This window comes from Shewanella sp. 10N.286.52.A9 (assembly GCF_041468985.1).
Taxonomy (GTDB): domain Bacteria; phylum Pseudomonadota; class Gammaproteobacteria; order Enterobacterales; family Shewanellaceae; genus Shewanella; species Shewanella japonica.
Genome location: NZ_JBFRJQ010000017.1, coordinates 1 through 57,671 on the forward strand (window position 1 = coordinate 1; position 57,671 = coordinate 57,671).

The 57,671-nt window shown below is 39.9% G+C and carries 43 protein-coding genes, 2 tRNA genes and 1 pseudogene (1 of these 46 running past the window's edge); 35 read left to right on the forward strand and 11 right to left on the reverse strand.

Features of this window, described 5'->3' with window-relative positions; genetic code table 11:
- Positions 1-39: 39 nt before the first annotated feature.
- Together AB4128_RS14170 and AB4128_RS14175 are read right to left on the reverse strand one after the other, a co-directional pair.
- Positions 40-115, reverse strand: a tRNA-Asn gene (locus tag AB4128_RS14170).
- Positions 116-154: 39 nt separating this feature from the next.
- Positions 155-230: transfer RNA gene (locus AB4128_RS14175), tRNA-Asn, on the reverse strand.
- A 1,710-nt stretch (positions 231-1,940) separates the two neighbouring features.
- Between AB4128_RS14175 and uvrB the strand changes: the two genes are divergently transcribed.
- On the forward strand, positions 1,941-3,980 hold the full coding sequence (gene uvrB, locus AB4128_RS14180; RefSeq protein ID WP_119969699.1) for an excinuclease ABC subunit UvrB: 2,040 nt from the start codon (positions 1,941-1,943) through the stop codon (positions 3,978-3,980).
- A 319-nt stretch (positions 3,981-4,299) separates the two neighbouring features.
- Complete coding sequence (locus AB4128_RS14185) at positions 4,300-5,871, forward strand: BCCT family transporter (RefSeq protein WP_055025924.1); 1,572 nt, start codon at positions 4,300-4,302, stop codon at positions 5,869-5,871.
- A 203-nt stretch (positions 5,872-6,074) separates the two neighbouring features.
- Here the strand turns inward: AB4128_RS14185 and AB4128_RS14190 are convergent, their stop codons facing one another.
- Complete coding sequence (locus tag AB4128_RS14190; RefSeq protein ID WP_372038082.1) at positions 6,075-6,791, reverse strand: 3'-5' exonuclease; 717 nt, start codon at positions 6,789-6,791, stop codon at positions 6,075-6,077.
- 2 nt (positions 6,792-6,793) lie between these two features.
- Positions 6,794-8,677, reverse strand: coding sequence for a DUF294 nucleotidyltransferase-like domain-containing protein (locus tag AB4128_RS14195; RefSeq protein ID WP_065108190.1), 1,884 nt, complete (start codon positions 8,675-8,677; stop codon positions 6,794-6,796).
- Positions 8,678-8,872: 195 nt separating this feature from the next.
- On the opposite strand from AB4128_RS14195, the gene AB4128_RS14200 reads away from it, so the two are divergent.
- A complete protein-coding gene (locus tag AB4128_RS14200) occupies positions 8,873-9,193 on the forward strand; it encodes an antibiotic biosynthesis monooxygenase (protein ID WP_055025927.1) in 321 nt (106 codons plus the stop codon).
- Positions 9,194-9,415: 222 nt separating this feature from the next.
- Positions 9,416-9,577 (forward strand): annotated as a pseudogene (locus AB4128_RS14205) (IS110 family transposase); the annotation flags it as partial.
- Positions 9,578-9,605: 28 nt separating this feature from the next.
- Here AB4128_RS14205 and AB4128_RS14210 read toward each other — a convergent pair.
- From AB4128_RS14210 to AB4128_RS14220, 3 genes are all read right to left on the reverse strand, one after another.
- Positions 9,606-9,983: a hypothetical protein gene (locus tag AB4128_RS14210; protein ID WP_372038083.1), complete on the reverse strand. Its 378-nt coding sequence runs from the start codon at positions 9,981-9,983 to the stop codon at positions 9,606-9,608.
- A 125-nt stretch (positions 9,984-10,108) separates the two neighbouring features.
- Entirely contained in the window at positions 10,109-10,453 is a 345-nt protein-coding gene (locus tag AB4128_RS14215) for a hypothetical protein (protein ID WP_372038084.1), read from the reverse strand.
- A gap of 101 nt (positions 10,454-10,554) precedes the next feature.
- Positions 10,555-10,995, reverse strand: coding sequence for a DUF4279 domain-containing protein (locus tag AB4128_RS14220; RefSeq protein WP_192022622.1), 441 nt, complete (start codon positions 10,993-10,995; stop codon positions 10,555-10,557).
- 952 nt (positions 10,996-11,947) lie between these two features.
- Here AB4128_RS14220 and AB4128_RS14225 point away from each other — a divergent pair.
- From AB4128_RS14225 to AB4128_RS14320, 20 genes are all read left to right on the forward strand, one after another.
- Positions 11,948-12,583, forward strand: a complete 636-nt coding sequence (locus AB4128_RS14225) for a GntR family transcriptional regulator (protein ID WP_372038085.1) — start codon at positions 11,948-11,950, stop codon at positions 12,581-12,583.
- Positions 12,584-12,626: 43 nt separating this feature from the next.
- Complete coding sequence (locus AB4128_RS14230; protein WP_372038086.1) at positions 12,627-13,781, forward strand: mandelate racemase/muconate lactonizing enzyme family protein; 1,155 nt, start codon at positions 12,627-12,629, stop codon at positions 13,779-13,781.
- A gap of 110 nt (positions 13,782-13,891) precedes the next feature.
- A complete protein-coding gene (locus AB4128_RS14235) occupies positions 13,892-15,244 on the forward strand; it encodes an MFS transporter (RefSeq protein WP_372038087.1) in 1,353 nt (450 codons plus the stop codon).
- Positions 15,241-16,311: a PfkB family carbohydrate kinase gene (locus AB4128_RS14240; RefSeq protein ID WP_372038088.1), complete on the forward strand. Its 1,071-nt coding sequence runs from the start codon at positions 15,241-15,243 to the stop codon at positions 16,309-16,311. Before AB4128_RS14235 ends, AB4128_RS14240 begins: the two co-directional genes overlap by 4 nt.
- Positions 16,312-16,363: 52 nt before the next feature.
- Positions 16,364-17,017, forward strand: a complete 654-nt coding sequence (locus AB4128_RS14245; protein WP_080915623.1) for a bifunctional 4-hydroxy-2-oxoglutarate aldolase/2-dehydro-3-deoxy-phosphogluconate aldolase — start codon at positions 16,364-16,366, stop codon at positions 17,015-17,017.
- Entirely contained in the window at positions 17,017-19,422 is a 2,406-nt protein-coding gene (locus AB4128_RS14250) for an agarase (protein WP_372038089.1), read from the forward strand. The genes AB4128_RS14245 and AB4128_RS14250 overlap by 1 nt, the downstream gene beginning before the upstream one ends.
- 1 nt (position 19,423) lies before the next feature.
- Positions 19,424-20,617, forward strand: a complete 1,194-nt coding sequence (locus AB4128_RS14255; protein WP_372038090.1) for an SMP-30/gluconolactonase/LRE family protein — start codon at positions 19,424-19,426, stop codon at positions 20,615-20,617.
- A gap of 45 nt (positions 20,618-20,662) precedes the next feature.
- Positions 20,663-23,230 carry an agarase gene (locus AB4128_RS14260; RefSeq protein ID WP_372038091.1) on the forward strand — a complete coding sequence of 856 codons (2,568 nt, stop codon included), beginning with the start codon at positions 20,663-20,665 and terminating at the stop codon, positions 23,228-23,230.
- A gap of 120 nt (positions 23,231-23,350) precedes the next feature.
- Complete coding sequence (locus AB4128_RS14265) at positions 23,351-23,974, forward strand: VanZ family protein (RefSeq protein ID WP_240433860.1); 624 nt, start codon at positions 23,351-23,353, stop codon at positions 23,972-23,974.
- A 425-nt stretch (positions 23,975-24,399) separates the two neighbouring features.
- The gene (locus AB4128_RS14270) at positions 24,400-25,368 is read left to right on the forward strand and encodes an AAA family ATPase (protein ID WP_372038092.1); all 969 of its coding nucleotides are present in this window, start codon (positions 24,400-24,402) and stop codon (positions 25,366-25,368) included.
- Positions 25,369-25,377: 9 nt separating this feature from the next.
- Positions 25,378-26,307: a DUF58 domain-containing protein gene (locus AB4128_RS14275; protein WP_372038093.1), complete on the forward strand. Its 930-nt coding sequence runs from the start codon at positions 25,378-25,380 to the stop codon at positions 26,305-26,307.
- Positions 26,304-26,807: a DUF4381 domain-containing protein gene (locus AB4128_RS14280; RefSeq protein WP_372038094.1), complete on the forward strand. Its 504-nt coding sequence runs from the start codon at positions 26,304-26,306 to the stop codon at positions 26,805-26,807. The genes AB4128_RS14275 and AB4128_RS14280 overlap by 4 nt, the downstream gene beginning before the upstream one ends.
- The gene (locus tag AB4128_RS14285) at positions 26,800-27,795 is read left to right on the forward strand and encodes a VWA domain-containing protein (protein WP_372038095.1); all 996 of its coding nucleotides are present in this window, start codon (positions 26,800-26,802) and stop codon (positions 27,793-27,795) included. Before AB4128_RS14280 ends, AB4128_RS14285 begins: the two co-directional genes overlap by 8 nt.
- Entirely contained in the window at positions 27,795-28,763 is a 969-nt protein-coding gene (locus tag AB4128_RS14290; RefSeq protein ID WP_372038096.1) for a VWA domain-containing protein, read from the forward strand. Before AB4128_RS14285 ends, AB4128_RS14290 begins: the two co-directional genes overlap by 1 nt.
- Complete coding sequence (locus tag AB4128_RS14295; protein WP_372038098.1) at positions 28,757-29,518, forward strand: hypothetical protein; 762 nt, start codon at positions 28,757-28,759, stop codon at positions 29,516-29,518. The genes AB4128_RS14290 and AB4128_RS14295 overlap by 7 nt, the downstream gene beginning before the upstream one ends.
- Positions 29,515-31,041, forward strand: a complete 1,527-nt coding sequence (locus tag AB4128_RS14300) for a hypothetical protein (RefSeq protein ID WP_372038099.1) — start codon at positions 29,515-29,517, stop codon at positions 31,039-31,041. The genes AB4128_RS14295 and AB4128_RS14300 overlap by 4 nt, the downstream gene beginning before the upstream one ends.
- A 511-nt stretch (positions 31,042-31,552) precedes the next feature.
- Complete coding sequence (locus tag AB4128_RS14305) at positions 31,553-31,762, forward strand: hypothetical protein (protein WP_080915633.1); 210 nt, start codon at positions 31,553-31,555, stop codon at positions 31,760-31,762.
- A 9-nt stretch (positions 31,763-31,771) separates the two neighbouring features.
- Positions 31,772-32,209 (forward strand): hypothetical protein, encoded by a 438-nt coding sequence (locus AB4128_RS14310; RefSeq protein ID WP_372038100.1) that lies wholly within the window; start codon positions 31,772-31,774, stop codon positions 32,207-32,209.
- A gap of 113 nt (positions 32,210-32,322) precedes the next feature.
- A complete protein-coding gene (locus AB4128_RS14315; protein WP_055024044.1) occupies positions 32,323-34,236 on the forward strand; it encodes a S9 family peptidase in 1,914 nt (637 codons plus the stop codon).
- A 136-nt stretch (positions 34,237-34,372) separates the two neighbouring features.
- Positions 34,373-34,789, forward strand: a complete 417-nt coding sequence (locus AB4128_RS14320) for a GNAT family N-acetyltransferase (protein ID WP_372038101.1) — start codon at positions 34,373-34,375, stop codon at positions 34,787-34,789.
- A 135-nt stretch (positions 34,790-34,924) separates the two neighbouring features.
- On the opposite strand, the gene rsgA is transcribed toward AB4128_RS14320, so the two are convergent.
- Positions 34,925-36,022: a ribosome small subunit-dependent GTPase A gene (rsgA, locus tag AB4128_RS14325; protein WP_372038104.1), complete on the reverse strand. Its 1,098-nt coding sequence runs from the start codon at positions 36,020-36,022 to the stop codon at positions 34,925-34,927.
- A gap of 714 nt (positions 36,023-36,736) precedes the next feature.
- Between rsgA and AB4128_RS14330 the strand changes: the two genes are divergently transcribed.
- From AB4128_RS14330 to AB4128_RS14360, 7 genes are all read left to right on the forward strand, one after another.
- Entirely contained in the window at positions 36,737-38,275 is a 1,539-nt protein-coding gene (locus AB4128_RS14330; protein WP_200913367.1) for a family 16 glycosylhydrolase, read from the forward strand.
- A gap of 154 nt (positions 38,276-38,429) precedes the next feature.
- Positions 38,430-39,950 (forward strand): sulfatase-like hydrolase/transferase, encoded by a 1,521-nt coding sequence (locus AB4128_RS14335; protein ID WP_372038106.1) that lies wholly within the window; start codon positions 38,430-38,432, stop codon positions 39,948-39,950.
- Positions 39,951-40,126: 176 nt separating this feature from the next.
- Positions 40,127-41,494, forward strand: coding sequence for a hypothetical protein (locus tag AB4128_RS14340; protein WP_055024040.1), 1,368 nt, complete (start codon positions 40,127-40,129; stop codon positions 41,492-41,494).
- A gap of 101 nt (positions 41,495-41,595) precedes the next feature.
- Positions 41,596-42,543 (forward strand): HEAT repeat domain-containing protein, encoded by a 948-nt coding sequence (locus tag AB4128_RS14345; protein ID WP_372038107.1) that lies wholly within the window; start codon positions 41,596-41,598, stop codon positions 42,541-42,543.
- Positions 42,544-42,640: 97 nt separating this feature from the next.
- Positions 42,641-44,200, forward strand: a complete 1,560-nt coding sequence (locus tag AB4128_RS14350; protein WP_372038108.1) for a sulfatase — start codon at positions 42,641-42,643, stop codon at positions 44,198-44,200.
- 75 nt (positions 44,201-44,275) lie between these two features.
- A complete protein-coding gene (locus AB4128_RS14355; protein ID WP_372038110.1) occupies positions 44,276-46,171 on the forward strand; it encodes a CRTAC1 family protein in 1,896 nt (631 codons plus the stop codon).
- A 235-nt stretch (positions 46,172-46,406) separates the two neighbouring features.
- Positions 46,407-47,600, forward strand: coding sequence for a cation:proton antiporter (locus AB4128_RS14360; RefSeq protein ID WP_372038112.1), 1,194 nt, complete (start codon positions 46,407-46,409; stop codon positions 47,598-47,600).
- 73 nt (positions 47,601-47,673) lie between these two features.
- On the opposite strand, the gene AB4128_RS14365 is transcribed toward AB4128_RS14360, so the two are convergent.
- From AB4128_RS14365 to AB4128_RS14375, 3 genes are all read right to left on the reverse strand, one after another.
- Positions 47,674-49,029, reverse strand: a complete 1,356-nt coding sequence (locus AB4128_RS14365; protein ID WP_372038114.1) for a sodium-dependent transporter — start codon at positions 49,027-49,029, stop codon at positions 47,674-47,676.
- A 260-nt stretch (positions 49,030-49,289) separates the two neighbouring features.
- Positions 49,290-49,763, reverse strand: coding sequence for an Lrp/AsnC family transcriptional regulator (locus AB4128_RS14370; protein WP_055024035.1), 474 nt, complete (start codon positions 49,761-49,763; stop codon positions 49,290-49,292).
- 609 nt (positions 49,764-50,372) lie between these two features.
- Positions 50,373-52,919: a TonB-dependent receptor gene (locus tag AB4128_RS14375; protein WP_055024034.1), complete on the reverse strand. Its 2,547-nt coding sequence runs from the start codon at positions 52,917-52,919 to the stop codon at positions 50,373-50,375.
- 768 nt (positions 52,920-53,687) lie between these two features.
- On the opposite strand from AB4128_RS14375, the gene AB4128_RS14380 reads away from it, so the two are divergent.
- The 4 genes from AB4128_RS14380 to AB4128_RS14395 form a co-directional block, all read left to right on the forward strand.
- Entirely contained in the window at positions 53,688-55,106 is a 1,419-nt protein-coding gene (locus tag AB4128_RS14380; protein WP_055024033.1) for a sulfatase-like hydrolase/transferase, read from the forward strand.
- Between the two features lie 34 nt (positions 55,107-55,140).
- Entirely contained in the window at positions 55,141-56,304 is a 1,164-nt protein-coding gene (locus tag AB4128_RS14385; protein WP_372038115.1) for a mandelate racemase/muconate lactonizing enzyme family protein, read from the forward strand.
- 57 nt (positions 56,305-56,361) lie between these two features.
- On the forward strand, positions 56,362-57,228 hold the full coding sequence (locus AB4128_RS14390) for an SMP-30/gluconolactonase/LRE family protein (protein ID WP_372038116.1): 867 nt from the start codon (positions 56,362-56,364) through the stop codon (positions 57,226-57,228).
- A 290-nt stretch (positions 57,229-57,518) separates the two neighbouring features.
- Positions 57,519-57,671 carry the 5' end (the start) of an MFS transporter gene (locus AB4128_RS14395; protein ID WP_372038118.1) on the forward strand. 1,437 nt of this gene lie beyond the right edge of the window, so the window shows 153 of its 1,590 coding nt (coding positions 1-153); its start codon is at positions 57,519-57,521; its stop codon lies off the right edge, out of view.

Genomic DNA, 57,671 nt, shown 5'->3' on the forward strand with positions numbered 1-57,671 from the left:
ACTGAACTACAGGGGAATCGATTAAAACTAAGATAAAATTGGCTCCCCAGACTGGACTCGAACCAGTGACATACGGATTAACAGTCCGCCGTTCTACCAACTGAACTACAGGGGAATCGCATTTTATCTTTATTTTCAACAAACTAAACTAAATTGGCTCCCCAGACTGGACTCGAACCAGTGACATACGGATTAACAGTCCGCCGTTCTACCAACTGAACTACAGGGGAATCGTTTTTAGCAATGTATTGCTGAGAACGGAGCGCATAGTAAAACGCCCTGATCAATGAGTCAACTCGAGATATAAAAAAAAGTGAAAAATTGATGTTAACTGCTCATCTAATACCCATCGTGGCTTATAAATGCCCATAATGGCTATTTTTTACTAATCAATTTGAAAAGTAACACTTTTACTTAGCGGCAATGAATCTTGTCATTTAACTCATCATCTCCACTTTAATGGGTTAATTCAAGTATCAACCACGGCAAAATAAGATTTTAACTGCTGTCAGTGCCGATTTTCGGTTGTCTTTTTGCTTTTTAGGATTGATTCAAGACGAGTATGTTATGTCGTTTAGCGATTTGGACTGCCACTAAGCTTGTTTTGAACTAAGCATCAAGCACTAAATATTGAGTTAATGAACAAACAATGCACGTTAATTAATGTACAGCTGATAACCTTTAGCGAACAGTACATAGAGTGGAAGGCGCATAGCAGCGAATGAAAAGCAGATAAAGATAAGGTTCAGGAGAACAGATCAAGTTATAAGAAATCTTTAGTCAATAAAGAGGCGGCAGAAATGATAAACCGACGTTATTACCTATATAGGTAGAAGGTTCACGTTAGCTATAAAAGCACTTCTTATAAAAGCACTTTCTATAAAAGCACTTCTTATAAAAGCAATTTGTATAAAACATTTTGTGTAGAGCGTTAAAGAAGGGCGCTAAAGAAGACCGCTAAAAAAGCACTATAGAAGAGCGCTTGCAAGCGAGTGCTAGAAGAGCATGCTGAGTATCGAGCATTTCAACGTGGATAATTCGCATTGGTTAATACTACAAGGTAATTAACAATAGCGCTTTGAGTAAAGTAGTGTTAGAGCATCATCCTATAGAGCGCCTTTCTATTGAGCTGCGGGAGTATTCAAAATACCGTCGTTTTTGACACTAAGCAGTAAACCTGTTCTGCAGCCTTTACTCAAAAGCATCAAAAAATGTGCTGTAAATGGCATTGTATTATTGAACCTAAACCATAGGTTTTCATCAAACCATTGTACTAGTCTTGTATGCGCTAAAATAGGGCACTAATTTAATCAACTTACAAATGTAATTTTATTTCATGTTGCTTTTCTTACGGTTTTATTAATTTCTGTTTACGTCGATAGCCCACGATTAATGGGTTTGAAGCACTTATCCACTAAATCTGTGGATAAGCCTGTGAGTTACTCCTTAAATATGCTCTGTAACCCTTATTTTTATTGAAACAGACTTAAATTTGGCTGATATTCAACAAGATTATTTTTTATATATTTTTCAGTATGTTGAAAAAAGCAATAACTATTTTTTAGCACTTGTTATTTAGGGATGGGTAAAGTATTCAGTTATTGCACCAGATTGTGTATTAAATTGCCTAATAAACGGGGTTTTTGGCGGTTTTACGTACAAATAACATAGTGTGTAACTGTTGTAGCATTATTTCATCTTTCTTTCTTTATATTGTAATAATCTCTTGATAAGGAAGTGGGGTGCTCTATCCGTTAGCGACTTGATTAAAGTTTATAAGGGGTGGAGATTTACGCATCTAACTCATCACTTTAGCTCATCACTTTAGCTCATCAATTGAATACACTTTGTTTTTTGTTTTGGGAAATTCAATCGAACGGTTAGCTAAATTTATCGGGTTCAGTATAAAATAGCATGACGTTATATAAAGGGTATTTGCTTTGACTGACACAGTATTCAACCTCGTTTCAGATTATTCACCAGCGGGTGATCAACCGACTGCGATTAAACAACTTGTTGATGGCTTAGAAGCGGGAGTGGCTAAACAAACGCTGCTTGGGGTGACGGGGTCTGGTAAAACCTTTACGGTTGCTAACTTAATTCAAACCTTAGGCCGCCCGACGATTATCATGGCGCCCAATAAAACCTTAGCTGCACAATTATATGGTGAAATGAAAGAGTTTTTCCCACATAACGCGGTTGAGTATTTCGTTTCATATTATGACTATTATCAGCCTGAAGCTTATGTGCCTGCTTCCAATACCTTTATCGAAAAAGATGCTTCCGTAAACGCCCATATTGAACAAATGCGTTTGTCTGCAACTAAGGCCTTGTTAGAGCGCAAAGATGTAGTATTGATTGCTTCAGTTTCTGCCATTTACGGTCTAGGTGATCCTGAACTTTATATGAAGATGTTATTGCATCTTCGTCAAGGCGACTTTATGGGGCAACGTGACATCATTACCCGCCTTGGTGAATTGCAATATACTCGCAACGACATAGATTTGCAGCGTGGTACTTTCCGTGTTCGTGGTGAAGTAATCGATATTTTCCCTGCAGAGTCAGAAAGAGATGCTGTCAGAGTTGAATTGTTTGATGACGAAATTGAACAGTTAAGTGAGTTTGACCCGTTAACAGGTCAAGTCACTCGAAGATTAGCGCGCACCACGGTATATCCTAAAAGCCATTATGTGACGCCAAGAGAAAAAATCATCGAAGCGACAGAGCATATTAAAGAAGAGTTAAGAGACCGACGTCAGGAATTATTGGATAACAATAAGCTGATTGAAGCGCAGCGTATCTCTGAGAGAGTACAATATGATATCGAGATGATGGTTGAGCTTGGGTATTGCTCAGGTATCGAAAATTACTCTCGCTATCTTTCTGGTAGAGCTGAGGGGGACGGGCCGCCAACCTTGCTTGATTACTTGCCTGCCAATGGGTTATTAATTATTGATGAGTCACATGTTACCGTACCGCAAATAGGAGCCATGTATAAAGGTGATCGTAGCCGTAAAACGACGCTTGTAGAATATGGTTTTCGTTTACCCTCTGCATTAGATAACAGACCATTAAAGTTTGAAGAATTTGAGCAATTAATGCCACAAACGGTATTTGTGTCGGCAACCCCAAGTGATTACGAACTTGACCAAAGCGACGGAGAAGTCGCAGAGCAAGTCGTACGACCTACAGGATTACTTGACCCTGAAATTGAAATTCGTCCAGTGGCGATACAAGTCGATGATTTATTATCTGAAATTCCTAAGCGGGTCGCTGCTAATGAAAGGGTGTTAATCACGACCCTGACAAAACGAATGTCTGAAGATTTAACCGAATACCTTGATGAGCATGGGGTTAAAGTGCGCTACTTGCACTCAGATATTGATACTGTAGAGCGGGTGGAAGTGATACGAGATTTACGACTCGGTCATTTTGATGTGCTGGTAGGGATTAACTTACTTCGTGAAGGTTTAGACATGCCAGAAGTCTCACTGGTGTGTATTTTAGATGCGGACAAAGAAGGGTTTTTACGCTCAGAACGTTCACTAATTCAAACCATTGGCCGCGCTGCACGAAACGTTAACGGCAAAGTTATCTTATATGCCGATACGGTGACTAAATCAATGGAAAAAGCGATAGGTGAAACTGAAAGGCGTCGTGAGAAACAGCACGCTCATAATGTAAAATTGGGGCAAACGCCAAAAGGTGTGACTAAAAAGATCACTGATGTGATGGATTTAGGCGATCCACATAGGGGTAACAGCAAACATAAATATACCGCATTTGGTAAAGTTGCAGAGTCTGAGCCTCAATACGATACCGCTACCAGTAAAGTACAAAGCGTTGCTGAGCTATCACAGCAAATCGACGAGCTTGAAAAACAAATGCATCAACATGCAAGGGATCTTGAATTTGAACAAGCAGCGGCGCTCAGAGATCAAGTTAAGCAGTTAAGAGAGCAAATCATCTTAAACAGTTAACAAGGTTTGATCACATCGCTTTAGTATGAAACAAGCTCAGCCTTTGCTGAGCTTGTTTGTTTTTGGCTTATGTAAACCGGGGCAAGACAAAAATAATTGATATTTAACTAAAAATTATTTTGATGAAAAACTCAACTCATCGAAACAATAACCCGCCGATTTGCCATTTTACGCATTCATTTTGTTAAAAATATCTAACTTTTGGTGTAAATAGTGACATGAAACAAGATTGTTCTGGTCATTTCTCAGCAAAAGCTCACCTTATAACGTAAAATATAAATACAATTTTCGAATGAAAATTTCTTCTAATTGAGGATCAATGAAAAAGAATAAAGATAAGTACAGTATAGATAATACCGATTACACAGTCGGTCAGGATAATATTCAAAAATGGGGCTTTGATGTCCACAACCCTGTTTTTGGGATCAGCGCTTCTCTCATCGGCATATTCATCATTGCCTTACTCGTTTTAGACCCTGCCACCTCCAAAGCCGTACTTGATGGGATTAAATGGAAAATCATCGGCGCATTTGACGGCTTGTTTATGTGGTCTGCCAACATTTTTGTTTTGTTCTGCTTGCTAATGATTATTTCTCCTTTTGGTAAAGTGCGTTTAGGAGGAGAAGAGGCGAAAACTGACTATTCAAGATTATCATGGGTGGCAATGTTATTTGCTGCCGGTATGGGAATTGGCTTGATGTTTTGGGCGGTTGCAGAGCCTGTTGCTTACTTCACAGGCTGGTATGAAACCCCGCTAGGCGTTGAAGCGAATACGCCTGAAGCAGCTAAATTAGCAATGGGCGCAACCATGTTCCATTGGGGACTGCATCCTTGGGCTATTTACGGTGTGGTGTCATTATCGCTAGCATTTTTTGCTTACAATAAAGGCTTACCTTTATCGATGAGATCGGTTTTCTATCCTATTTTAGGTGATAGAACCTGGGGCTGGCCTGGTCATATTGTGGATATTCTAGCTGTATTAGCCACTTTATTTGGGCTTGCCACTTCACTGGGCTTAGGTGCTCAACAAGCGGCAAGTGGTTTTCATCATATCTTTGGCATTGCTAACGGGTTAACGCTACAAATTACCATTATTTTTGCCGTCACCTTAGTAGCCGTTGTGTCGGTGATGAGGGGGATTGATGGTGGTGTTAAGGTCATTAGTAACATTAATATGTTAATGGCGTTAGCCTTATTGGTGTTTGTCGCGTTAGTGACGTTTGCAGTTTCAATGGGCACCATCCCGACAACAGTTATGGGTTATATCGAAAATATCATTCCCCTCAGTAATCCTATTGGACGAGAAGATGAAGCTTGGATGCACGGTTGGACTGTTTTCTACTGGGCTTGGTGGATATCTTGGTCCCCATTTGTGGGCATGTTTATCGCACGTATTTCCCGCGGTAGAACCATTCGTGAGTTTATGACTGCGGTGTTAATCGCTCCAACAGTTGTTACCATCATATGGATGTCAGTATTTGGCGGTGTGGGCATTGACCAAGTGGTCAATGGCGTAGGGGCATTAGGTGAAAAGGGCTTAACTGAAGTGCCATTAGCCATGTTCCAGGTATTTGATGAGTTGCCTATTGGTAACATCATTTCGCTATTAGCTGTGGTACTTGTTTTGGTGTTCTTTGTTACCTCTTCAGACTCAGGTTCACTGGTTATTGATAGTATTACCTCGGGCGGTAAAGTTGATGCGCCAGCACCACAACGTGTTTTCTGGGCACTGGTTGAGGGGGCAATTGCTGCAGCACTTGTTTGGGTCGGCGGCACAGAAGCTATCGAAGCACTGCAAGCTGGCGCCATATCCACCGCATTACCTTTTACCATCATTTTACTAGTAATGTGTGTGAGTTTAATCATGGGGCTTAGAACCGAGAAACGCTAATTAAGGATTCGCTGTGCTAGCAATATTAATGTGTGCTAACGCCAGTAATGTTCGTTAACGCTAGTAATGTTCGCAAACGCTAATAATCCAAACAATAGAAAAAGCCGATGAGTGTGTTGCACTCATCGGCTTTTCATTTGTGGTTTGTGAATAACAGCTTAAACCCAATAAGGTTACTGGCTGAGCCAGTTAAACAAACAAAATTAGAGCCATAACTTTTTAATCGGTGTTTCGGGGCTGAAATGATGCCTAATTTGCGCTTGTAATAATTCAGCAGTAGCAATCGCATCGGTGAGTGCATCATGGGGTGGGTAAGTTGGTAAATTATAGCGTGTGCGGCTATTGGCTAAACGAATAGAGTGAGGTTTAGGTTTAATAATCCAATCAAGAAACTGCTTAGGTCTAGCTTGATAAATATCAGCTTCAATTTGCATCGTATCAATCACAGGAAACACTATGCCTTCGTTAATTAAACTGCGAAGCGCAGTATCAAAGAAGTCACGTTCAATACGGCGGTAATGCACTACCACAATCTTGCCTGCTAATTGATCTAATAGCTGTTCGAGTATTCTTAATAAATCTGGCGCACCTTTTAAATCTGAGTGGGTTATGCCGTGAATGATAATTGAATCTTCTTGTAGTTTATCTTCTGGATTAATAAACCAATGCTTAGCTTGTCGACATGCGATTCGGTTTAGGGTAAAGGGAACGAGTCCAATGCTAATAATGCTATTTTGCTGGGCATCTAATCCTGTTGTTTCAAAATCTAATGCCACGAACTCAATATCTTTTAACTGAGTCTCACCATGGTAGGTGTTAGCTTCGTAAAAGTGAGTTAAGCGGGCATCTTTGCTTTTTAAGGCTTTGTTTTGTAGAAAAACCTTCCAGTTAAGCACTTCTTGATTAGCAAAATTACGCATAATTACCCTTGCATGCTATTAGCGCTATAACGGAATTTCAAAAAGTTTTGCGCGCTACTTAACACCAAAAAAGCATCTTTTAAGTTACGGCGTTCAAAACCAGACATGTTTTCAGGCTCAATATTGTTATCTGGTTCTTGATCTGCCTCAATATCCAGTGCTTGATGACGAATACGCACAAGCGAGATAAGCTCCATTGCATGCTGCAAATCTTTACCTTTGGTTGGCGGTAAAATACCTGCTTCAATAATATCTTCTAATCGATCAAATGAATTTTGAGATTGTGAACCAATTGCTAACGCATGCACACGTATTAAATCAGCCAAGGGTGCTGTGCCACGGCGTTTTAAATTTATAGAGTTATTATGGCGTCCATCTTTTTCCATTACAAAATCTTTGAAAAACCCCAGTGGTGGGGTGCGATTAAGGGCATTTCTCGCTAAACATGCAAGAAAGCGGTTATTCTTTTTGGCTTTACGTAATATGAACGCATTGAGTTGCTCAGCCCATTTAGGGCGGCCATACACCCCGTATAAATCAAAAAATATCGAACAGTTAAGTAACGCTTGTGCATTAGGGTGTTCAATCCAATCAGTAAAGCATTCTTCCCACTCTGTTTGGGTTTTACGGTATTCAGGGTTAGTGGCCATAATATTGCCAGTACAATACGAATATCCGCATGACGCTAATCCATCACATACAAATGTGGCTAAGGATGTAAAGTATTCACCATGAAGCGCTTCTTGATAATCGTTATCTAGAATAATGGCGTTATCTTGGTCTGTTACGATTAACTGCTCGTCACGCGCCATAGAACCTAATGCAAGAAAACAATAGGGAATTGGCGGGGGGCCTAATTTTTCTTCTGCAAGTTCAAGTAACCTTTGTTTAAAGCTCCTGCCAATTTCAGACATAGCGCGACCCACCATGTGGGAGTTTGCATCCTCATTCACCATGCGAACAAAGCAATCTTTAATTTGGCTTGAAAGTACGATCAAATCATCAATACTGTTTTGCTGAAAAATACTGCTAACGATTAACAGGCTGTTTTGTGATTCATAGCGAATGATGTCAGTGACTTCAATTAAACCTATTGGTTGTTTATTCTTGAGGATAGGTAAGTGATGCACGTTATAACGAAGCATCATTAACATGGCTTCAAAAATATAAGCGTTGTGATCAAGTGAGATTAATTCTGTCGACATGATCTCATCGACTTGGGTGTTTACATCTAGACCTTGAGCGATAACCTTGGCACATAAGTCTCGTTCAGTGATGATACCCACAAAACTATTCCCGCCTTCACTTGGCAAGTTAGGATCATGGATCATGGCTGCTGATACATTCTCATCAGACATGATTTTAGCCACTTGCTGAATGCTGGTGGTTGTCGCAAACATGACGGGCTCACCACTGACTAATGTTTTAACTTTTGAGGTGGTTAACGAGTTTGCATCGTCGTTATTATCTTCAACTGCTTGCTGTAATCTAATACTGCCTTCAACTTCTACAAAGTCAGCAAAAACGTCATAACGTTCGCAAAATGCTTCAAACAATTTTTCAGGAATACAATACAGTAAGGTGTCTTTAATCGACTTAGCAGGGTAACGGACTTTATTATTGGTCAATAAGCCCATTTGACCGAATAAACCGCCTTGATCTAAACGATTGTATAACTCACCGTTGCGTCGATACACTTCTACAACGCCACTTCGGATCATAAATAAATCGTGTATTTTGTCTGCAAATTCAATGATCATACTATCAGCACGATAGTAAGAAATTTCAACGCTTTGCGAGACTTCTTCTAACGCCTGTTCAGGTAGCTGATCAAAAGGAGGATATTGGCGGATGAAGTTACGAATTTCTAATAGTTCGACTTCCATTATTCGCTCGATATTTTTAAGAATTGATTTTGTTAATACAGTATATGATATCAATGATATATATGCAGCTTAGCCCAGCCTAAATTAAAGGATTTGTTAAGGTTTAATTGATATTTTATTGACAAAGTGGGGCGAAGGTTTGATGTTAACTATCGCTATCATAATGTTTCTTCAAACAGTTAATACGGAGTGATGATGACCAATATTGCTAATACCCCTAAGCCGCCATATTACGCTGTGGTATTTTCATCAACACGTTCCGACGTTGATGAAGGTTACAGTGAAGTTGCGACCCAAATGGTAGCGTTAGCAGCGCAACAACCTGGCTTTTTAGGAATAGAGTCAGCAAGAGAAAATATAGGTATAACGGTGTCTTATTGGAGTGATATTAATGCGATTAAACAATGGAAAGCCAATTCAGAACACATGTTAGCCCAGCAGCATGGACGAACCAAATGGTATAGTGATTTTAAAGTTCGTATCGCGAAAGTAGAACGGGATTATGGCACGTTATAGTGCGACAAGCCTTACATTGTTAAACGGAATATTGTTTGGCAAAGGTAAGTCCAAGTAGCGCAGTTACAGGCGGCTGAAACATTCTTTTATTACATGACGGACAATGCATGGTTAACCCTTATAAATCTAACGCCCGGCTCTGCAGCTGACGAAAATGGCGCTGCTTTGCGCAATCAAAGGAAGTGACGCTTTTGGCAGTCCGACAACAGCCGCTTGTTAGGCGCGGCCATACAATCAAACCCTGTTTTTAAAGAAACTTACCAACGTTTAGTCGCAGCCGGAAAACCAAAGAAAGTAGCTATTATTGCCTGTATTAGAAAGATGGTCGTGACGCTTAATTCAATGCTAAGAGATGGTGTGATGTGGGAAGCGCCAAAAGCTTGAAATTAGCTATTGACGCCATAGTCTCTTGTTATGTTTCATTATTGCACACCAAAAGCTCAGATACTTGCTCTTTATTAGGCTGGAATGGCGCACAAATAATTTTAATTAAATCCACTTTTTCTTTTTCACTTAGATCAATCCAAACCTCAGTTTCTTTGATTCGCTTTTTGATATTTTCGAAGCCAAACCATTCAGAATCTAAGCCTCTAATACTTGCCCAATGTTCTGCCTGTTCGGGTTCATTTTGCTCTTTTAGAGTTTTGATAATATTATCGAATATCTGGTTTGAAAGGTTAGCTAAAATTTCACTATAAGGAATAGGCCCATCTTTAGGTTCTTCACTGAATTTAGCTTCTACAATTGCTCTATGTAAGGCCATAAGATCAGAGTCTTTGTTGATTTCCATATTGCCAATATCTCCGATAGTCTGATTGAAACATAACGCCCATTTAAGGGGCTGATAATAGTTTGCTAAAATGTGTAGCGCAGCGAAACCGAGCAAACTGTTAGCAGTCCCGCTTTAAATTCTTGTTATGTGTTGGATGACAACTTGCTGTAAATCATTTGTTTTTTAGCTTCAGATTTACAACTATCAAATTGCTCAAATAAACCAAACCAAAAAAGCCGCTCATTCATTGTCATGCCACCGATGTTTCCGATTGCACTTGTGTTGAAATTTGACCACAACTTATAAAGGTGATTATGAGTTTCTTCACTCTCTATCCAAGAGTGACCAAAAAACCTTTCTATGGTCGATTTAAGCTGAACCACATTTGCACCATTAATTCTCCAATATTTCAATACGCGCAATAACTTAGCAACATCAGGATCGCTATCGTATTTTTGGACTTCGTTGACAAATTCATCGTAATTCATAGAAACACATAACGCCCCTCTAATAAATGAACCATGTGCTGGCGGGCGATTTGCTCAGCAAATGGCATGACAGCCATGATGAATCTTAATTCAGAGGCTTGTTATGTTTCTTCAAAATCAGGGTAAGCACATAAAACAATTGATATATTTAAATCTGCTGTCGATTTCATTAGTTTTGGCTCAAGAAAAATATTCATGTTAATACTTCCGCTACTAAACCAACCAACGAAATACTCTATTACGCCCCCAGATTTGCGTATTTCATCAAAAAATTCTCGGTTAACAGCGAGCTTTTTATTTTGCTGTTCAATGAATTCTTCAAACTGAATATCTTCAGCATCAATTCTTCTGTTGTCACAAAGATCTAAACTCCAATAAGTGTCCCCATAAACACCTTCTAAAACCCGACCTTTAGGCGTGACTCTGATGTCTCCAACGTCATGAGAAGAAGTAGGTTCAAGGTCAAGACGATTGGTAATCACTTGTGCCTTTATATTTGGATGCGATATTTTTAACGCTACGCAAAATTCATACTGTGGCAACCATTCCCCCTAGAAACATAACAGCGTATTATATAGCTGCTCGATAATCTTCTGGCTAAAATCAAATTTAGCAGTAACCTTACCAAGTCAACCGACTGTTTAATAATGATAAAAATAAAAAATTAAGACTGATATTATCAATATTAAGCCCGTATAAAGTGAGCGCAATAATAATGTAGAGGTCTCTTCAACCTTTTATCAATCATCGTAAATTCAATAAGTTATCAGGAAAGTAGATGTTTATCGAGCATAAAATATCGTTTCTTTGCTCACTTTGCTCACTTTGCTCACTTTGCTCACTTTGCTCACTTTGCTCACTGCTCTCTATTTTAGTTATTGGATGTCCACAACTCTTGCCAATTTACTTTGAGTTAGGATGAGGGGCGGCTAGCATTTCGATAAATCATTTAGTTAATTTGATAATAAAATACTTCCTTTTTTTAAATTCACTTCACTTCATTTCACTTATTGAATTGTAATCCTCTGCCTGTTGCAGGTGACAGGGCGATTGTCACTACCTTTCTCACATCGATGCATACCAGCTGCCTTGTATGTAGGTATATCTATGACACCTCGTGGGCTCATACCTGCTAGTGAATGTTAAATATTCACACTCACTCATCATTTAATGCCAAAGCTGTATGACAACAGTTTTAACAGCATTTTTTATATCATTTTTTCAATTGCTTAAGCCATGCTGTTTACGCCTTCTTGTTGATATTTTTTATCTATTACCATCGCTCAATCTTATCTATTGTTTATTAAATGATAAATTATTTAATGTTAATTGTTGACAATAATGGCTAATTGATAGATTGTGTAATCCAACAGTGTTTGCTGCTTTTTTGAACTTTCTTGCTGGTTTTTGATGCAAAAAATGCTGTTGCTAACTCAGGATTATGTGCAATCAAGCAGCGGCACTAAACAATATCTGTGTGCCAAATGGGACGTTATGCAATTAGAAACTGATATTTATAGCAGGATTTTAGCTGATATTGCGCAGGGCGAATTAGTCAGTGGCGATAGATTGATTACGACCTTGTTAGCTAAACGCTATGACTCTAGCGTTAATCCCGTCCGTGAGGCGCTAAAGCTGTTAGAGGGGGAAGGGTTTGTAACCTTTAAAAAAAATAGCGGTGCTAGGGTCGCTAATTTTGCTTATTCAAGCATGAGGGATGTTTTTGAAATTTTGCAATTGTTAGAGCCATATTTTTTGTCTTGGTATGTCACTAACGCAAGCCAAGAAAGTTTAGACAAGTTAGCAAGAATACATCAAAAAATGACGTTATTACCTAAGCATGAAGCGAGTCAACTTAGGCAACTTGATACAGAGTTTCATTGGGAAATGTATCGCCATCACTATAACCAAAGTGCCTTAGTGTTGTGGAAAAACAAGAAGTTAATGTTACAGGCTTTATTGGGTAATTTGGCAGTAAAACCAAGTCGATACGAGGCTATTTTACGTGAGCACAGCCATTTACTGTATTTGATAAACGCAAAAGATGAAGAGTCTGCGGTTAGAACGTTAACAAAACACGTTAAAAGTGGCGGTGATTACTGGCAAAGCAATGTTGCACTTGAAAGCTGAAAAGTGAAACGGCTTAGGTTTAATTATGTATAGGGAATGACAGATGATCATAACGGATATTAATACCTTTAATTTCTGGTTGGGCTTTAGAAATGTTTGCCTGGTTAAAGTTGAAACCGACTCCGGCGTTTATGGTTGGGGAGAATCTGGTCTTTCTGGTCGTGAGCTTGCGGTTACTGGTGCAATTGAGCACTTCAAACAGTTTTTAATTGGTCAATCTGCGTTAAATATTTCTCATATTTGGCAAGAGCTTTACCGAAGTCAGTATTTTGAAGGGGGTCGTGTGCTTGCCGCTGCGATTTCGGCCATCGATATAGCGTTACATGACATTGCAGGAAAGCATTTTAATGTGCCTGTTTATCAACTATTAGGGGGTAAACAGCGAAAACAGATCCCGCTATTTGTCACTTCTACGTTAGCTTTTAATGCCGACTTTGTTGATGATGTAAAAAGACTAAAACAACAGGGTTGGCAAGCTATTAGAGCCACCACAGGCGAACATGGTTGTGTAGAACAATCAAGCTTGTTTGATGCACGAAAATCAATTGCAATCGCCGCTGAGTGGCTAACTAAAACTCGAGAGAGTATTGGCCAAGAGGTTGTTTTAGGTATTGATTATCACCATAGGTTAACGGTTGCTGAGACCGTATCTTTTTGCCAGAAAATGCCTGTAGGTACCTTAGATTTTATTGAGGAGCCTATTCGCGATCAGTCCTTAACGAGTTATCAAAATCTGCGCTCAATGACGGACGTTCCATTTGCTATTGGAGAGGAGTTTTCCAGTAAATGGGATTTTGCTCCTTATGTAGATACTGCGCTAACCAATTTTGCCCGAATTGATATCTGTAATGCTGGTGGCTTTACCGAGGCTATGAAAGTGGCCGCGATGTGTGAAACCAAATATATCGACATGATGCCACACAATCCATTGAGTCCGATTTGTACCGCAGCTTCGATTCATTATTGTGCTGCAATAAGTAATTTAAGCTGGCTGGAGTTACCGCCTTATGATGGTGATTTATCTGAATATGACGCCATTTTTACTCATCGGCCTCGAGTCTCTCACAATGCATATCCCGTTTCTGACCTGCCTGGTTTAGGCATTGATGTTGATGAGGCCTCATTACCGAAGCAGGCTTTCAAGTTCTGGGAGCCGCCAAGATTACATAAACCGGATGGCTCTTACACCAACTGGTAACAGGCAACATAACGAATTAAGTCAATCTAGCCAACAGCATCGTGCATGACTCATCTTAGAGGCTTGTATGAAGCTGTTATTAACAATGCTAACGCTTTCATGGATAGAAAATGAAACAAGAACAAGTTACACCTCATCAGCCTAAACAAAAGTTTGCTGTACTGGCGCTGATATTTTGTAGTGTGGTTATTAATTACATGGATCGAACCAACATTTCGGTTGCAGCGCAAGCAATTTCTGCTGATCTCGACATCAGTAAATTAGAAATGGGGATGATATTTTCTGCATTTGCATGGACGTATTCCATTATGCAAATTCCCGGCGGCATGGTGGTCGATGCAATCAAGATCCGTGTTTTGTATCCCTTTATATTAGTGGCATGGTCGTTAGCAACCATAGTGCAGGGGATGGTCAGTTCATTAGCGGCATTAATCGGTTGTCGAATGGCAATTGGTTTTTTCGAAGCGCCTTCATATCCTGCTAATAATAAAATCGTGACGCAATGGTTTAAAGAACAAGAAAGGGCGAGCGCCATTGCTGTGTATACCTCAGGTCAATTCATTGGTTTGGCATTTTTAATGCCTGTGCTGGCGGTTATTCAAGAGTATTTTGGTTGGCGTGGTTTGTTTTATGTTTCAGGTGCCATCGGCATTATTTGGGCTGGAATATGGTATTGGCTTTATAAAGATCCTGATGAGGCTGTCTCTGCTGAGACAGAAAAGACGCTGTCAGATAAGCCATTATCAAAGCAATCTCAAAAGCCTGTTCAACAAGCTGTAATCAACTGGTCAAATCTAAAAGTCGCCTTTACCAGTCGCAAGTTATGGGGCATTTACATAGGTCAGTTTTGTTTAGGCGGGACTTTGATTTTCTTTTTAACTTGGTTTCCTACCTATCTGGCTGAATATCGTGGATTAAGCGATATCAATACCGGATTTCTTGCCGCTATTCCATTTTTGTGTGCTTTTGCCGGTGTTTTGGTATCTGGCTTTGTTTCTGATTGGTTGGTGCGAAAAGGCATTTCAAATGAAGTCGCCCGAAAAGCACCGATTATTATAGGGTTGCTGCTTTCTAGTTGTGTGATTTTCGCAAATTATGTCGATAGTACGGCTTGGATGACATTCTTCCTGTCAGTGACATTTTTTGGAAATGGGTTAGCGTCTATCAATTGGGTGTTTGTTTCATTACTCGCGCCTAAACATATGGTTGGTTTAGTGGGAGGGTGTTTTAATTTCATTGGTGGATTATCTGCCGTGATCGTCCCCATAGCCATTGGATACCTAGCACAAGATGGCGACTTTAAACCTGCATTAATATTAATCGCAGCCTTGGGTATGTGTGGTTTGTGCTCGTACTTGTTCTTGGTCGGTAAAGTCGAGCAGATAACTGTGCCATCTGACATGGAGCTTGATTCAACGGCTGAACTAGTTGAAGCGTTAATCATTGAGGGCAAATCAAAATGAGTTTGCTCTTTTTTGGTGAAATGATGCTGCGATTAACGCCTTCAATCGCACAACAGCAACTGGTGTGTGCAGAACAACTATCTGTAGATTTTGCCGGTGCTGAATCGAATGTGGCCAGTTCATTGGCATTAATGGGCCATGAATGTCATTTTGTTACTAAGCTGCCAAGTAATGCACTGGGCGATCATGGCATTGCAAGCCTTAAAAAATACGGGATTCAGACTGAATATATCCGTCGAGGTGGTCAACGTATTGGCAGTTATTTTATTGAAATGGGCATGTCTATAAGGCCATCTAAAGTGGTTTATGACCGCGCTTATTCCGCTTTTTCGCAAATCTCTAATGACGAGTTTGATTGGCCAAGTATTTTGTCAGGTAAGCGTTGGTTGCATGTTAGTGGTATTTCTCCAGCATTATCGACCCAATGCGCAGCAGAAACGATTAAAGCGGTCAAAATTGCCAAGTCTCTAGGGGTAAAAGTCAGTTTTGATCTTAACTATCGACGTTCGCTTTGGGATGACAGCCAAAAGGCACGTGATTATTTCAGCGAAATCCTAAACTATTCCAATCTAGCCTTTGGAAATGCTGGCGTTATAAGTGACGTGTTTGATTATCAGACGCCAGATATCTCTGAAAATGAACTCGCCCACGTTATTTCTCAGCATTCTCTTGAACGATTGGACAAAACTAGCCAACGCAGCTGGTATCAAGCTAATGATTTGGCTGAATTTTTACGGGCTAAATTTGATGTTGATTTTGCAATGACTGAGCGAGTGCATCATAGCGCTAATCAAAATACATTAACTGGTTTTTATATTACTTCGACAACATGCAGCTTTTCAGCACCGGTTACCGTAGAAATTAAAGACCGTTTAGGCACAGGTGATGCTTTTGCAGCTGGGGTATTGCACGGGTTAGAACGTGGTTGGCATGGGCAGCAAATTGCGCAATTTGCCAATGCTGCATTTGCTCTAGCCCATACGGGAATTGGCGATCAAAATTGGTCAAATGAAGCTGAGATTCAATACATTGCGGATGGTAATTTATCTGGCCACATTATTCGATGAACAAGGTTATCAGTTCAGTCATTTAGGATAAAAAAAGACAAAGGGAGACGACATGAGACACGAGGTGGTTGAGCAATTAATCAGTCATAAATTGATTGTCATTATTAGAGTAAAAGACCCCAGTGACATTGAAGGCATTGTTCAATGCATGTCTGATGCTGGCGTACTGGCGGTAGAAGTCACCAGCAATACTCCAGGTTATGAAATGGCTATAACTCAGCTCAGGCAGCAATTCCCACACATGTTAATTGGTGCAGGAACGGTGACCGATCATCGAATTGCAAAACGGGCAATTAAAGCAGGTGCTCAGTTTTTGGTAACGCCTAATACTAACGAGGCGATTGTGCGACATGCCCACGCGTTGGATGTGCCTGTGGTCATGGGCGCAATGACCCCGACAGATATCGTCGATGCCTCTCAATTTAACGCTGACATTATTAAGTTATTTCCCGCAGGACCTATGGGAGCAAACTATTTACAAGCATTAGCTCAAGGTCCTTTTCTTGATAGCTACTTTTTTCCCGTTGGTGGTATTGATGCCTCCAATATCGACGCTTGGTTTGACAGTGGAGCGTCAGGTGTTGGTATCGGCGGGAGTTTGGCGCAACCCGTTTACAGTCCGCAACAAGCCGAACAATTGACCAGAAATGTCAGTGAAATAGTCGCAAAAATTAATGCAAAAGAATTAACAAGGAAGGCAAGCTAATGACAATTAAACCTAGCTCAAGGCACAAACGTTTTTATTCATCTTTACTGATATCCAGTTTATTACTTGCTTGCAGTGATGGTGTTAATGATAACGGCAATAATCAAATCACCGAAAAAGACATGGCAGCAGGGGGTGAAACTGAGGCTGTAAACAGTATCGAACAGCAAAAAGCGCAGGCAACAGTTTTATTGTCGCCGTTAACAGGTTACGAAGATTTAAGTAAACCGGGAATACTAAATCAGTTTGATTTTGAAAATTCTCGTGGTGAGATTAAAAAAATTGATGGTAAAGAGCAATTAGTTGTTCATCTTGATTCAAAGCAGCACCATAGCGCTAGCTTTAGTGTTAAACCTGATAAAAGATTTAATTGGCAATCGAATGAGCCAATTGGTTTTGCTGTCTCATTGGCTAACCCGAAGTCAACCTCAGTCTTTATTCATGTCAAAGTAAAAGACAGTGCTGGCTTAAGTCATAATCGAAATATTGTGTTACCAGCTAAAAGCCAAGATAACTACTTTATGTCGTTATCTGGTGAAGACTTGTCAATTGAAACAGGCATTAGAAGTAATCCTAATCCTTGGTTAACGGATTATACGCCTATTATTTGGCGTTATGGTGTGAAAAATATTGACCTTAAAAATGTCGCTGAAATTGAGTTTAGTGTCCATGGTGTGCCAGAAGACAAGCAAATCTTGTTGAGCAATTTACAATTGATTAAAGCGACAAAACTTAATGACCAATATTTAGAGAATTTAGTGGATGAATTTGGCCAAAGCACCAAGATTGATTTTATCAATAAAGTGAATTCTACAGATGAATTAATTGCCATTTCAGCAAAAGAGCAAGCGAGTTTACGTAAGACCGTACCAGAGGGACGCTCAACTTTTAATGGTTGGAAGGCTGGACCTAAGCTTGATGCAACAGGATATTTTAGAGTTGAGAAGTATCAAGGAAAATGGAGCCTTGTTGATCCTGAAGGTTATTTATTTTTCTCAAACGGTATTGCCAATATACGCATGGCAAATACTTCTACCATCACAGGGTATGATTTTAATACCACACATATTGCCCCAAGAGCTGAAGGCGATTTCACGCCTGAGGATTCTATTGGATTAAATAGGGCGCCTGAATCTGCTTGGGATACAAGGTATGTCAGTTCTGAGTTAAGAGCCAAGATGTTCAGTTGGCTGCCTAAATATGGCGAGCCGTTATCTGAACATTTTGGTTATCGTCGTGAAGTGCATACTGGTGCAGTAGAAAAGGGCGAAACCTTTAGTTTTTATCAAGCAAATCTTGCGCGTAAATATCAATCTAACGACGCTGATGTATTTATGCCTAAATGGCGAGATACCACAGTCGATCGCATGCTTAGCTGGGGCTTTACGTCATTTGGTAATTGGGTTGATCCCAGCTTTTACCAACTTAATCGAATTCCATACTTTGCTAATGGTTGGATTATCGGCGACTTTAAAACGGTCAGTAGTGGTAATGATTATTGGAGCCCACTGCCTGACCCTTTTGATCCCGAATTTGTAAAACGGGCTCATTTCACTGCTAAACAAATTGCCGCTGAAGTTCAAAATAATCCTTGGTGTGTTGGTATATTTATCGATAACGAGAAAAGCTGGGGACAAATGGGCAGCATAGAGTCTCAATATGGCCTTGTTATCAACACGTTAGGTATAGACGCAAGCGATAGCCCAACTAAAGCTGAGTTCGTTAAGGTATTACAGACAAAATATACCAACATAGGCGAATTAAATCGCCAATGGGGAACAGATTTTCCGACATGGAAGCGAGTTAAAACCGGTATAGAGATTACTGATTTTAAAGATGAAGTGGTAACGGATTTATCGTTATTACTTGAGCATTATACCAGCGAGTATTTTGCGGTGGTGAGCGATGCAGTTGCGCAATACTTACCAAATCATTTGTACTTAGGTGCTCGCTTTGCCAGTTGGGGGATGACACCCGAAGTGCGATCGGCCGCGGCTAAACATGTCGATGTAATGAGTTACAACTATTACAAAGAATCGGTGAATGACTCCTTCTGGTCATTTCTTGAAGGCATTGATATGCCAAGTATCATAGGTGAGTTCCATAATGGTTCAATGGATTCTGGTTTACTAAACCCTGGACTTATTCATGCTTCTTCACAAGCCGACCGAGGCGCTAAATATCAAGAATACGTTAACAGCGTACTAGATAATCCGTATTTAGTTGGCTCGCATTGGTTCCAATATATTGATTCTCCTTTGACAGGTCGTGCATACGATGGTGAAAACTATAACGTTGGGTTCGTGAGTGTGACAGATATTCCTTATCAGCCATTAGTTGATGCAGCAAAAGCCGTCAATCAGCAAATTTATACGAGGCGTTTTGGTGATGTTCAGGTTAAATAAAATGATGTCTCGGCCAATTTGCAACACTATTTCTGCCGCTAGTTATGACCATGACTATAACAGTGTTTATAACAGTAGTGATTACAGTAGTGATTATAGTAGTGATTACAGTATCTATGGCAATACGTGCAGTAACATAACTCGCCGTTTCGGGGCACAGGTGTTGGCGCTGTTAGTGATGTATTGCACTTTGGCTGTGAGTCATCATAGCCAAGCTGCGCCGGTGCTGAATTTACCAGAGCAAGAAAAACCAAGCTTACGTAATATTCGATATGAGATCTTCGACGATAGAGCGTATGAAGTGTTAAACACATCTGCGCCACTTCATACGTTAGCCTCAGGGTTTCAGTGGGCAGAAGGGCCTGTTTGGTCTTCTGCTGGCCAGTATTTGCTGTTTTCAGATATCCCTGCAGGCAAAGTGTTTCAATTTCATTCTGAGCACGGGCTTAATGAGTATTTACCTGTAAGCGGCTTTTCTAATGGGCTGGTGATTAACACATCTGATAGTGAGGCTGAGCAATTAATATTGCTACAGTCTCGCTCTCGTCAGGTTGCAGTGATGCAGGCGCCACTTGATAAACCTAAGGCTAATTATCAGCGATTGGTTAGTCAGTTCAACGGTAAGCGCTTAAATAGCCCTAATGATGGTGTGTTAAGCCAAGATGGTAGTTTATTGTTTACTGATCCGCCTTATGGACTAGCGCAGCAGCTTAACGATCCTGAAAAGGAATTGGCATTTCAAGGGGTGTATCGGCTATCTAAGCAACATGAATTAAGCTTAATTGATGACAGTTTACGCTATCCCAATGGGATTGCGTTGGCTGCATCCGTGCCGTCGAGCGACAATACCTATACCTTGTACGTTGCAGCTTCAAATCCACAAAAGCCTGCCTGGTATCAATATACCTTGAATACTGATTGGCAAGTGATACAGCGTCAGGTATTTCATCAATTACCGCCAGTGAAAGACGAAGGACGCGGTTTACCCGATGGATTAAAAGTCCTGCCTTCTGGAGATGTTCTCGCCACAGGCCCAGATGGACTATGGCTATTTGCTCATTCGGGTAAGTTACTAGCCAAAGTACATTTACCCAGTATTGCTGCCAACCTTGCCTTTAACGATGACTACTCCACGGTGTTTGTTACTGCACATCAACATCTTTATTCGCTCGATTTGGTCAAACAACCGCAATAGCACTTGTGGTTGATATTACCTTGGTTCATTAAAAGGATGATAAAAATGAAAAGGAAGTTTTATCTTACTAATACGCAAGCATTTCAAGCATCTGTTATTCGTACAGCAGATCACTGTGCGGCAAATTCAAGCACTTTACCTGTTACTTTTAGTCAATCTAAAACAAAATTGAGTTCACTATTGCTAGGCGTTTTGGTTGCGTTAACAGCTTGCCATTCGCAGGAGGCAAGTATCGATAAAGCAAGTAAGGGGCAAATAGTTAATACGCAAAACCATCAAACTGATGATGTGTTTGCTGACGAAATAGTCCTTAAACACTTGGTTGATTTTAATAATGATGAGCAGCTCAGTTGGCTCAAACTTACTGATACGCAAACCGCAGTTGTTCACAATTCCAGTAATAATAGCCAAAGTTTAAAAGTGGATTTTCCGCAAACAGCTAATATTCCCAAGTTAACCATCAAACCTGATTCACCTTGGAATGTTGCTGAGTTTCCTCGTGCAAACTTAGCATTGAATGTCACGAATACCAGTGATGAATCTATTCAGCTTTATGTGGACATTACAAACCCTCTTGGACAGTACCAAAGTCGCTCAATCAGTCTAGTTGCTGGATATAATGGCACGATTTATTTTCCACTGAGTGGAATTGAGGCGCAAACCGATACCGGTGTATGGGGTGACGTAAGACCTTGGAATACCAATGACGATATGATGGTGTGGCGTTCATGGCGTGAAAAAGGCGCCTTATTTACTGAACTGTCGTCATTATCATTTTTTACTATTGGCAATTTACGCGCTAAGTCGGTGATAATTGATGACATTCGTATCCGTCAAAACCCGCCTGTAAAGACAGATAACCCCTTTGACTATCTCGTTGGCTTAATTGATCGCTTCGGCCAAAATAATAAACAACCCACGGCGCTACATATCAATTCAGAAACGCAATTAAAAGCGCTGGCAGATAACGAGCTCAGTCAGTTACAAGCGTCTAGTGGCATGCCTAACCGTTCACAATACGGTGGGTATACCCAAGGACCTAAATTAAACGCGACTGGGTATTTTCGAACTGAAAAAGTCGATGGTAAGTGGTGGATGGTCGATCCAGAGGGCAATCTGTTTTTCTCCCATGGGCCAGCTAATGTACGAATGGCCAACATGAGTACGTTAACAGGGATTGATTATGATGAACCTCAGATAAGGGTAAGAACCAGTGATGAAATTACACCTGAAGATTCGATGGGGATTGTGGATGTTGCTAAAGAGGTGAAAGAAAAACGCTACGTTATTTCATCATTAAGACATGACATGTTCACTTGGTTACCCGACTATGATGCGCCACTAGCTAAACATTACAGTTATCGCAGAACAACTCATAAAGGGCCAATACCTTATGGCGAAACATACAGCTTTTACCGCGCTAATTTAGAGCGTAGATATAATGAAATGGATGTTGCTTCCTATCCTGCGGTATTTAAGCCATCAAACTATCTAGAAGAAAATCAGCATCTGGAACAAAAAACACAACATTCTTCGCAAGCTAAATACTTACAAGCTTGGCAGGATGTCACTGCAAAACGTATGCATGATTGGGGCTTTACTTCATTTGGCAACTGGGTTGACCCTGCTTTTTATCAATCCAATCAGGTTCCTTACTTTGCCAATGGCTGGATAATTGGTGATTTTAAGACCCTGTCAGGTAAAACTAATCATTGGGGCTTAATGCCAGATCCGTTCGATCCCGTGTTCGCCGAGCGAGCAAAAATTACCATTGATGCCATTGCAAAGGATATTCAATCTTCACCTTGGTGCGCCGGTATTTTTATTGATAATGAGAAAAGCTGGGGTGAGAGAGAAGGCTCAGTTGAAGCGCGTTATGGTGTGATTCTCGATGCACTTTCAAAACCCGCTAGCCAAAGCCCAGCTAAAAAAGCCTTTGTTAAGGTGCTGCAAGAGCAATATGGCGCTATCGATAACATTAATGCAGCGTGGGGGGCGCAATATACTCAGTGGAGCGATCTAAACCTTGGACTCGAGTTTGCAGATCATACTCCTGAGTTAATTGCCGATTTATCACTGCTGTTAGAAAAACTTGGCGAGCAATATTTTAACGTTGTTCACAACACGCTAGAGAAGGTATTGCCGAATCATTTATATATGGGGGCAAGAATGGCAAACTGGGGGATGCCTGATGAAATCATTAAAGCATCGCTTAAATACTCAGATGTACTCAGCTTCAATATTTATGAAGAAGGGTTACAAACTGATTATTGGCAGTTTTTAGAAAAAGTGGATTTACCTGTTGTAGTAGGAGAATTCCATATTGGCACAGCAACCGACTCAGGTATGTATAGCCCAGGTATTGTCCATGCTGCGAATCAAGTCGATCGAGCGCGTATGTATAAAGCTTATATGAAAAGTGTGCTAGAAAAACCGTATATGGTTGGCGCACATTGGTTTCAATACATTGATGAACCCATTACTGGCAGGGCGTTTGATGGCGAAAATGCCAACATAGGTTTTGTAACGGTCACTGACGTACCTTATCCTGAAATGATTCAAGCTGTTAAACAAGTCACCTCTACCATGTACCAACAGCGATATGGTCAATAGTGATTAGCCCTATATAAATCCAGCTTTAGGCTGGATTTATTTTTGTTCATCTTTCATTGATTGCGTGTTTTTAGTTACTGTAACATCATGAAATATACATGATATTAATGGATTATCTGAATGAACAAGGCTGTTAAGGATACAAAACAACAGAGTAATAAGGCGACTTGCAACGTCTTAAATACTGATACCAAAGCGCATTGCAAAACTTATGCAATAGCTGATATGGACATTCCCCAACAAAACCTCCAATCAAATCTCCAACAAACGCCTCAACTACGTACCCAAGATATTGATTCTCAGTCGGGAGCAACAGCGCCAGTTTCATCAGAACAGCATGGAGTTAAAAGCCGTGTGCGGACCCAAGTTCCTTTATTGAGTTTGGCATTGGTCAGTTTTGCTACTTTTATTGGCTGGATAATTTATCAAGCCAATACTGGTGGCAATAACATATTTTTTGATTTAGTGAGAGTCGTTCCTTACGGCGATAAAGTTGGCCACATGATGCTGTTTGGCACGCTGACATCACTGGCCTTGATTGCATCTCGAGCGGCATATTTTAACTTTTTTGAACGTAAAATTTATTACGCCATTGTCGCAATCAGTAGCTTAGTGTTTATTGAAGAAGTCAGTCAGGGTTTTATCGCGACACGTACCTTTGATATCGGCGATTTAACGGCTGATGCAGTAGGCATCACTTTATTTAGTATGATCACCATTAAATGGATTAACCGCAACCGATAGTTGAGCAGGAAAATGACATAGGACTCATCAAGATTTAATAAGTAAAGTTTTCAATCAGAAAAGCTATCCTTTGTTTGACTGATTGACAGTATCGCCACAAGTATAATAGGTTTTATATAAGTGACTTATGATAATGTGTTAAATATGGACTAGACTAAGGCGCAAGTATCAAGCTGTGTCTTGCTACCGCCGAATGGCTAGCTTTTCAATTTCATTAGGTTGCACTCGTTAATAAGTTGCACGAGTTTTATTTTTCCTTTCTAGATACAAGAACTTTCATAAGGATTTTGAATGGTCTTCTTTATCGTTTCTTCATTGTGTTCACTACAGCCCATGGGCTTAAAGCTGTGGCTCACTATTCAGTTGTACATTCAAATTTCAACGACATTACTCGCTAACTCAACGACAATTTACAAAGGTGATTTATGACTGTTTGTTTTGATGAAATTCAACGCTTAAAGCAAAGTATTCAAGCATCAGTCATTGGACAAGAACATGTTGTCGATGCGCTCATATTATCCTTATTAACGAATGGTAATGTGTTGCTAGAAGGCTTACCTGGCACGGCTAAAACTCGTTCAATCAAAGCGCTTTCAAATGCGTTAGAAGTGAGCTTAGGGCGTGTGCAATTTACACCCGACTTATTGCCATCTGATGTGACAGGGACTGAGATTTATCAAGAGGTTGAAGGTAAATCCACGCTGACTTTTCAACCTGGGCCAGTATTTAACAACTTACTATTGGCTGATGAAATAAATCGTTCCCCAGCTAAAGTGCAAGCGGCACTGCTTGAGGCAATGGAAGAAAGGCAAATCACTGTGGCAGGTAAAACCCATGTGCTACCTAAACTGTTTATGGTGCTTGCGACTCAAAACCCAATTGAGCAAGAAGGAACTTATCCTTTGCCTGAAGCGCAAATGGATCGCTTTATGATGAAAGTCTTGTTGGATTATCCTGATGCTGAGACTGAAGTAAAGATTATTGAGTTAGTACGTGCTGAAGAAGCCTTATCAGTGGACAAACCGGCACCGATAGATCCTACTCATATCTTTAATGCACGAGATATTATTCATCAAATTCATATGAGTGATGCAATAACCGCTTATATAGTTGCTATTGTGATGGCCACTCGTCAACCTTCTCGTTATCCAGATTCTCCCTTGGCTCAATGGTTATCCGTCGGTTCAAGTCCTAGAGCCAGTATTGCATTAGATAAATGTGCTCGTGCCTCGGCATGGCTTGCTGGTAAAACCTTTGTGGATCCTGACGATGTTCGCTCCATAGTACATAGTGTATTGCGTCATCGTTTGGTACTTAGCTACGATGCGATTGCTGATGGGGTAACGCCTGATCAGGTTATCGATGAAATATTACGTCAAGTGATAGCGGCCTAGTCGAGCTTTATGATGGATAAATCTGACAGTGATATTTATGTTTCTATTGAGCAACTTAGAAAGCTGCAATACCAAGCTGTAGGGGTTAACTTTTCTCCACGCCAAGCAGTGAACAGTGTCTTAAATGGCCGCTATTCATCTAAGTTACGTGGTCGTGGATTAAATTTTGAAGAACTCCGGCATTATCGTCCAGGTGATGATATCCGCTGCATGGATTGGAAAGTCACTAAACGCACGGGTAAACCCCATATCAAAGTCTATACCGAAGAGCGAGAACGCAACGTATATTTGATTGTCGATCAACGTGCTGCGATGTTTTTTGGAAGTAAAGGCAAAATGAAATCAGTAATTTGTGCCGAGTTAGCAGCACTGATTGGTTGGCGCATTGTTGGGGCTGGCGATCGAATTGGCGCGTTGGTATTTAATGATGATTCTGCGTCGGTTATTCCTGCCAAAAGAGGCGGTCAGCATCTTGCGCAAATCTTCAAATCGATAGTAAAACAAAATCATCAATTAGGTGCGAGCAACAATAGCACTCATGCAAGTGACAGCCTGAATCAAAGCTGGCATAAAACTGCACAAGTTTGTGGTCACGACTCGTTAATTATTTATATTGGTGATGGTAATGGTTGGAACGATAAAACAACGCATTTAATGAAGAATATTAGACGTCATAATGAAGTGATTGCCTGCAACATTATTGATGCGTTAGAGCAAAAATTACCGAGTATGGCGCAAATGGTCGTCAGTGATGGAAAACTTCAAATTCAATTTGATGCTTTAGGCAAAACTCAGCAGCAATATCAACAACAAATAGAGTCAAAATTGACTTTATATGCGCAAACCGCCCGTAAATATCGCGTACCCTTATTGACCATTAATACCATTGACCCTGTTAGCACGCAGTTGATCAATGCGTTTCGCCGAGGTGGTGAATGACGCAATTTGGTGATACCTGGGGCAGTAGTATTGTAAAAGACTTAATTGAAACAGATGCGCCCAATGCCATTAGCTGGTGGCCACAAACTATTGGCTGGCAGGTTGTTGCACTAATCGGCCTTACGCTTGTTTGTCGTAGACTGTATTTTGCTTGGCGTTTATACCAGCATAATCAGTATCGTCGTGATGCGATAGCATGGTTAAACTTATTACCTCCCTTTGAACAATTATCTGCTCAACCTATCTATCGTCAATTACCGAATCTTGTTCGTAAAACCGCTTTAGGCGGTTATAAGCGCACCGAAATTGCAACATTATCTGCTGATGAATGGACACAGTGGTTGAGTAAGCAGTGTCCTCAAGCCAAGTTTGAAGATATCGGCTTTACATTACATGAGTTAGCTTATGATTCTGCTTTAGAAGTGAATACTGCACAGATGACGAAGTTAATTAACCAGATACGAATTTGGATAGAACAACATCGAGGTGAGTATGATTGAGTTTGCTTACCCACTATGTTTTGTTTTGCTGCTTGCCCCAGTCATTATGTATTTTATTGCGCCTGCTTATAAAGAAAAGCGCAGCTCTATTCAAGTGCCGTACTTCGAACAGTTAGTTGATATTACAGGTGAGAAACCGCAAAAAGGGGCGGTAATACTGTCAAGAAAGCATATTCAAAAATTGCTGTTAATACTTGCTTGGCTATGCATTGTTGTCGCGATGGCCAAACCTGAAGTTATCGGTACACCCGTCACCCAGCAAAAGTCGGCTAGAGACTTAATGATTGCAGTAGATCTATCTGGTTCTATGGCGGTAGAAGATTTTGTATTGCCAGAAAATCAGTCTAACAAGGTTGATAGATTAACGGCAGTAAAACAGGTTTTACGTAAGTTTGTCAGTCAGCGCGACAGTGACAGGTTAGGGTTGATTCTTTTTGGCGATGCGCCATACCTTCAAGCGCCATTTACCAATGATTTAGATACATGGTTAACACTGTTGAATGACACGCAAGTTGGGATGGCTGGACAAAGTACCGCTTTTGGAGATGCCATTGGGTTATCCATTAGCGTGTTTAACAGCCATGAGACACAAAATAGAGTGCTTATTGTGCTTACCGACGGAAATGATACCGCTTCGAAAGTCCCCCCTATTGAAGCTGCAAAGGTTGCTGCGGCCTCTAACATCAAAATTTACACCATTGCCATTGGCGATCCTATCGCTGTTGGTGAAGAAAAAGTTGATATAGCTGTACTAGAAAACATTGCCTCAATAACAGGCGGGCAAAGTTATCAAGCTATTGATACACAAGCGCTTGAAAATGTTTATGAAGCGATTAATGACTTAGAACCAGAATTATTCGAGTCGCAAACCTTTAGGCCAAAAACCAGTATTCATTATATTCCCATTGCACTGTTTTTAGGTTTGTATCTAGTGTCGTTGTTAATCGTCACCTTGCGTTTCCCTAATGTGAAAAAAGGGGTTAACTAATGGAGCAATGGTTAATCCAATTACAGCACTTTCATTTACTCCGACCTTGGTGGCTATTAGCCTTATTACCGCTGGCATATATTGTTTATCGTTTAAAGTACCGTCAGGATAATTTAGTGAATTGGCATGAGCATATGTCAGCTAAAATTTTACAGACATTGACAGTCAATGGGGATAATCAACGGGTTATTTCACCTTTAAATTTGACCATAGTTTTAGGCATTATCAGTGTATTGGTTTTAGTGGGGCCAACATGGAAACAGCAACCAAGCCCATTTACAGAAGATAAGTCAGCGCTGATTATTGCGTTAGATTTATCTGAGACGATGGAGCAAACGGATGTATTACCTACACGCTTAACACGTGCGAAACAGAAAGTAATTGAGTTATTGGCTATTCGCGGTGATGCCAACACAGCACTGATTGCTTACACTGGCTCGGCACATACAGTAATGCCGATAACTAATGACAGCAAGATGATAAAGCAGTTTTTAGATTCACTGAGTTTTAAGATAATGCCTAATTCAGGGAAGCAACCACAGACTGTTTTACCGATTGCCAACGGATTACTTGAAACAACTCAAACCCCTGGAACCATTTTATTCATTACCGATGGCACCAGTGATAATGCATTTAGCGCTTTTGACACCTATTTTTCTAAGGCACAACATCAGTTAGTGGTTTGGGCGATAGGGCGTGATAATGCAAGCTCGCTTGAATCTGGCTCAACCATTATTCCAATGCAGCAAGAGCGATTAGAAACCCTTACAGATAAGGCTGGTGGACGGATAGTTATACTGACTGACGATAAACAAGATATCGAAAAGGTAAATGGCTATATAAATAACAATCTCGTTATTAGTGAAGATGAAAGCCGGCCTTGGTTAGATGCTGGTTATTGGTTGGTGTATATCATTGCAGCACTATATTTACTCTGGTTTAGACGAGGGTGGACACTGCAATGGTAAATTCGTCGATCAAATTTATCGTAAATGAACTCACCATGGTGATTGTGAGTTCGTTGTCGAAAGTATCTGCATGGTATACAAAGTGGCGCACTCGAATAATGGTTTTTATTATCATTATTGGCGCTTTATTCGCTATTTTAAAACCTCAATCTTTTGCTGATTTATGGCTAACTCGAGATCAACAAGGAATGTTGCTGTTTAATATGGGGTATTACCAGCAAGCGAGTAATCATTTTAGTCTTGTACGCTGGCAAGCATTCAGTTTGTATGGCGCAGAAGAATTTGATCAATCAGCTATTTTATATGACCAGTTTGAAGATGAAATAGATCAAATTGCTCGTGCCAATGCATTAGCGCACGCAAGGCGATATGTAGCAGCTAAAAATACCTATCAACAAGTATTACAAACTGCACCAAATAATGAGCAAGCGAAGCATAATTTAGCCCTTGTTCAAGGCATTATTGATGAAGTGAATCGCATAGCTGAAAGCCAGCAGGGTGAAGCAGGAGACTCGCCACAAGAGCTAGGTGACGATCCGCAAACTGGTGATGGTGCTAAGAAAAAAGAAATGGTGTTAAAGGTAGCTGAGCATTATGACGCAAGTCAGTTGTTGCTTGACCCTAAGTTAAATGAAATGTGGTTGAGACAAGTTCAAAAAGATCCTGCGCGGTTCCTAGCTAATAAATTTCAAATGCAAACTACCCCAACATCGCTAAACTCGCGACCGTTAACCACCAATGAGGAGAGTCAATGATGTCTTTTCTCTGCGATGTTTTTACAAGGCGGATATTGCCTTTTAAACTCTTAGTTTTGCAAGTTTTAGTCCTTTTTAGCTTGAGCGTGGCTAAACTTAGCCAAGCTGTTGAATCTGCAGACTCAAGTATCACACTTGAGTCCTTGATAGATAAGAACCAACTAAGCATCGAGATTCGTGTTCAAAGTAAAGCGCCTTTTGTCGTTAAACAACCTATTATTGTTCAAGTTGAAGTGTCCAGCGATCGCTGGTTTTCAAAAGGTGTTCAGGTAACGCCTCCTGCTTATAAAGATATTGTCTTTTTACCTACTTCGAGTTCATCGATTACTGGAACAAAAAAGATTAATGGACAAACATGGACATACATTATTCGAGAAATAATCTTATATCCCATGCAAGAGGGCGTTTATGAGCTGCCAGCTTTTGATGTATTTGCATCGGTTAATACAGAATATGGCATTGTTGAAGGCGTATTTAAAACTGACGACTTTCAAATTGAAGCAAGTATGCCAAAAGTGGTTACAGAACTGGATACAGGTGTAGGTTTTACAACTGAGATTGAAGATAACTTAATTGTTTCACCTTCTGTCACACTGTCTGTAAAGCATGATATCGGTAATGAAGTACTCGATATAACAGACGTAGCGAGAACGTTTAATGTCGGGGATGCAGTTACCCAAACGGTTTCTATCACTGCAAAAGGTGTCCCAGCAATGATGTTACCAGTATTAGCACAAACACAATTGAGTGGGTTAAGTGTTTACCAGCAACCCAGTAAACTCAGTGATCAATCTAATCGAGGTGAATTAACTGGCATAACGTCGCAAACGACGAGTTATATATTTGAACAAGCGGGTGAGTTTACTACGCCTAAGCAAGTTTTGTATTGGTATAACTTACAACAAAATGAGGTAACAGAACTCACTGTGCCTTCAGTAACTTGGGTCGTCAAAGGTGGCGCTATAAGCGCGAGCAGTGATGGCACAGCTTCATCATTTAAAGCGTGGTTGAGTAAATATAGTTTAGTGATTGTCAGCCTATTCATTCTGATTTACGTGCTAACGCGACTTGCCCCGTATCGCACTAATCTTAAGGCGTTATATTTATCTTTATCTCAGTATGAAATTAAGCAATTACAAGTAAGCTTACGACAGGAATATGAGCAAGGAAATTACGCTAAAGTGTGTCAATTGTTGTACCGCTATATTGAATATCAAGATGCGCAATTATCAAAAATTGGTTCAGCAGTTTCATTGTTAAATCATCATCACTCAAATGAAAGAGGCCTAGATAATAGTCATTTAAATAATGACATTATTCTGAGTCTCAAACAGTTTTACAAATCTGACAGTGAAAAATATTCACTGCTAGAGCGGTTATTAACTCAAACATACTCAATAGATACTGCTGCACCGCTAACAGATGAACAGTTTAATACCTTATTACAGTTGACGGTATTGCTAAAATATAACCAGAGTAAGGGAAGTGGCGATATTTCTGCTAGTGCAATAAAATTAAATTAATCACAATAGCAGTAGCGGGTTATCTGATTATTTAAAGTTATAGGTAAGTGCTCGGGGCAAGTAAGGTAAGTGGCGCTTGTTTTTATACGCGTTTTTTAATGAGGTATCCATTCTGTAATCAATATTTTTGAACCAAAAGTCAAGCTACACTTTTTCACTTATTCTGAATGTTAAGTATCTCTATCATTGTCAGTGCTATTAAAAGTTGTGAATATCAATCCATACGAACAGTCTTTGGCCTAAATAACCGACTAACTGCAACGCTCAACTGATTCATTAACTGTGATATATTGAGTTTTTAGGCTGTCTCATCTCACCGACAATGATGCATTATCTTCAGTCATGATTGGCGTGATTAATTGGCCTGATTGGTGAGTTTGATTGGTGAGTTTGATTGGTGAGTTTGATTGGTGAGTTTGATTGGTGTTAGTGAAACACTTACTTTTAATTGATGCTTATTGTCGTTTAGTTTTGACAGTACAGTATGAAACATGATGTTAACTGAGAATGTATGTCTAGCGTTTTACGATTTATTGTGGTTATTTTTGCAGCATTGGCAGTGACGTTTTTAGTGTTTTTTGTCATTGCAGCGCTAATTGAATTCCATATTCCAGAGCAAACGGCCCAACTCGTTCTTGATTCAAATGCTGATTCTTATGCTGATTTTTATGTTAATTCTTTAGCGAACAGTTCAGCTGCACAGTTTTTAATGATATTGTAAGGCCGTTATATGTTTAGACAACACCATTATCGAGCTTGGGTTTACCTGTTGGTAAGTTCTATTTTTATCGCTCAACCCCTCGTAAATTATGCTCATGCGGATGATATCGTGCCTTTTACCTCTGATGGTTGTAGTGTTTTCCCCGATGGCACTTTGGCCGACAATCAATTATGGCTTGCATGTTGTACTGCACATGATTTTGATTATTGGCAGGGCGGTACGGCCAAGGAACGCCTTGAATCAGATCAACGCTTAAAGCAATGCGTCGCTAACCTTGGCCAACCGCATATAGCTAGCCTTATGCTTGCAGGTGTGAGAGTTGGTGGCAGTCCATATTTTCCAACTACCTATCGTTGGGGTTACGGCTGGCCTTACCCAAGAGATTATCAAGCCCTGTCAAAACAAGAGAAACAACAAATTCAACGAGTCCTAAAAAATCAGAAATAAGTAAAATATTCGCTATAGCAGTAACTCAGTGCTAGGTTAACTAACAGTATATTAACGTTCAGAGTCGTTACGTTAGTAAGTTAACCCTTTTTCAAGCAAAATAAGGACATATTATGCTGAAAACATTGATTAGTAGTGCAGTGATAACGCTAATGCTTACAGGCTGCTCGACTGCTGATAAGCAAGTGCAAGTCAGCCCACAAATATCCCCACCAGCGCAAAGTGTTTTTAAAACTTATACTGCTGAGGACTTTTATAAAACCACCAGTGTATTCGGCTCTTCTATCAACCATGATGGCACTGCAGTACTGGTAAGTAATGATAAAACAGGGATATTTAATGCTTACAAAGTGCCTGTTGACGGTTCTGAAATCACTCAATTAACATTTTCCACAGAAGAGTCAGTATTTGTAAAATCTTGGTTTCCCAATGACAATCGTTTTTTGTTTAGTGCCGATAAAGGAGGGGATGAGTTAGATCATTTGTTTGTACAAGATGTCGAAGGGAATCAAATTGATCTCACTCCAGGTGAGGGCCTCAAAGCCGTGATGTTATCCTGGCATGAAAATGATGAGTCTTTCTTTGCGTTGACCAATGAACGTGATGCTAAATACTTTGATATTTATCAATACAACACTGACGACTACAGCCGTAACTTAGTGTACAAAAACGATTTAGGTTATACCGTTGAAACCATGAGTCCAAATGGCCGATTCATTGTATTGAGTAAAGACCATTCAAACAGTAATACTGACCTGTATCTCGTTGATTTACGCTTGAAGATGGCCAAACCTCGTTTAATTACCGAGCACCAAGGTAACGTTTCTTATTCCGCTTACACCTTTACTAAAGATAACGAGCAACTATTATATTCAACTAACGAATTTGGTGAGTTTAAGCAAGCGTGGGCATATGACATTGCAACGGGTTCTCATAAAGTTAATTACAAAGCGGATTGGGATGTTAGTTTTAGTTATTTCTCAAAAGATGGTCGATATCAAGTTACTGGGATTAATGCTGACGCACAAACGCAATTAACCATCACTGATCTTGTCGAGCAAAAAGAGCTGTCCTTACCTAAGCTTCCAAGCGGCGATTTACGTGGCGTTAACTTTTCACAGGATTCTAAATCAATGGTGTTCTATATCAATTCTGATACTTCACCATCCAATTTATACAGCCATACCATTGGTTCTTCATCTGTAAAACGTCTGACCAATTCTGGTAATCCAGCTATTTTGGAGCAAAACCTAGTGACTGGTGAGGTGGTAAGGTTTAAAAGCTTTGATGGACTTGAGATACCAGCAATTTTATATAAGCCCAAACAAGCTGAGTTTAAAAAGGTACCTGCGTTAATCTATATTCATGGCGGGCCCGGCGGTCAATCTCGCAAGGGCTACTCTGCAACCGTTCAGCATTTGGTTAATAATGGTTACGCCATTATCAAAATTAATAACCGTGGCTCAAGTGGTTATGGTAAAACCTTTTTTCATTTAGATGATAAACGACACGGTGAAGATGATTTACAAGATGTGGTTTTCAACAAAAAATACTTACAAACCTTAAATTGGGTCGATGCTGACAAAATTGGCGTTATGGGAGGGAGCTATGGTGGCTACCTTACTATGGCGGCAATGGCGTTTACCGATGAGTTTAAAGTAGGTATTAATATTTTCGGCGTGACTAATTGGGTAAGAACCTTAGAGAGTATTCCGCCTTACTGGGAAGCATTTAGAAAAAGTCTTTATGATGAATTAGGCGATCCTGCCACTGATAAAGAACGCTTACATAATATTTCACCCGTGTTCTTTGGTCATCAAGTCAAAAGCCCTGTTTTAGTGGTTCAGGGGGCAAATGATCCAAGAGTGTTGAAGATTGAGAGTGATGAAATGGTTGAATCTATTCGAGCTGGCGGTACACACGTTGATTACTTAGTATTCGATGATGAAGGCCATGGTTTTAGTAAGAAAGACAACCGTATTAGTGCATCAAATAAATATTTAGTCTTTTTACAGCAGTATTTATAGCCTATTGTTGCAAGTGATTAGAAAGCCATTTGATTATCAAATGGCTTTTTTATTAGTTGTTATACAAGGTACTTTTTAATAAATTAAAGCTAAAATCATTATTAAGTCACTCACACTTATAGAGTAAGGATGTCAATTGAACACGGAGATCATTCATTCTGAAGCCCCAGATATTGTCGAACAACTGGTTGATGGGGTAAGAGCGTTTAACATAATGAATATGGGAAGTGAGCTATCAAAGCCATTAACTATCGTAATGCGAGATGGAAATGACAAGATCATTGCTGGTATTGCAGGTAGAACGATATATCAAAAATTTTTAATCAATGTGTTATGGGTAGATGAGACTTTGCGCAGCGAGGGATTAGGCCATAAATTAATGATACTGGCAGAAAAAGCTGCTATTGAACGTGGTTGCCTAGCTGCTCAAGTAGATACCTTAGCATTTCAAGCGGCAGGGTTTTACCAACGACATGGATTTGAAGTCATTGGTTCTGCACCAGCATTTGGTAAAAGTCCTGCACAATATTTTCTTTTTAAGCATTACGGCTAACTACTCAGCGTTAAAGGTATCAAGTAAGCATTGATACTTGTCGATAAAATACTGATTTTTCGTTTAGGTAAGCCAATAATCGGTCCGTAAATTATTGATTAAACACGGCCTAAGTAAAAATCAGTATTGAGCGAGTTAATAATCGCCTTTTTTACGAGAGCGAGATGCTGTCTGTACTGAATTGATCATTTTCCCTAAGGCTTTATCTTTAGCGCGTTTTTGCGCTAATGTTGCCCCGTTTAATGCTTGTTCTCGCATTAGTTTTTGGTAACTAATAAGTCGTCTTTCAGTTAACTCACCTGAAGCAAGCGCGGCTTGAATTGCACAGCCTGGCTCCGCTTGATGTTGGCAATCTGAAAAACGACACTGCGATGCAAGTTGTGTTATTTCACTGAATGTTTCACTAACGCCTTGCTCACACGCACCTAGCTGTAATTCACGCATCCCCGGAGTATCGAGTATTAATCCACCACTTTGATCACCTCGAGACATCCATTTAAGTGCTCTTGATGTGGTTGTATGACGACCTTTACTGTCATCTTCTCGTATTGCGCTAGTGAGCTGAGTTGAACTTCCCAATAATCCGTTGACTAAGGTTGATTTCCCTACGCCAGAAGATCCTAACAAAGCGATAGTCTGTCCTTGCTTACAATAATCGAGTAGCGGTAATATTTCGGTTTCATCAAGAGCATTGACTGAATGCACCATCATTAAAGGATTCAATGATTGAACTAACAGAGTTTTATCTGCCACATCGTTACACTGATCTGCTTTAGTTAATATAACAATAGGCGTGACTTGTGACTCATTGGCCAGCGATAAATATCGTTCAATTCGACTTAGATTAAAGTCATTATTTAATGAGCAGACAATGAACAAACTGTCGACATTAGCTGAAATAAGCTGCGACTCAACCTTACTTCCAGGCGCTTTTCGTTGAAATACTGATTTGCGTTCAAGTAATCGAACAAACTTATGCTGTTGATCACATAACACCCAGTCTCCAACACACAATCTATCAGTGACACTGGCTTGATGTGCCGTTTGCGACATTGCCCATTGACCGCTTGGGGTGAGTACGATCACGCCACTACGGTGTTGTTCAATAACTCGGCCAATAATTAGCCTATCATCTGCGCTGTCATCGCTAATTAATTCCATCTCTTCCAGCGATAATTGTTGTTGAAAAAAAGGCTGCCAACCGAGTTGTATTAATGAAGGGGATTCACTCATTTAATGTCCTAATAAGGCGTCTTATGTGGTGTAACGTTAAGTATAGTCATCAGCTTAATTTTGCTTATTACGTGAGTCATTACTCGCGATAAATAGCATGTTATCAGATTACGAATTAACGACTTGTGACTATGGTAGCTAATTTAACAAGCGATACAGGGCGAGCAGCAAATATACTACACGTTATCAGTACGACGGCTTAATTTGTAGCCTAATTGAAGCCTGAAAATGTCAAACTGACGAGTTGATGGTATTTTGCTCAGCAGTGTTAATTAATTGCACTACAATAGCACAAGTGTGATTTGACATGTCATAACCCCACCCAGGATAAAAAACTGAACATGCTTTGTTTTTAGGCAATAAATTCACGCTTAGTATCTTTTAAAACATATCCTTCTAAGCAAAATCTAAGTTTATAAAAGCTTTAATTACAATATCTTATCTTTATGCTTTGAGCATGGGATATTTTATCGTTGTAATGCTATGATTTTGAAAAAATGATTAATTCTGCTTTAACAAATTGAATAAAAATGACTCGAAATAGATATTGCAAATGCAAACATCATATGTTTACATAGTGGTTAATTTAACAAGTTTCACAAATCTGTAAACAAAATCGTGAGTAATAACAGATTGCAACTGTGGAATGATTATTAGCTAGTATTTCCTTAATTTATTCAGATGATTAAGGTTGAATTAAAAGGACGTCCTTCAATGAAGTCTATCGTTGCCAAGCCACTATTGGTCAAATCGATGTTTAAAAAAACTGCATTAGTACTTTGTATATCTCAAAGCTTGATGGCTTGCCAAAATAAAGAAGCTAATGCAGAGGTTGAGTCTGTTGTAAATAGCGCAACAGTAGAACAAGAAACATCTACTCAAATTTTGCCTTTCTCTGATCCAACCAATTCAGGTGGTTGGGTGCTTAATACTGAAATCAGTGATGAATTTGATGGCACTGAAATTGACCAAGAAAAGTGGTTTGTCCAAGGGGCAAACGGTGATTACTACATTTGGAAAGGTCGAGCACCGTCTCAGTTTGCTCCTCATAATGTGATTGTTGAAGACGGCTTTTTAAAATTACGTAGTCAGTGGGAACCTGATTTTGAGTTTGCTAATGAAAACTACGCTGACGGCAAAGTCGATGCGAAATATGGTTCATTGGCTAATGGCGATCCTATGCCAATAACAACCGCTGCCATTGTCAGTAATAAACGCTTTTTAAATGGCTACATGGAAATACGTTCCAAAGCGGTTAACGCTTCAATGACCAGTGCGTTCTGGGCCATTGGTTATCAGTCTGAGTTAGATATTTATGAACAAATCGGTAATCCGAAAATCATTGGCGATATCAAACCTGATCAATCTAAGTCAACTGTTCATGATTGGAGCCCACCAGCAAAACGTCCAACTCGTGTATTCCATCACAAGGAAAATTTACCATATCGCGTTGCTGACGAGTTTCATATTTACGCAGCAGAGTGGGGCGAAGATTACTTAAACTTATATCTTGATGGAAAATTACTGCAACGCTTTACTCAAAAAGAGCTAGGCGATCGTTGGGTGCTTAATAACCCGCTTGAAATTTGGTTGGATTCTGAAATTTTTGCTTGGTTAGGGATGCCTAATAAAGAAGAGCTTCCAGCTGATTTTGAAGTTGACTATATGCGAGTATGGCAAAAGCCTAACCCAGAACTTCTAGACCGTGCATTCTTCGGATTTGAAGGGCCTATACTGTTCCAAGAAAACAAACGTCCGCTTAAATTGGTACCTGAAAATTCTGAAAATAATCAATATCAAAAGTTTTGGGATATTGATGCTAACTCAGCAAACTATGCAACCATCACTAAAGAACAGCGAATCACTGGTTTACGCAGCCTTAAAATTGCCGCAGACAAAGATGCTACAGATGAGCTAATCAAGGTTAGTTCGCCTGAAAAAGCAGTGAGATTAGACAAAGGTGATTATCGTTTCTCAATGCGTCTTTGGGTTGATACTAGTAACTCTCTTAGTGAGTTTAACGTGACTGTTAATAATGCAAATGGTGATGATGCAGGCTTTGTTTTAGCGCCATTCAATCTAAGCGAAATTGACCATGCGCACAAAGCACAATGGATTACAGTAAGCCAAGATATAAGCCTTAACGCGCCTGTAGCCAATGACGCTAAGTTAACAATCACGGTTGATCCAAGCCAGATTAAAGATGCGTCTGCATTATTTTATATCGACGACATTTCAGTCGTTAAACAATAAGTTAAGCTAAAAGGAAAGCCACATAATGATTTAGTTATGTGGCTAATTTTAATGGATTTAAACCGCGTTAATAGCAGATAAAAATGTATGTTGGCGCAGTAATATACGAGATTGACTGAAGTCTGATGTATCGAGCGGTCTCAAGAGAGTGATTATGATATTTCACAATAAAACGACAGCACTAGCACTTGCATGTGTCACTGCCATGACATTGAGTGTGTTACCGATACAAGTCAGCGCAAAGGATAGCGAGAAACAGCCCGACGTGTTGATTTTGATGTTTGATGATATGCGCTTTGATACATTCTCTTATCGTGATGGCCCGGTTAATACCCCTAATATTGATGCATTAGCGCACGAAGGCATCAGATTCGATAATGCGATGACGAGTACGGGATTATGTTCACCTTCAAGAGCCGCGATGTTTACTGGTCGCTGGGGACATAAAACGGGACTTGATGACAACGTTGGCCTATATCATTCTCGTTTAGACGAACTGCATGTCGAAGAAGGTGGAGTCATCAGACGTGCCGTCGATGCCGGATATAAAGTGGGCTATGTTGGCAAATGGCATATTGGCGCACAAGGCCCTGCGTTAAGAGGGGCTGAGTTTGTTTATGGTCATGATAAAGATGTAGAGCGTCATGGTCGCCAATGGGCGCCTTACGAAACGAAAGAAAATATCGCTAAATTCAAACGTGGCGAACGCGATGCTAATGGTGAAAAGCACGAATATTACCGCACAATGCCAGGCACTTTTGAGGATACCAAAGCAGGTAAGGAAGTCCGAGAAGGGCAAAAAATGCTTAAAGCAGCGGCTAAAAAAGATGAACCATTTTTTGGCATTATCAGTTTCGAACAACCTCATCCACCATACCGTGTGCCAGAACCTTACGCGAGTATGTTTGATCCTAAAACCGTAAAACTTCCTAAAAACCATGGTGTTGAACGCGTTAATAAACCAATGTCTCAAGATGATATTTGGTGGCCTTGGCATGATGTAAGTCATATGACCGATGAAGATTGGCGCAAGTCACGCACCTTTTATTATGGCGCGATTGCCATGATAGATCATGCGGTTGGTGAGTTAATTAAAACCGCAAAAGAAGTTGGTATGTATGATGATTTACGCATTATCGTTATTGGCGATCAAGGCAGTATGTTAGGCGAGCATAACCTATACGATAAAGGCCCATATGCTTATGACGAACTCATGAGAATGCCACTTATTATTCGTGATCCGAATGTCGAACCTAAAATCATTGAACGCCAAGTGTCTATGTTAGATATCGCGCCTACGTTGGCTGATTGGATGACATTACCTAATGATGGGGACGTCGATGGCCGTTCATTAGTTCCCCTTATGGAACAAGGTGATATCGCTGATAGTAACAAAGCCGATATCGCTTTGTATGCTTACGAATGGTACAACGGCGGCTGGTTTGGTATTCGGGCGATTAGAACACCAGAGATGAAGTTTGTATGGAACCCTGGGGATAGTCGAGATGAGTTATACGACTTAAAAAACGATCCCTATGAAATGACAAATTCAATTAACGATCCTAAGTACAAAAAACGACTGAAACAGATGGTTAAGTATATGCATGATGAGCTTGTGAGAGTCGATGATCCTGCTATCACCAAATTTAAACAACATATGAAAGATATGTTGTAAACAGAATTTACGTTGGTCGGTTTGACATAACAATACTGATCACCGTAAACCTCGGCATTCATTGCCACTAACCCCTGTTTTAGATTGGAAACAGCTTTTGGCCAATGGCTAAAAGCTGGGTTTTTGCGGCTCCAATGTTGGCAAAGCAGTAAAAATAATTTCAATTAGGAGACATTATGAATAGCGTTATTAATCAAAGCATAGGTAAAACAATTCAGCATTGTTTAATGGGAACTATGTTAACGCTTTCTATTGCATCAATGACTTATAGCACGTCAACAGAAGCTGCAAGTATTGGTAATCAAGGAAGATATTTCACTAACAAAGTGACTGGAACGTCAGAAACAGTCAATTTATCAGGAAACGCATCGCAGCAAACGAGTCAGCTGCAGGCTGCAATTAACCGTGCGAGTAATAAAGCAAATGGCGGTGTTGTTAAAGTTATGGGCAACGACATCAAATTAGCTCAAATCGATCTTAAAGCGAATGTAAGGTTAGAAATTCAGTCAGGCAAAACCATTAAAATGGCAGATAAAGTGCTATTTAACTTAAACCGCAATGGCCAAGGTCCCCGTGCGCCGTTAATGCAGAATGTTGAAATAACCTCAACGGGTAGCGGTCGTTTTAATATAGACGTAAATAAAAGTGCCATCTTCTCTAATGCTATTCCTGTCAGAGTGGGGTATGTCAAAAACTTCGCATTATCAAACTTTAACATCAAAGATAACTATTCTATTTTCCCTTCGTTATTTATGGTGGCAGACAGTGATGCAAGAACGGTGGCTAATAACGCAACTTATGGCCGGATCCCCGAAAAAGGCGTAGTAGAAAATATTTCTGCAACCAAAGTGGCAGCAGGCTATGCCCTAATTCAGCTATTTAGTGGTAAGAAAATGCGTCTTAAAAACTTAGACGCTGAGGGTGGGTTAACGATTAGGTTAGAACCTGGTAGTGGCCGTCCTTCTGATTATTTAAATCAGGCTGGGCCAAGAGTGGGTAACATCGCTGATATTAAGATGATTGATATTGAAAACACTGAAGGAATGGCAGCTTTGTTCCTCAAACCCCATCAGAAAATATGTTCAGACATTACCGGCTCAAACATTCGCGGCGTGAATAGTGCTTTTACTATTATGAGCAATTCCAGCGACTCTAATACATTCAGTCGTGGTTATTTTGAAAGAACAAAGTTTACTGGGCGTATTTCGTTAACTAAAACCAAAAATACACCATTGGCAGATATTGGAGCCTCTTCACAATATTTTGTTGAACCAAGTGAAAGTGTTGGCAGAACGAAAATTGCAGATTTTCCAAATGATCCATCAGGACGTCGTTGGCATACTAAGCCAATGGCACCAGTGTTAATAGCTTCGGCGTTAAATCGCAATACGGTTGGTACCTCTGCTAAAGGTCGTTTTGGGATAGATATATCAAATGCCAATATTATTAAAACTGGCAACTATGAGCGTCCAACGAAAGTATTTTATCGTGAAGATGCAATAAAGCTGAACAATAAGCCTGCAACAGCCTGGATTAATAAATAATGCTTAATTGCCGTGAAGCAAACCATATATTGGCTTGTTATTAATACTTAACCCAGTGCGGTAATTAACTTTACCGCACAGTTGATATTTGATGGGGCTATATGGATATCACAAACAAGCGAGTTCAGCTAAGTGCATTCACTGTGGTTTTGCTCATCTTAGTTGCCAGCTTATTTTCAAGTATTGCGGGATACCGATATGCCGTTATTTCTTTAAAGGGAAATCAGTTTATTACCGCTGCTGAAGAAGCGCATCATTTAGCTAGTGAATTGCATCTTGGTAATAGCAAAGAAAACAAACGCGCTTTACAGCGTCGTTTTATCGCAGATTTTGATGTTAATACATTGCCAAATAATGCCATAAATGAATTTACAACAAGCTGCCAATTATTGGTCGGATTAAACAATAAACTGAACAATTTAAATACGGAATTAAATCTTATTGAGTTAATAGGTGAAATAAATTCAATAAAAAACGCTCAAGCTAAAAGCTTAGCAATTAACATGGTAGTTGAAGAAAGTGCTGGTTTTAAAGAAGAGGTGGCCAAGGGGTTATATAATTTTGTACTAGATAACCCGGATGATGAAATCGCATTCGAAATATTGGAACAAAAATTTTCACATAAAATAACCGCAGAGCAGCGACAAGCGTTAAGACGTCAATTACATGCAATTACACAGCCTGAATACATTAAGCGTGCTATTCAACTCACTAGTCAAACAGGGGCAATGACAGACGCTGAAACACAGTCTTTTAATCTGGAATATCAGCCTTTTTACGACTCTCCCTATGCAGAAGTAAGAGCCGCGGCAATAGAAGTGATTGGGCTTGTACAGCGAGAAGATGAGATTGAATTACTTGAACAAGCTTTGTTTGACGTTGATAACGATGTCAGTAATGCAGCCTTAACAGTGATAGGCCAAAGACAATTGAATGATCCTCAATTAATTAATGCCTTAACAATGTTACACGCACAAAATGGGCATAGTTTATCTACCGAGCATCAACAACATATTGAAGCTTTATTGTATGAGTTTGGTGTCATTTAAATGAAGTAATTATCAGTAATACCTTGTGTCATCACAGAGAAGATTTGGCAAAAATGTTAAATATAAATAATAACTTAGCGATAGAGAAATGGATGTTATGAATAATATACGGATAAATAATATAGTTGAGGCTGTGAGTCATTGGCGTGGTGCGCTAATCGGGGAGTCGTTAACGCGTAATATCACAACTAAAAATATGACTGCACTGTTAACAACGGCAATGCTGGCCATTTCTGTATCAGCAGAAGCTGCACCAGCGTTATCGGTTGATGCTAATACTGAAATAACGAAGGGTAAACAGCCTAATATTTTATTGATATTAACTGACGATCTTGGGTACAACGATGTCGGTTTTAATGGCTCAAAGGAAATTAAAACGCCTAATTTAGATCAACTGGCAGCGAATGGGACATCTTTTTCACAGGCATATGTCGCGCATCCATTTTGTGGCCCAAGTCGAGCAGCACTCATGACTGGTCGATACCCGCATAAAATAGGTTCTCAATTTAATTTACCGACTAAAGGCTCGTTTGTTGGGGTGCCGTTAGAAGAACAGTTTATTAGTAAACTATTACAAAGTAATGGCTATAACACCGGCGCTGTTGGAAAGTGGCATCTTGGCGAAGCGCCTGAATTCCATCCAAATGCTCGTGGTTTTGATGACTTTTATGGATTCACAGGAGGCGGTCACAATTATTTCCCACAACAATTCAAAGCGCAATATGCAGAGCAGATAAAGCAGGGGAATACGAATATCAATCACTACATTTTGCCTCTTGAGCATAATGGTAAAGAAGTAGACGAAAACGAATACATTACTGATGCTCTTTCACGTGAAGCGAGCCGTTTTGTCGCTGACGCCGCCAAGCATGATAAACCTTTCTTCTTGTATCTTGCTTATAACGCACCGCATGTGCCACTTGAGGCGAAACAATCTGATATGGATCAGTTTCCAACTATCAAAGACCAAAAACGTAAAACCTATGCTGGCATGGTGTACGCCGTTGACCGTGGTGTCGGTCAGATTGTTGAAACGCTCGATAAAACTGATCAACTTAATAATACTTTAATCGTTTTTATGAGTGATAACGGCGGCAAGTTAAGTAAAGGCGCCAATAACTATCCTTTAAAAGAAGGTAAAGGCAGTGTTTATGAAGGTGGTTACAGAACGCCGATGTTATTCCATTGGCCTGACAAGGTGGCATCAGGGCAACGTTTTGAACATCCTGTTTTAGCATTGGATTTGTATCCCACTTTTGCAGCGCTTGCTGGCGCAGACGTCCCGCAACAGAAACGTTTAGACGGTAAGAACATATGGCCAGCATTCAGTGCCAATAAAAACCCTCATCAAGATGAATTATTTTATGTCCTTCGTCATCGCAAAGGCTATAGTGATGCGGCAGTGAGACGTAATGAATGGAAAGCTGTAAAACACAGTCAACAACCCTGGAAACTGTTTAACGTCGAAACTGATGCCAACGAAACTGAAGATCTCAGTTCAAAGCACCGCAATAAATTGAATGATATGGTTCGTGAGATGGAAAAGTGGAGCTGGGATAATAAACAGCCTTTATGGTTTCACGAAAACTTTGAAGGAGCGGAATGGCGTCTACATGGCATGCCACGTTTTGACAAAACTTACTCTACCGAAAAGTAATCACCACACTTTTCCGTGTTTAGTTAAGTCATCATCGTAAGCCCTTACGGTGATGCATTGCAGCAGGATGTACAAATGCATAATTTATCAAAGCGATCCCTTTCACTTGTTAGCCTTGCCGTTATGATGGCTATAGGCGGCTGTCAATCCACCCACGATAATAATAACATCGATAATGTGAAGCCTTTGGTGTCATTTAGCGACACTCACGAAGACATCAAACTTGAGATAGTGAATCGCCGTAAATGGGATAACCCAGTCATTGCCGATTTTGATCAAGATGGCTTTCAGGATTTATTACTGACTGATCATGGATATAGCGTCAAACTATATTGGAACAATAATGGCGTTTACGACAAAGGTTATGATCTGATTGTCGGTGATATGCATGGTATTGGTGTAAGTGACTACAACAATGATGGCAAATTAGACGTACTCATTTCACGTGGCGGTGGCTCGGGTTCTAATGCTCGCAATGCAAAGCTTTACCATTTTAATGGCCGTGAAATCATCGAGGGAAATGAATTTAAACCACCGCTACAAAATTTACGAGGCCGAACCAGTAAGTTTTTTGATGCTAATAATAATGGCGACCTAGACCTGCTCTTAATGGGTTTTCCTTCACGAGCAAAAGGGCCTAAGCCTAAAAGCGATTCTGAAAACTTTGTCTACAAAAATGACGGTAAAGGCAATATTGTACATGTGACAGATTTACCTCAAACCTATCAAGATGGACAAAAGGTACTTATCACGGACTTTAATCAAGATCAGATAGATGACTTATTAATTTATGGTCATAACAGGCTGATTGCCCTTAAAGGCACAGGGGATTATCAATACCAAGATGTCACCGATACGTTATTTGAACAGGATATTAGGCATGTTACTGGCATTGCTGAAATAGATTATGACAATGATGGCGACTTTGATTTATACCTGACAAGAGCAAGGCCATTAGAAGCGGGTGACACCTTTTTCGATGAAAAATCTAACACTTTTGCGTTTTATACAAAACGTGGCAAATTTCGGTTTAAAGACTTGGTCATTGGCGACACTTTCGAGTTAGAAAATTATCAATCACCTTATCCAAGCCAAGATATTTTTGTGGGTGAAGGCACTTATAAATATCAATTTGAAGGTGAGCGTCATCGTGGCCAAAATGTCAAACTTGTGAGCAGTAATGCCTTAGGTTGGCCCGATAAACTGCCTAATAAAGGCATGTATGTCGGATATATAGGCAATGACACTTGGCGCATTGCTGGTAATACATTTTCGCCGACCACCGGTGTTATAAAAGGGGTAAAACAGTATGATGCGAATGTGCAACCTAGTGCACCGACTGATTTACTATTAGAAAATAAACACGGACGTTTTGTTGATGTGACTCAAAAAGCTAATTTAGCGGTCAACGAGCATACTTCAAGTGTGACCGTTGCCGATTTCACTAATTCGGGACATCAAGATTTATTAGTCATAAAACAAGGTGATTTATCAACTGAAACAAGTCAATTGTTATGGCTCAATAATGGTCAAGGACAGTTTACCCTTGCAAAAGGGCATGGAGTCGTCTCGAAAGAATTAGGCGCGCTAGGTGCTGGCAGTGATAGCTTTGATTATAACCAAGATGGTTTTGTCGATATCATTTATGCTAATGAACGGGGTCAATGGCACCTATTTAAAAATGAGTCGGTAGCGAAAGACAATACCAATTATGTTGTGCTAGACATTGGCAATTCGCCATCAAACGATGCCACAGCTATGGGAGCCGTGGTGTTATTGAAGGCATGTGGCCAAACTCTTTCACGTAAAGTTGGTGCAACAGGAGCGCCGTATACTCAGTCTTATAATAAGCATTTACACCTTGGTCTAGGCAGTTGTGAAAAAGTGGATTCTGCTCATGTTAAATGGACTAATGGTGAAAATCTAAAACAAACCAATATCAACCTGAATCAAATCAATGTCGTCAACTAAACCTTATCAATACGACTAAGTTAACAACGCCTCGATAATATCGGGGCGTTTTTATTGGTAATAAGGGTTGGTGAAATAATCATCATAGCTTAGGATGATATAAGTCACTGTTTTTCAATCTAAGAAGTTATGGCTTATATGATTGCGACGCAGTATTCAATGGTAATAAACACAATATTGATTGGCTTAAGCCTCGGACTTTTTGCCTTAATGACCTCAATATGGAGATTGAGTTATGTACGAAGAGTTAGCAATTTTAACTATTTTTGCTTTCAGTTATTGTTTAATCGCTGGCAGAGTCGAAAACTCGATGATTTCCGGGCCTATGGTGTTTGTGGTTGTTGGTTTTGTATTAGGGCCTGAGATGCTTGGCTGGTTAGGCAAAAGCGTTGATGGTTCAGGCATGAGAGTATTCGCAGATTTTACCTTAGCTGTCGTGTTATTTTGTGATGCGTCAAACAGTAATTTATCCATTTTAAAGCGCCATATTGCGATTCCATCAAGAATGCTGCTTTACGGGTTACCTGGTGCTATTTTAATGGGCTTTGCTGTTGGATACTTATTATTTCCTAATTTGAGTGTTTACGAAGTCGCAGCCCTTGCGACTATGCTGGCAGCGACAGATGCTGCGTTAGGTAAAGCTGTAGTGACGAGCCCAATAGTGCCATCAAAGTTGCGTGAAGGCTTAAATATTGAAAGTGGCCTTAACGACGGCATATGTGTGCCTATTCTGTTCGTATTTCTTGCGTTAGCAGCGGGTAGCGTTGTAGAAGGGCAAGTGACCCATATTGCATTTGAGTTTTTATTAGAAGAACTAGGCATTGGCTTAATTGTTGGGTTATCTGCCAGTTATTTGGCCAGTAAACTGATTCATTACTGTTATAGCAAAAATTGGATTACTGAAATTTGGAGCCAAAATATTGTTCTTAGCTTAGCGCTTTGTTGTTTTGCTATTGCGCAATCATTAGAGGGAAGTGGTTATATCGCAGCGTTTTCGGGCGGATTATTATTTGGCTACTTAATGAAAGAACACAAACATAAAATGATATTACCCACTGAAGGCATCGGCGAGATTTTAGCGCTACTAACTTGGATGCTCTTTGGGGCGGTGATTATCAGTCGTGCGTTTGAAGCATTTACCTGGACTATGCTGATTTATGCGTTGCTAAGTTTAACGGTAGTGCGAATGTTGCCAATATTCTTATCCCTAGGCCTTAAAGGGGAAAACGTGGCGTCACGGTTATTCTTAGGCTGGTTTGGTCCTAGAGGGCTTGCATCAATCGTGTTTGTTGTCATCATGCTCGAGCGAGATTTACCGGGCGGAGAGTTCATGGCAATGACAGTAATCTGTACTGTGTTTATTAGTTTAATTTTGCACGGTATGACAGCAAAACCATTATCGAAATGGATAAGCAGCCGAGTGAATTAGGCCAAGACAAAGCGGCATAGACATGAGTCTGCATGTAAATCTGAGACAGATGCCTATGCCGCGAATGATAGCGTTAGTTAACTAGCTGCATAATGATAACGATAATGAGCAGTGGACAAATAAATTTGACGTAAACAGGCCATACTCGCCAGAACAAGCTATCTGCATCTACGCCTTCTTGATTGGCAATATCTTTTAATAAATCATTTCTATGCCATACCCAGCCAACAAATACCGCAATCCACAAAGCAATTAATGGCTGAGCTCTTTCAGTTGTCATGGTAATAATAAAACCAAATAAACTAGCAAAATTAAACACGATTAATGAGGCAAGGATTGCAATAACCCCGCCGACCAATAATGTCGCCTTATTTCGGCTAATAGTGGTTTTTTCTACTATGTAACTGGTGGGTACTTCAACAATAGATATCGCTGACGTTAAGCCTGCTATGGTCATTAAGGCAAAGAATACAATAGCCAGTATATATTGACTATACCCACCAATTGAGTCGAATAATGCCGGTAATACTGTGAACACTAATGTATCAGAATTGAGTAAACTGCCGTCTTCTGCAAATATTTGCACCCCATTATGTTGTGCGACATACATTGCTGGAATAATCATCAGCGCGGCCAGAAATGCTACTGAGGTGTCCGTGAGAGTCACGTATGCAGTAAGCTTGGCTAAATTTTCTTGTTTATTTAAATAAGCGCCATAAACCATCATTGCGCCCGTACCCACAGATAATGAAAAAAAGGTTTGCCCTAGTGCGCTAACCAAAACATCAGTATGAAATACCATAGTAAAATCGGGTACCAATAAGGCTTTTAATCCCTCAATTGCACCAGGCTGACTCAAGATATACATCGCACCAGCAATAAGCATGATTAACAGTAGTGGCATTAATCTTTTTGACCAGCGTTCAATACCCTGTTGTACACCTTGTCTGATGACTAAGATAACTAATGCAATAAACACTAATGTGAACACTAAATTACGTGATACTGAAAATTCGGTGAGCCAAGCTGAAAGTGATTGCTGTTGAGAGAGTTCTGCAACGGGGGCTAATGCAAAACTAACAAACCAACCAGATAAAATACTGTAAAAAGTACAAATGAGCGTAGCGGTAATGATGGAAACAAAGCCAATGGCTTTACCTATTTTTCTTGAAAGGGCATTTGAGCCAAGTTTTGCCATTGAATCAGCTGGGTTAGTTTGACCATGACGACCGACCATTAATTCCGCCATCAACATCGGGTAACCCAGCAATACGATCAGTAACGCGTAAACTAATAAAAATGCACCACCGCCGTAGGTTGCCGCTTGTGTAGGAAACCCCCAAATATTGCCCACTCCTACAGCTGAACCTGCTGCAGCCATAATAAAACCGATTCTTGAACTAAATTGTCCGCTTGTATTCACGCTCATGCTTACGCTTAACTCTATATGTTAAAAAAGAGAGCGCATCATAGTGAAAATCAATAATGGGTCAATGAATAAAATAGCTTGGTCGATAAGTTAATGAGCAATAAATGATATGTTTAGATTCTATTTTTTGAAATAAAATTCTTTTATTTGGCTAACCATAGCAATTTGTTGTTATGTTTTTATCAATTGCGTTAACTGACGCAATTTAATTTGAGTTAAGTGACTTAGGCAAAGTGAGAGTTACTTCACAAAGGGCAGGGTCAACCCATAGGAATTGCAGTGGTACTTTTTACTTTTTTGAGTACAAAACTGGATTGAATACCCACAATATGCGGGTTTGTGGTCAACTTATTAAGTAAGAATTCTTTATAATCTTCCATATCCTTAACTAAGACTTTGAGTTGATAGTCAGCCTCACTGCCCGTTATCAGACAGCATTCTTGTACTTCATCATACTCACTAATGAATAACTCAAATGCGTTTAATACATCACTTGCATGTTTAGCGAGCCTGACTTGGATATAAACGGTGAGTTTTAGGTTAAATTGCTCAGGATTGAGTAATGTTGCATAACCATTGATATAACCTGCCTCTTCAAGAGATTTAACTCGCCTTGAGCAAGGAGAAGGTGACAAATTAACCTTTGCAGCTAGATCTTGATTTGAGAGCCTGCCATGGGTTTGCAATAACGATAATATGGCAAAATCTGTGGGATCTAATACTAAATTGGTCATATTCTATTCATCACTCTCGTTAAGAAATAACAACATGGGTTAATGTGAAAACGACATGTTCATTAAAACTAGTAAAGGTCAATTATAAGCGGGTTAGGACTTATTGTAATTAACTGAGTATAGCCAGTAAATACTGTTACTCATTGACTCATTTGCAATAATTAAAACCGAACCAGTAACCAATAAGCATGAAGCTGACTTTACGCGGGGAGTCGCTCAGAAAGCTTACATGCTTATTCGTTAAAACTGAACAGAAGGGCGGATACCGAGTGATACCCATACTGGCAAACAATAACGTGATGCTATCGAGTAAAACCTATTAATTTAAGACGGTAAAGAATAAATACAAGTCTTAATGAAGGTAATACACCAGAAGGTTGAATATTAAAATTACATTATGATATTTAAAGAAAAATCGACAACGAAAGTTGCAGAAAGGATGCAAAATACGTTGTCGATTGCTTAAATACAGCGGTTAAATAACTCAGTTGTCATCATTTAGCTGGCCCCTTTAATAAGGAATGTAACCTTATTATTTGGAGGCTGTTGGGGCAGCCTCCACAAAGTTAGCTATGTATCAAATGTGACTTTAGTTAAATCAGTGTCAACTTAGAAAATATACTGAACACTGCCACCATAAAAGCGATTCCAATCACGTGGGTAGAACCCTTGACCGTAACCTTCTTGGTTGGTGTTTTGACGTGTAGTGTAAGCTTGGTCAAATAAGTTTTTCACGTATAAACTGAAACGTAAATTATCTTGGCCAAAGTTAAAGTACAGATCCCAAATACTTGATGATGGGTTAGCACTTTGGTTTAGTGCTAATTCATTAATTGATTGAGTATGTGCACCGTTATAACGCCAGTTAGCTTGTAAGCTACCGTTCCAACCAGTATTACCGAACTCGGTAGAGTATTTAAGCGTACTGAACAATTGCTGCTCGGCATTATTCGGGAATGAAAGACCGGTTTGATCGAAGCGTTGTAAACCAGTTACTGGATCAGTAGTACAACGATCTGCTAACTCTCCACCGTCACCAGCAGGACAGTTGATTGGCGTATCAGAAAAGTCTTCATAACGTGCATCAAAGATAGCGTAACTTGCTGTCCAACGAAGATCTTCGGTGATATCGACAATTGCATCGGCTTCAAAACCAGTAGAGCGTGCTTCATTCGCATTAACATAACCTGCAAACACAACGCCGTTTTCTTCGTCAATAACACGTGTTGCACGAACTTGATAGTCTTCAACAGTCATATCAAAGTAGGTGATGTTAAATAACACATCATTATCGAAGAAGCCTGAACGTAAACCAACTTCAAAGTTAGTAGATTGTTCGGGTTTAGTTGGGAATTGATCGGCATCAGCTGGATTCGTATTCGTTGTTACAAAGTAAGATGCACCTTTGTAACCAGTCGAATAGTTGACGTAACCTCGGATAGAGCGAGTAAAGTCGTAGCCGATAACTGCTTTATAGATAAAGGCATCATCTGAATCAGAAAACGTTGTTTTTTCAGTTTGACGTTTAATTAATGATGGGTCAGTTTGCGACATGGCTAATACATCGGCGTATGTATCCATTCCGATACCATCAGCAGGAGTGAACAAGTCAGTACGCTCGAATGTTGCTTCACCGTTTTCATGTAATGCACGGAAACCAAAAGTTGCATCAAGCTGGTCAGTAATTTGATATTCAAATTGACCAAAAATTGCGTAGTTTTCGAAATTCGTTGTGAAGTTACCACCAGATAATAAACGCCCTGGGGTCAAGTCAGCCATCATGCTTTCATCGAATACTTGGCCTTCATACATACTTAAGAAGTTACGGGTAGATTGACGGTCATAACAACCAGATAACTCTCCACCGTTAATAAAACCGAAGTTACCTGCAATACAGCCATCACGGTTTTCAGAACGTTGACCTTCAGTATTGTGGTAGAACAAACCGACAATCCAATCAAACTTTTCATTATCAAAAGAGCTTAAGCGTATTTCGTGTTGGCTCACATCGACAGATTCATTACCACCAAAGGCTGAGCGCTCTAATGGGAAGTTTAGAGTGAAGAATCCAGAGCTATTATATAAGTCAAAATCACGGTAGCTACCATTATACGATAAGGTAAGATCGTCATTCAGATAATAGTCAGCTGCGATAGAAAAACCTAAATTTTCAGTAGAACCATAGTTCGCTTCTGGGTTACGTGCAGTAACTGGTTTTCCAACATCATCAAATGATTTAGATGAATTAATACGGTTGTAGGTTGTCCCTTCGATAGTACCGTCATCTTTCACGTTAATAATAGGTCTTGGCCCGTAATCTGGGTTTACAGGTCCAATTTGAGTCATAGAACAACAGTTGGTATCTGTTTCAGCATATTCTGCACGGAATAAAATATTAAAGTCTTCGCCGTCGTCATATAACAGTTGGCCACGAAGTCCTGATTTATCTTGTTCACCGATTTTGTAATCTTCATGACCTGGCATGGTATTGTCGATCCAACCATCAACTTCACTCCATTGTGCATTCATTCTGAATGCCCAATTATCACCGATCGGTACATTTACTACACCACTAACATCAATACCGTTATCTTGAGTGACTTCAGTTCGGATATTGCCGCCAACAGCATTTAAATTAGGTTTTTTGGTGACATAATGCAGCATACCCGTGGAGGTATTTTGGCCGAATAGGGTACCTTGTGGACCACGTAAAGCTTCAACACGTTCGACATCAGCGACCGCAAGGTTAAGCATTGACTGTCGAGGTAAAACTTCACCATCAATGACTACTAAATTTGATGATTGCAAACCAATAGAGTTAGTGAATGTTCCAATACCACGTGATTTTAGTGTAGTTGTTCGGATTTCACTGCTTTCATCAATACCAAAACCTGGTAGGTATTTAACAAGATCAAAGCCATTTTGTACGCCTAACTCTTGAACTAAGTCGCCATCGAGTACTTCAATAGAAACAGGAACATCTTTTAATGCTTGTTCACGCTTTTGCGCGCTGACCATGATGACTTCAATATCTTTTGTTGAAGCGGCCTGTTCAGCATTATCCGTTCCATCCTGCGCATATAGATTGCTTGATGTGGCTGCAAAAGAACAACCAGCCAGCAATATTGCTTTGTGCAATTTACTATATTTCGGCATTTTCTTACTCCGTGTATTTATTATTTATGTCTCATTGCGGGAATGTGACTTCCCCCCCCATACAAAATGAACCGAGTAAACGACGACTAACTGTTCACGATGTATTAAAACCTGCTTGTTGGTATATGTATAAAAAACAGGCAATACAGTTCATATGAAGTATTTAAACATATGATGTTTAAATGTGCAACATGTTAAACTTTTGTTATTTCCACGGTCTATCGCATTGATTTTCTGTTATTTATTGGTGAAATTGTCCTAGCTTGTGGTATTTTTGTAAATAAAAAAATCAATTTATTGTGGTGATAACAACCAAAAGCAAAGATTTCAAAAAGGATGGTTTATCAATAAAAGAGATAGAATTTAGGACAGGTTGTTGATGTCTTTTTACAGTAACCTCAATGATTAACGTTACTTTTCATTATCATGCGAAATCGATTTGCTGCTGTTAAATATTGCTAGTTGTTAGGTAAGCTCGAAAACATTGTTTATAAATTCAAACATCATATGTTTATTAAATTGCTATGTTTTGGTGTTGATTTAAGGTAGGTTAACAATATGTTGCGGCTTGGCTGAGTATATGAGGTCGCCAATCCTTTAACAGTGATGTCGGTATTAATGTCATGTTGTCTATGCTCGTTCTATATAGTCGCTGGGCATGTAGTTAGTCCTTATTAGTGTTTATGGCGTAAAGACCTTAGCTTGTAAGTCACGATTGTCAGCATGAAGTTGTAAATCATCGTGTATATGAAATGGAGTATTTTCTAAATGAAAGCATCAATAATAGGCAGTCTGGTATTGTTATCGAGTACCTTGTCTTTTAATACCTTTGCCGAAGAAGTCACTGAACAACCTAATATCATTTTAATCTTTGCCGATGATGCAGGTTATGGAGACTTTGGATTTCAGGGCAGTAAGGTTATGCAAACGCCACATTTGGATGATATTGCACAGCAAGGGGTTATTTTTGAGCAAGGTTATGTCAGCGATGCAACTTGCGGCCCTTCAAGAGCTGGGCTTATGACAGGTAAGTATCAACAACGATTTGGTTATGAAGAAATCAATGTGCCTGGCTTTATGAGTGATAACTCGGCTTTAGATGGTGCTGAAATGGGGTTACCACTAGATCAATTAACCATGGCTGATTATCTTAAAAAGCAAGGTTATAAAACCGCTGTGTTTGGTAAATGGCATCTTGGTAGTGCAGATAGATTTCATCCATTAAATCGTGGTTTTGATGAGTTTTTAGGTTTCAGAGGTGGCGACCGCAGTTATTTTCCTTACCCTGACACTACACATAGTGATATCAATGACATTATGTACGATAAACAACTTGAAAAGGGCATGGGTAACTTTGAAGAACGAGAAGGTTACTTAACTGATATTTTGGGTGATGCCGCGGCTGACTTCATCGAAAGAAACCAATCTGATCCTTTCTTTATTTACCTAGCATTTAATGCTGTGCACACTCCACTTGAGTCAAAGCCAGAAGATTTAAAGCAATTTCCTCATTTAACAGGAAAACATCAAGAACTCGCTGCTATGACATTAGCAATGGATCGTGCAACAGGTGTCGTCATGGACAAACTAGATGCATTGAATTTAACTGATAACACTATTGTTGTTTTCACGAATGATAATGGTGGGCCATCAGATAAGAATGCATCAAACAATGCCCCTTTAGCTGGCACAAAGTCAAATCACTTAGAAGGCGGTATCCGTGTGCCGTTTATTATGAGTTGGCCTGCTAAAATTAAAGAAAATCAGCGTTATACTTATCCTGTAAGCACAATCGACTTACTGCCTACTTTTGTCGCTGCGGCGGGTGGTTTAGATACTGTTACTGATACAGATGGTGTGGATTTAGTTCCGTACATTAATGGTGAAAATACTTCACGACCACATCCAGTCATGTACTGGAAAAAGGAAACCAGAGCCGTTATCCGTGACGAAGACTGGAAACTTATTCGTTACCCTGATAGACCTGCAGAGTTATACAATCTAGCATCTGATACAGGCGAGCAACACGATTTAGCTGCGAAACACCCTGAGCGTGTGAGAGCAATGTTTAAGTCATTATTCGATTGGGAATTAACGCTTGAACGCCCAAGATGGTTACTAAAGCGTAAGTTTGAAAAATACGATTTAGACAGAATGGATAAATATCGTGAGCCTGCAACTCAATAAGTATAAAAACAAAATAATAAGCCGGTGAATACAAATGAAAATTGAATCAGTAGAAGCCTTGTTGGGCTGCGTTGGCGCAAGAAATCAGTTACTTGTTAAAGTCGTGACTGAATGCGGTATCGTTGGGTGGGGCGAATCAGGTTTATCCAATCGTGAATATGCAGTGATGGGAGCTGTTAAACACTTTGCGTCTTTCCTTAAAGGTAAGGACGCACGACAAATTGGCCGTATTTGGCAAGAATTATACCGCAGCCATTACTTTGAAGGTGGCCGTGTTGTCACCGCTGCCATCTCTGCAATTGATATCGCCTTGTATGACATACTGGGTAAAAAGTTAAATGTACCTGTATATCAATTACTCGGTGGCAAACAGCGTGACACTATTCCTTGTTTTGCTTGCTGTTACACAGAGGCTGATCCCGATAAACTTGACGAACTTGCCAAAGAGGCCTTGGCCTTAGTTGAGTTAGGTTGGACGACCATTCGAGTGATACCGAGTCGTTTTGATGATCCAGTTTACTTTGAACCACAAGAGTCTATCACTCGCACAGCTCGCTGTTTAAATGACTTACGCAAAATACTGGGGCCAGATATTACCTTAGGTATTGATTATCATCATAGGTTGAGCGTGGCCGAAACCGCCTCATTTTGTCAGCGTTTAGCGCCAGACACCTTAGATTTTATTGAAGAGCCTATTCGTCACGAATCACCTGATGCGTACAAAACGTTAAGAACCATGACAAACATTCCATTTGCTATCGGCGAAGAATTTAGCTCTAAATGGGCTGCCAAGCCTTATATTGAGCAAGGTTTGACGCAATATTTACGTGTGGATGTGTGTAATATTGGTGGTCTCACTGAGGCGATGAAGGTTTCAGGCTGGGCAGAAGCGCATTATATTGATGTCATGCCTCATAACCCTCTAGGGCCAGTTTGTACTGCCGCAACCAATCATTTTGCAGCAGCTTTGCCTAACTTTGGTTTAATGGAAACCCATCAAGGGCCATTCAGCCCATTTGGAGCCCATGATAAGGCACTATTTCCTGTGCAGCATACTTTATCTGGCCCTCAATTTACGGTACCTGAATTACCCGGCTTAGGTGTCGAAGTGAATGAAGCCGCGTTTAGAAAAGCGACGCCGATTGAAGTTGAAGCGCCGCATTTAAGTAAACGTGATGGCTCACATACTAATTGGTAGTTTGACTAGGGACTGATTGAATGCAGCAAAATAACAGCATGTGTTACAAGGGATGTTATGAATAAGCTTTTTGATGCAAGAATTAACTATGTTGGTGAAAGCCCGTTGTGGCATCCACTTACGCAAACGCTTTATTGGGTTGATTTTCCCAATAAATTAATCAGAGGTAAGAGTGCTACACAAACTGTGGAATATCAGTTAGCCGAAATGGCCACGGCCATTGGCTGGATTGATGAAGCCCATTTATTAATTGCGACAGAAACAGGCTTATATCAATTTCACTTATTAACTCAAAAAACAGTGTTAATTATTAATGTAGAACATACATTAACAACGAATCGCAGTAATGATGGAAGAGCAGATCCTTGGGGCGGCTTTTGGATCGGCACCATGGATAACGAGGCAACTCTCAATAAAGGCAGTTTTTATCGTTACTATCAAGGTGAGCTGACTCAATATATTTCAGAACTGACTATTCCTAATGGGATGTGCTTTGATAAGTCTCGTTGCCGGGCATATTACGCCGATTCTCAGTCGCAGAAAATGTTTAGTCTTGAACTAGACCCTGAAAATGGTGCACCGCTAGCGGGCGTTAAGCCGACGTTATTTGCAGATTTTTCTTCAACAAAATTTTCACCCGACGGGGCTGTTGTTGATGCAAGTGGCAATGTGTGGATAGCACTATGGGATGGCGCTTGTGTGGTGTGTATTTCACCATCAGGTGAAGAGTTATCACGCATTGATGTTGGGACTCTGCGGCCAACTTGTCCTGGTTTCGGAGGCGCTAATGCCCATCAACTATATACGACGACAGCGCAATGTGGACTTGAACAAGAGCCTGTATTACCGCATGAACATGGCACAACACTGTTAGTCTCTGAGCAGATTAAGGGCGTATATGAGCCAGCTGTGATCATTGCCTAGATTATTGTTGTTTTTTCATTAAACGGAGTCACTGACTCCGTTTTTTTATCTCGTCATTCTCATTCTGGATGAATTCCTTCATCTCTGAGTAAATCCGGACTTTCTAAGCTCAGGAATAATTTTATTAACATTTCCATAAACATATTGCCTATTGAAACATCATATGTTTAAATCTTGTTAATAAATTATAACTAAACCCTCTTATCAGTAAATTTTACCTTGGTGAAACTCAAGTGAATTTACCAGACATAAGCAAGGTTAACTGACTGCAAAAAACTGGGGATTTCATCGTGATAGAGACATCAACCGCAGACAACGCTATAACAAAAACGAATAAACATATTCAAGCCATTAAATTTTCGATGATTGCCGCTTTCGGTGGATTTGTATTTGGACTTGATGCTGCAAACATTTCTGGCGCACTTCGTTATGTGAGTTCTCAA

Coding starts and splice junctions, on each gene's coding strand:
- AB4128_RS14185 (WP_055025924.1), top strand. CDS start 4,300: ATGAAAAAGAATAAAGATAAGTACAGTATAGATAATACCGATTACACA.
- AB4128_RS14190 (WP_372038082.1), bottom strand. CDS start 6,791: ATGCGTAATTTTGCTAATCAAGAAGTGCTTAACTGGAAGGTTTTTCTA.
- AB4128_RS14195 (WP_065108190.1), bottom strand. CDS start 8,677: ATGGAAGTCGAACTATTAGAAATTCGTAACTTCATCCGCCAATATCCT.
- AB4128_RS14200 (WP_055025927.1), top strand. CDS start 8,873: ATGACCAATATTGCTAATACCCCTAAGCCGCCATATTACGCTGTGGTA.
- AB4128_RS14210 (WP_372038083.1), bottom strand. CDS start 9,983: ATGGAAATCAACAAAGACTCTGATCTTATGGCCTTACATAGAGCAATT.
- AB4128_RS14215 (WP_372038084.1), bottom strand. CDS start 10,453: ATGAATTACGATGAATTTGTCAACGAAGTCCAAAAATACGATAGCGAT.
- AB4128_RS14225 (WP_372038085.1), top strand. CDS start 11,948: ATGCAATTAGAAACTGATATTTATAGCAGGATTTTAGCTGATATTGCG.
- AB4128_RS14230 (WP_372038086.1), top strand. CDS start 12,627: ATGATCATAACGGATATTAATACCTTTAATTTCTGGTTGGGCTTTAGA.
- AB4128_RS14235 (WP_372038087.1), top strand. CDS start 13,892: ATGAAACAAGAACAAGTTACACCTCATCAGCCTAAACAAAAGTTTGCT.
- AB4128_RS14240 (WP_372038088.1), top strand. CDS start 15,241: ATGAGTTTGCTCTTTTTTGGTGAAATGATGCTGCGATTAACGCCTTCA.
- AB4128_RS14245 (WP_080915623.1), top strand. CDS start 16,364: ATGAGACACGAGGTGGTTGAGCAATTAATCAGTCATAAATTGATTGTC.
- AB4128_RS14250 (WP_372038089.1), top strand. CDS start 17,017: ATGACAATTAAACCTAGCTCAAGGCACAAACGTTTTTATTCATCTTTA.
- AB4128_RS14255 (WP_372038090.1), top strand. CDS start 19,424: ATGATGTCTCGGCCAATTTGCAACACTATTTCTGCCGCTAGTTATGAC.
- AB4128_RS14260 (WP_372038091.1), top strand. CDS start 20,663: ATGAAAAGGAAGTTTTATCTTACTAATACGCAAGCATTTCAAGCATCT.
- AB4128_RS14265 (WP_240433860.1), top strand. CDS start 23,351: ATGAACAAGGCTGTTAAGGATACAAAACAACAGAGTAATAAGGCGACT.
- AB4128_RS14270 (WP_372038092.1), top strand. CDS start 24,400: ATGACTGTTTGTTTTGATGAAATTCAACGCTTAAAGCAAAGTATTCAA.
- AB4128_RS14275 (WP_372038093.1), top strand. CDS start 25,378: ATGATGGATAAATCTGACAGTGATATTTATGTTTCTATTGAGCAACTT.
- AB4128_RS14280 (WP_372038094.1), top strand. CDS start 26,304: ATGACGCAATTTGGTGATACCTGGGGCAGTAGTATTGTAAAAGACTTA.
- AB4128_RS14285 (WP_372038095.1), top strand. CDS start 26,800: ATGATTGAGTTTGCTTACCCACTATGTTTTGTTTTGCTGCTTGCCCCA.
- AB4128_RS14290 (WP_372038096.1), top strand. CDS start 27,795: ATGGAGCAATGGTTAATCCAATTACAGCACTTTCATTTACTCCGACCT.
- AB4128_RS14295 (WP_372038098.1), top strand. CDS start 28,757: ATGGTAAATTCGTCGATCAAATTTATCGTAAATGAACTCACCATGGTG.
- AB4128_RS14300 (WP_372038099.1), top strand. CDS start 29,515: ATGATGTCTTTTCTCTGCGATGTTTTTACAAGGCGGATATTGCCTTTT.
- AB4128_RS14305 (WP_080915633.1), top strand. CDS start 31,553: ATGTCTAGCGTTTTACGATTTATTGTGGTTATTTTTGCAGCATTGGCA.
- AB4128_RS14310 (WP_372038100.1), top strand. CDS start 31,772: ATGTTTAGACAACACCATTATCGAGCTTGGGTTTACCTGTTGGTAAGT.
- AB4128_RS14315 (WP_055024044.1), top strand. CDS start 32,323: ATGCTGAAAACATTGATTAGTAGTGCAGTGATAACGCTAATGCTTACA.
- rsgA (WP_372038104.1), bottom strand. CDS start 36,022: ATGAGTGAATCCCCTTCATTAATACAACTCGGTTGGCAGCCTTTTTTT.
- AB4128_RS14330 (WP_200913367.1), top strand. CDS start 36,737: ATGAAGTCTATCGTTGCCAAGCCACTATTGGTCAAATCGATGTTTAAA.
- AB4128_RS14335 (WP_372038106.1), top strand. CDS start 38,430: ATGATATTTCACAATAAAACGACAGCACTAGCACTTGCATGTGTCACT.
- AB4128_RS14340 (WP_055024040.1), top strand. CDS start 40,127: ATGAATAGCGTTATTAATCAAAGCATAGGTAAAACAATTCAGCATTGT.
- AB4128_RS14345 (WP_372038107.1), top strand. CDS start 41,596: ATGGATATCACAAACAAGCGAGTTCAGCTAAGTGCATTCACTGTGGTT.
- AB4128_RS14350 (WP_372038108.1), top strand. CDS start 42,641: ATGAATAATATACGGATAAATAATATAGTTGAGGCTGTGAGTCATTGG.
- AB4128_RS14355 (WP_372038110.1), top strand. CDS start 44,276: ATGCATAATTTATCAAAGCGATCCCTTTCACTTGTTAGCCTTGCCGTT.
- AB4128_RS14360 (WP_372038112.1), top strand. CDS start 46,407: ATGTACGAAGAGTTAGCAATTTTAACTATTTTTGCTTTCAGTTATTGT.
- AB4128_RS14365 (WP_372038114.1), bottom strand. CDS start 49,029: ATGAGCGTGAATACAAGCGGACAATTTAGTTCAAGAATCGGTTTTATT.
- AB4128_RS14370 (WP_055024035.1), bottom strand. CDS start 49,763: ATGACCAATTTAGTATTAGATCCCACAGATTTTGCCATATTATCGTTA.
- AB4128_RS14375 (WP_055024034.1), bottom strand. CDS start 52,919: ATGCCGAAATATAGTAAATTGCACAAAGCAATATTGCTGGCTGGTTGT.
- AB4128_RS14380 (WP_055024033.1), top strand. CDS start 53,688: ATGAAAGCATCAATAATAGGCAGTCTGGTATTGTTATCGAGTACCTTG.
- AB4128_RS14385 (WP_372038115.1), top strand. CDS start 55,141: ATGAAAATTGAATCAGTAGAAGCCTTGTTGGGCTGCGTTGGCGCAAGA.
- AB4128_RS14390 (WP_372038116.1), top strand. CDS start 56,362: ATGAATAAGCTTTTTGATGCAAGAATTAACTATGTTGGTGAAAGCCCG.